This window comes from Tepidimonas aquatica, assembly GCF_007556585.1.
Taxonomy (GTDB): domain Bacteria; phylum Pseudomonadota; class Gammaproteobacteria; order Burkholderiales; family Burkholderiaceae_C; genus Tepidimonas; species Tepidimonas aquatica.
On the sequence record NZ_VJNA01000015.1, the window covers coordinates 1 to 56,873 of the forward strand.

General features: G+C 67.4%; 49 protein-coding genes, 2 tRNA genes and 1 other RNA gene (1 of these 52 running past the window's edge). 18 read left to right on the forward strand and 34 right to left on the reverse strand.

Translation table 11 applies throughout. The features are described 5' to 3' along the window. On the reverse strand, positions 1-202 hold a 202-nt coding region (locus Taqua_RS06965; RefSeq protein ID WP_144325965.1), incomplete at its 3' end, for a transposase. Between the two features lie 108 nt (positions 203-310). On the opposite strand from Taqua_RS06965, the gene Taqua_RS06975 reads away from it, so the two are divergent. After that, entirely contained in the window at positions 311-2,845 is a 2,535-nt protein-coding gene (locus Taqua_RS06975; RefSeq protein WP_221933924.1) for a hypothetical protein, read from the forward strand. A 92-nt stretch (positions 2,846-2,937) separates the two neighbouring features. Here Taqua_RS06975 and Taqua_RS06980 read toward each other — a convergent pair whose 3' ends face one another. From Taqua_RS06980 to Taqua_RS07005, 6 genes are all read right to left on the reverse strand, one after another. Beyond that, complete coding sequence (locus Taqua_RS06980) at positions 2,938-3,348, reverse strand: type II toxin-antitoxin system VapC family toxin (RefSeq protein ID WP_144325967.1); 411 nt, start codon at positions 3,346-3,348, stop codon at positions 2,938-2,940. Further along, on the reverse strand, positions 3,345-3,599 hold the full coding sequence (locus Taqua_RS06985) for a FitA-like ribbon-helix-helix domain-containing protein (protein ID WP_144325968.1): 255 nt from the start codon (positions 3,597-3,599) through the stop codon (positions 3,345-3,347). The genes Taqua_RS06980 and Taqua_RS06985 overlap by 4 nt, the downstream gene beginning before the upstream one ends. A gap of 108 nt (positions 3,600-3,707) precedes the next feature. Continuing rightward, the gene (guaA, locus tag Taqua_RS06990) at positions 3,708-5,324 is read right to left on the reverse strand and encodes a glutamine-hydrolyzing GMP synthase (protein WP_068609583.1); all 1,617 of its coding nucleotides are present in this window, start codon (positions 5,322-5,324) and stop codon (positions 3,708-3,710) included. Between the two features lie 71 nt (positions 5,325-5,395). Then, a complete protein-coding gene (guaB, locus tag Taqua_RS06995; RefSeq protein WP_144325970.1) occupies positions 5,396-6,868 on the reverse strand; it encodes an IMP dehydrogenase in 1,473 nt (490 codons plus the stop codon). Positions 6,869-6,928: 60 nt separating this feature from the next. Beyond that, entirely contained in the window at positions 6,929-7,237 is a 309-nt protein-coding gene (locus Taqua_RS07000; RefSeq protein WP_144325972.1) for an RnfH family protein, read from the reverse strand. A gap of 6 nt (positions 7,238-7,243) precedes the next feature. Continuing rightward, positions 7,244-7,708 carry a type II toxin-antitoxin system RatA family toxin gene (locus Taqua_RS07005; protein WP_144325974.1) on the reverse strand — a complete coding sequence of 155 codons (465 nt, stop codon included), beginning with the start codon at positions 7,706-7,708 and terminating at the stop codon, positions 7,244-7,246. A gap of 32 nt (positions 7,709-7,740) precedes the next feature. Here Taqua_RS07005 and smpB point away from each other — a divergent pair, with 32 nt between their 5' ends. Continuing rightward, positions 7,741-8,220 (forward strand): SsrA-binding protein SmpB, encoded by a 480-nt coding sequence (gene smpB, locus Taqua_RS07010; protein WP_132962614.1) that lies wholly within the window; start codon positions 7,741-7,743, stop codon positions 8,218-8,220. 69 nt (positions 8,221-8,289) lie between these two features. Here the strand turns inward: smpB and Taqua_RS07015 are convergent, their stop codons facing one another. Genes Taqua_RS07015 through rimP form a run of 7 tightly spaced genes read right to left on the reverse strand, consistent with a single transcriptional unit; the run spans position 8,290 to position 17,615 of the window. Further along, complete coding sequence (locus Taqua_RS07015; protein WP_144325976.1) at positions 8,290-9,408, reverse strand: enoyl-CoA hydratase/isomerase family protein; 1,119 nt, start codon at positions 9,406-9,408, stop codon at positions 8,290-8,292. After that, entirely contained in the window at positions 9,405-11,234 is a 1,830-nt protein-coding gene (gene typA, locus Taqua_RS07020; RefSeq protein WP_144325978.1) for a translational GTPase TypA, read from the reverse strand. The genes Taqua_RS07015 and typA overlap by 4 nt, the downstream gene beginning before the upstream one ends. Then, the gene (gene truB / locus Taqua_RS07025; protein WP_144325980.1) at positions 11,231-12,193 is read right to left on the reverse strand and encodes a tRNA pseudouridine(55) synthase TruB; all 963 of its coding nucleotides are present in this window, start codon (positions 12,191-12,193) and stop codon (positions 11,231-11,233) included. The genes typA and truB overlap by 4 nt, the downstream gene beginning before the upstream one ends. Continuing rightward, on the reverse strand, positions 12,190-12,564 hold the full coding sequence (gene rbfA / locus Taqua_RS07030; RefSeq protein WP_144325982.1) for a 30S ribosome-binding factor RbfA: 375 nt from the start codon (positions 12,562-12,564) through the stop codon (positions 12,190-12,192). The genes truB and rbfA overlap by 4 nt, the downstream gene beginning before the upstream one ends. Before the next feature lie 9 nt (positions 12,565-12,573). Continuing rightward, positions 12,574-15,441, reverse strand: a complete 2,868-nt coding sequence (infB, locus tag Taqua_RS07035; protein ID WP_144325984.1) for a translation initiation factor IF-2 — start codon at positions 15,439-15,441, stop codon at positions 12,574-12,576. Between the two features lie 42 nt (positions 15,442-15,483). Next, entirely contained in the window at positions 15,484-16,983 is a 1,500-nt protein-coding gene (nusA, locus tag Taqua_RS07040; protein WP_144325986.1) for a transcription termination factor NusA, read from the reverse strand. Positions 16,984-17,021: 38 nt separating this feature from the next. Then, the gene (gene rimP, locus Taqua_RS07045; RefSeq protein WP_144325988.1) at positions 17,022-17,615 is read right to left on the reverse strand and encodes a ribosome maturation factor RimP; all 594 of its coding nucleotides are present in this window, start codon (positions 17,613-17,615) and stop codon (positions 17,022-17,024) included. A gap of 157 nt (positions 17,616-17,772) precedes the next feature. Here rimP and Taqua_RS07050 point away from each other — a divergent pair, with 157 nt between their 5' ends. The 6 genes from Taqua_RS07050 to Taqua_RS07075 all read left to right on the forward strand — a co-directional run bounded on the left by Taqua_RS07050 (position 17,773) and on the right by Taqua_RS07075 (position 22,710). Further along, positions 17,773-18,474 (forward strand): glutathione S-transferase C-terminal domain-containing protein, encoded by a 702-nt coding sequence (locus Taqua_RS07050; RefSeq protein WP_144325990.1) that lies wholly within the window; start codon positions 17,773-17,775, stop codon positions 18,472-18,474. Positions 18,475-18,524: 50 nt separating this feature from the next. Next, positions 18,525-18,601, forward strand: a tRNA-Pro gene (locus Taqua_RS07055). 14 nt (positions 18,602-18,615) lie between these two features. Further along, positions 18,616-18,692: transfer RNA gene (locus Taqua_RS07060), tRNA-Arg, on the forward strand. A gap of 50 nt (positions 18,693-18,742) precedes the next feature. Further along, entirely contained in the window at positions 18,743-19,564 is an 822-nt protein-coding gene (gene map / locus Taqua_RS07065) for a type I methionyl aminopeptidase (RefSeq protein ID WP_144325992.1), read from the forward strand. A gap of 37 nt (positions 19,565-19,601) precedes the next feature. Next, the gene (locus tag Taqua_RS07070) at positions 19,602-22,271 is read left to right on the forward strand and encodes a [protein-PII] uridylyltransferase (RefSeq protein ID WP_144326076.1); all 2,670 of its coding nucleotides are present in this window, start codon (positions 19,602-19,604) and stop codon (positions 22,269-22,271) included. A 49-nt stretch (positions 22,272-22,320) separates the two neighbouring features. Then, the gene (locus Taqua_RS07075; RefSeq protein ID WP_144325994.1) at positions 22,321-22,710 is read left to right on the forward strand and encodes a hypothetical protein; all 390 of its coding nucleotides are present in this window, start codon (positions 22,321-22,323) and stop codon (positions 22,708-22,710) included. On the opposite strand, the gene ligA is transcribed toward Taqua_RS07075, so the two are convergent. The 5 genes from ligA to dnaX form a co-directional block, all read right to left on the reverse strand. Next, on the reverse strand, positions 22,700-24,826 hold the full coding sequence (gene ligA / locus Taqua_RS07080) for an NAD-dependent DNA ligase LigA (protein ID WP_144325996.1): 2,127 nt from the start codon (positions 24,824-24,826) through the stop codon (positions 22,700-22,702). The two genes, Taqua_RS07075 and ligA, sit on opposite strands and share 11 nt — an antisense overlap. Positions 24,827-24,862: 36 nt before the next feature. Then, positions 24,863-25,837 (reverse strand): substrate-binding domain-containing protein, encoded by a 975-nt coding sequence (locus tag Taqua_RS07085; RefSeq protein WP_144325998.1) that lies wholly within the window; start codon positions 25,835-25,837, stop codon positions 24,863-24,865. A gap of 112 nt (positions 25,838-25,949) precedes the next feature. Further along, entirely contained in the window at positions 25,950-26,549 is a 600-nt protein-coding gene (gene recR, locus Taqua_RS07090) for a recombination mediator RecR (RefSeq protein ID WP_144326000.1), read from the reverse strand. A 12-nt stretch (positions 26,550-26,561) separates the two neighbouring features. Beyond that, a complete protein-coding gene (locus Taqua_RS07095; protein ID WP_144326002.1) occupies positions 26,562-26,894 on the reverse strand; it encodes a YbaB/EbfC family nucleoid-associated protein in 333 nt (110 codons plus the stop codon). Positions 26,895-26,951: 57 nt separating this feature from the next. Beyond that, positions 26,952-28,652: a DNA polymerase III subunit gamma/tau gene (gene dnaX, locus Taqua_RS07100; RefSeq protein WP_144326004.1), complete on the reverse strand. Its 1,701-nt coding sequence runs from the start codon at positions 28,650-28,652 to the stop codon at positions 26,952-26,954. A gap of 71 nt (positions 28,653-28,723) precedes the next feature. Between dnaX and ffs the strand changes: the two genes are divergently transcribed. The 5 genes from ffs to Taqua_RS07125 all read left to right on the forward strand — a co-directional run bounded on the left by ffs (position 28,724) and on the right by Taqua_RS07125 (position 32,873). Next, positions 28,724-28,820: signal recognition particle sRNA small type (ffs, locus tag Taqua_RS07105), an RNA gene on the forward strand. Positions 28,821-28,864: 44 nt separating this feature from the next. Beyond that, positions 28,865-29,197 carry a thioredoxin TrxA gene (trxA, locus tag Taqua_RS07110; protein ID WP_144326006.1) on the forward strand — a complete coding sequence of 111 codons (333 nt, stop codon included), beginning with the start codon at positions 28,865-28,867 and terminating at the stop codon, positions 29,195-29,197. 235 nt (positions 29,198-29,432) lie between these two features. Next, the gene (rho, locus tag Taqua_RS07115; protein ID WP_144326008.1) at positions 29,433-30,698 is read left to right on the forward strand and encodes a transcription termination factor Rho; all 1,266 of its coding nucleotides are present in this window, start codon (positions 29,433-29,435) and stop codon (positions 30,696-30,698) included. A gap of 87 nt (positions 30,699-30,785) precedes the next feature. Continuing rightward, entirely contained in the window at positions 30,786-31,043 is a 258-nt protein-coding gene (locus Taqua_RS07120) for a type B 50S ribosomal protein L31 (protein WP_144326010.1), read from the forward strand. Between the two features lie 117 nt (positions 31,044-31,160). Continuing rightward, positions 31,161-32,873, forward strand: coding sequence for a hypothetical protein (locus Taqua_RS07125; RefSeq protein WP_144326012.1), 1,713 nt, complete (start codon positions 31,161-31,163; stop codon positions 32,871-32,873). Here Taqua_RS07125 and phoR read toward each other — a convergent pair. The 8 genes from phoR to Taqua_RS07165 all read right to left on the reverse strand — a co-directional run bounded on the left by phoR (position 32,834) and on the right by Taqua_RS07165 (position 42,208). Beyond that, positions 32,834-34,216 (reverse strand): phosphate regulon sensor histidine kinase PhoR, encoded by a 1,383-nt coding sequence (gene phoR, locus Taqua_RS07130; RefSeq protein WP_144326014.1) that lies wholly within the window; start codon positions 34,214-34,216, stop codon positions 32,834-32,836. The genes Taqua_RS07125 and phoR overlap by 40 nt on opposite strands. A 45-nt stretch (positions 34,217-34,261) precedes the next feature. After that, positions 34,262-34,963 carry a phosphate regulon transcriptional regulator PhoB gene (gene phoB, locus Taqua_RS07135; RefSeq protein WP_144326016.1) on the reverse strand — a complete coding sequence of 234 codons (702 nt, stop codon included), beginning with the start codon at positions 34,961-34,963 and terminating at the stop codon, positions 34,262-34,264. Further along, positions 34,960-35,658 carry a phosphate signaling complex protein PhoU gene (gene phoU / locus Taqua_RS07140; protein WP_144326018.1) on the reverse strand — a complete coding sequence of 233 codons (699 nt, stop codon included), beginning with the start codon at positions 35,656-35,658 and terminating at the stop codon, positions 34,960-34,962. The genes phoB and phoU overlap by 4 nt, the downstream gene beginning before the upstream one ends. A gap of 28 nt (positions 35,659-35,686) precedes the next feature. Next, entirely contained in the window at positions 35,687-36,517 is an 831-nt protein-coding gene (gene pstB, locus Taqua_RS07145) for a phosphate ABC transporter ATP-binding protein PstB (RefSeq protein WP_144326020.1), read from the reverse strand. A 3-nt stretch (positions 36,518-36,520) separates the two neighbouring features. Next, on the reverse strand, positions 36,521-38,173 hold the full coding sequence (gene pstA / locus Taqua_RS07150) for a phosphate ABC transporter permease PstA (protein ID WP_144326022.1): 1,653 nt from the start codon (positions 38,171-38,173) through the stop codon (positions 36,521-36,523). A gap of 26 nt (positions 38,174-38,199) precedes the next feature. After that, positions 38,200-40,485, reverse strand: coding sequence for an ABC transporter permease subunit (locus Taqua_RS07155; RefSeq protein ID WP_144326024.1), 2,286 nt, complete (start codon positions 40,483-40,485; stop codon positions 38,200-38,202). 90 nt (positions 40,486-40,575) lie between these two features. Then, positions 40,576-41,214: a hypothetical protein gene (locus Taqua_RS07160; RefSeq protein ID WP_144326026.1), complete on the reverse strand. Its 639-nt coding sequence runs from the start codon at positions 41,212-41,214 to the stop codon at positions 40,576-40,578. Positions 41,215-41,227: 13 nt separating this feature from the next. After that, positions 41,228-42,208, reverse strand: coding sequence for a PstS family phosphate ABC transporter substrate-binding protein (locus Taqua_RS07165; protein ID WP_144326028.1), 981 nt, complete (start codon positions 42,206-42,208; stop codon positions 41,228-41,230). A 182-nt stretch (positions 42,209-42,390) separates the two neighbouring features. Here Taqua_RS07165 and Taqua_RS07170 point away from each other — a divergent pair, with 182 nt between their 5' ends. Beyond that, positions 42,391-43,878 (forward strand): Ppx/GppA phosphatase family protein, encoded by a 1,488-nt coding sequence (locus Taqua_RS07170; RefSeq protein WP_144326031.1) that lies wholly within the window; start codon positions 42,391-42,393, stop codon positions 43,876-43,878. A 12-nt stretch (positions 43,879-43,890) separates the two neighbouring features. On the opposite strand, the gene Taqua_RS07175 is transcribed toward Taqua_RS07170, so the two are convergent. From Taqua_RS07175 to Taqua_RS07185, 3 genes are all read right to left on the reverse strand, one after another. Then, positions 43,891-44,367, reverse strand: coding sequence for a SixA phosphatase family protein (locus Taqua_RS07175; RefSeq protein WP_144326033.1), 477 nt, complete (start codon positions 44,365-44,367; stop codon positions 43,891-43,893). A 7-nt stretch (positions 44,368-44,374) separates the two neighbouring features. Then, positions 44,375-46,456, reverse strand: a complete 2,082-nt coding sequence (ppk1, locus tag Taqua_RS07180; protein WP_185969580.1) for a polyphosphate kinase 1 — start codon at positions 46,454-46,456, stop codon at positions 44,375-44,377. A gap of 280 nt (positions 46,457-46,736) precedes the next feature. Further along, the gene (locus tag Taqua_RS07185; RefSeq protein WP_144326077.1) at positions 46,737-47,603 is read right to left on the reverse strand and encodes a GNAT family N-acetyltransferase; all 867 of its coding nucleotides are present in this window, start codon (positions 47,601-47,603) and stop codon (positions 46,737-46,739) included. 247 nt (positions 47,604-47,850) lie between these two features. Between Taqua_RS07185 and Taqua_RS07190 the strand changes: the two genes are divergently transcribed. Together Taqua_RS07190 and Taqua_RS07195 are read left to right on the forward strand one after the other, a co-directional pair. Further along, positions 47,851-48,723 (forward strand): lysophospholipid acyltransferase family protein, encoded by an 873-nt coding sequence (locus tag Taqua_RS07190; protein WP_185969581.1) that lies wholly within the window; start codon positions 47,851-47,853, stop codon positions 48,721-48,723. A 132-nt stretch (positions 48,724-48,855) separates the two neighbouring features. After that, positions 48,856-49,632 carry a gamma-glutamyl-gamma-aminobutyrate hydrolase family protein gene (locus Taqua_RS07195; RefSeq protein ID WP_144326038.1) on the forward strand — a complete coding sequence of 259 codons (777 nt, stop codon included), beginning with the start codon at positions 48,856-48,858 and terminating at the stop codon, positions 49,630-49,632. A 23-nt stretch (positions 49,633-49,655) separates the two neighbouring features. Here Taqua_RS07195 and glmM read toward each other — a convergent pair whose 3' ends face one another. The 4 genes from glmM to Taqua_RS07215 all read right to left on the reverse strand — a co-directional run bounded on the left by glmM (position 49,656) and on the right by Taqua_RS07215 (position 54,701). Then, a complete protein-coding gene (gene glmM, locus Taqua_RS07200; RefSeq protein WP_144326040.1) occupies positions 49,656-50,996 on the reverse strand; it encodes a phosphoglucosamine mutase in 1,341 nt (446 codons plus the stop codon). Continuing rightward, positions 50,993-51,859 (reverse strand): dihydropteroate synthase, encoded by an 867-nt coding sequence (folP, locus tag Taqua_RS07205; RefSeq protein ID WP_144326042.1) that lies wholly within the window; start codon positions 51,857-51,859, stop codon positions 50,993-50,995. The genes glmM and folP overlap by 4 nt, the downstream gene beginning before the upstream one ends. 68 nt (positions 51,860-51,927) lie before the next feature. Continuing rightward, a complete protein-coding gene (ftsH, locus tag Taqua_RS07210; protein WP_144326078.1) occupies positions 51,928-53,817 on the reverse strand; it encodes an ATP-dependent zinc metalloprotease FtsH in 1,890 nt (629 codons plus the stop codon). Positions 53,818-53,987: 170 nt separating this feature from the next. Continuing rightward, the gene (locus Taqua_RS07215) at positions 53,988-54,701 is read right to left on the reverse strand and encodes an RlmE family RNA methyltransferase (RefSeq protein ID WP_144326044.1); all 714 of its coding nucleotides are present in this window, start codon (positions 54,699-54,701) and stop codon (positions 53,988-53,990) included. Between the two features lie 51 nt (positions 54,702-54,752). Between Taqua_RS07215 and Taqua_RS07220 the strand changes: the two genes are divergently transcribed. Further along, entirely contained in the window at positions 54,753-55,232 is a 480-nt protein-coding gene (locus Taqua_RS07220) for a YhbY family RNA-binding protein (RefSeq protein ID WP_144326046.1), read from the forward strand. Positions 55,233-55,280: 48 nt separating this feature from the next. After that, positions 55,281-56,873, forward strand: the 5' portion of a protein-coding gene (locus Taqua_RS07225; RefSeq protein ID WP_144326048.1) for a M3 family metallopeptidase. 471 nt of this gene lie beyond the right edge of the window; only the first 1,593 of its 2,064 coding nucleotides appear in the window; it begins with the start codon at positions 55,281-55,283; its stop codon lies beyond the right edge, outside the window.

Here is a 56,873-nt window from a genome sequence, read left to right on the forward strand (position 1 = left end):
GCTTCTTCAGCCGGGTGTTCTCCGCCTCCAGCTCCTTGAGCCGCTTGGCGTCGGGCACGCTCATGCCGCCGAACTTGCTGCGCCACAGGTAGTACGAGGCTTCGCTGAAGCCGTGCCGGCGGCACAGTTCCTTGACCGGCACGCCGGCCTCGGCCTCACGCAGGAAGCCGATGATCTGCTCTTCGGTAAAACGCTTCTTCACGTCCAATCTCCTTGTCGTTGGGGATTGGACTCCAGATCGCGGCGCTACTCAAAACCGGGGGGACGTCGCTTCAACAAGGACGGACGCGACCTGTTCGCCGGCCGTGCGGTGGAAATCCTGGAGGTCACCAAGCTGAAGGAGGAGATGGGCGAGAAGACGGTGGCGGTGGATGCCTTCGAGGGCAACAACCTTGTCCTCGTCGATGAAGGGCACCGCGGTGCTTCGGCAGGCGGCGAAGGGGCCTGGATGAAGTTCCGCAACGCGCTGTGTGAAAAGGGCTTCTCGTTCGAATATTCCGCCACCTTCGGCCAGGCCGTGGCCGGAAACCGACAGCTGACCGACCTCTACGCGCGCAGCACGCTGTTCGACTATTCGTACCGCTGGTTCTACGGCGACGGTTTCGGCAAGGACTACCACATCCTCAACCTGGAGGACGATCGCAACGAGGAATGGATGAGGACCTACCTCACCGCCTGCCTGCTGTCGTTCTTCCAGCAGCAGCGGCTGTACCGGGAACAGGAAGCGAGCCTGCGCCCGTTCAACATCGAAAAGCCGTTGTGGGTCTTCGTGGGCGGCAGCGTCAATGCCGTGCGCAAGGAGGACAAAAAGGATGTGTCCGACGTCGTGGCCATCCTGAAGTTCCTGGCCACCTACGTGGCGAATCGCAAGGACAGCACCGAGCGCATCCGGCGCGTGCTGAACGAGGGGTTGCTGACGGCCACCGGCAAGAACCTGTTCGCGGGCCGTTTCGCCTACCTGAACACCTGCGGCCTGTCGCCGGAACAGATCTTCGACGAAACACTGGCGACCCTGTTCAACGCTCCCGCAGGCGGCCTGCTGCACGTCGAGAACCTGAAGGGTGCCGCCGGCGAAATCGGCGTGCGCGTGGGCGACAACGCGTTCTTTGGCGTCATCAACGTCGGTGACGACACCAAGCTGGTGAAGCTGTGCGAAGCCAGCGGCTTGCATGTCGCCGAGCGGGAATTCTCCGGCTCGTTGTTCCACGAGCTGGACAAGCCGCACTCCGCCATCAACGTGCTCATTGGTTCGAAGAAGTTCACCGAGGGCTGGAGCAGCTGGCGCGTGAGCACCATGGGGCTGATGAACGTTGGGCGCAGCGAGGGCGCGCAGATCATCCAGCTCTTCGGCCGCGGCGTGCGGTTGAAGGGTTACGGCATGAGCCTCAAGCGCAGCGTGCGTGCAACCCTCCCCGCGGCGCTGAAACGGCCCAGATACATCGACCTGCTCGAAACGCTGCATATCTTCGGCGTCCGTGCCGACTACATGGAACAGTTCCGGAAGTTCCTGGAAGATGAAGGATTACCCGCCAACGAAGAACGCATCGAATTCATCCTGCCGGTCATCCGGAACCTGGGCACGACGCCGCTCAAGACGATCCGTCTCAAGAAAGAGATCAACGGCATCAAGACCGAATTTGGCGACGCCTTCCGCAAGCTGGGGCCGGTTCCGACCCTCCAGCCCCCGCGCCCCGACCTTGAGCCCGCCACGGCCTATCTGCAGAAGAACCAGGTGGTGCTGAACTGGTACCCGAAGATCCAGGCCATGAAGTCCGACGGGGTATCGGGCAGCGACGACGAAGGCGCTCCCAATGAGGCGCACCTGACGAAGCAGCACATCGCCTTCCTGGACCTCGATCAGCTGTACTTCGACCTCGAACGTTTCAAGGCCGAGCGTGGCTGGCACAACCTCAACCTGCCCCGTTCCGGCATCGCTGCTTTGCTGATGGACACCAGCTGGTACCGGCTGCTGATCCCCGCGTCGGAGCTGGCCTTCGACGCGTTCGAAAAGGTGCGCGTATGGCAGGAGATCGCCCAGGCCCTGCTGCGCAAGTACGTGGAGCGCTACTACACCTTCCGCAAGAAAGAGTGGGAACTGCCGCACCTGGAGTACCGTGACCTCACCGACGACGATCCCAACTTCCCATCCATCCTGAGCGAAGATGGCGCCGAATACGGTTACCGGATCCTGATCGAGGAATCGCAGCAGGAAATCGTCGCAAAACTGAAAGAGCTGAAAGAGGCCATCGAGCAAGGGAATCTGAAGGACTGGGAGTTCCGGGGCCTCAAGGCGATCTGGTTCGGGCGACACCTCTACCAGCCGTTGCTGTTCCTGGACGGCAGTGCAGTCGAGATCTCACCCGCCCCGCTCAACAAGGGCGAGCGCCGGTTCATCGAGGACCTGAAGGCGTTCCACGACGCCAACCCCGACTATTTTGCAGAACGGGAGCTCTACCTGCTGCGCAACCTGAGCAAGGGCCGTGGCGTCGGCTTCTTCGAGGCTGGCAACTTCCACCCGGACTTCATCATCTGGCAGCTCGAAGGCAAACGGCAGCGCGTGACCTTTGTCGACCCCAAAGGCATCCGCAACGTCGGCCTCCGAGATCCCAAGATCAGCTTCTACGAAACGGTCAAGGACATCGAGAAACGGCTGGGGCAGCCTGATGTTGTGCTCGAGTCCTTCATCGTCTCGAACACGCCCTCGCATGAAATGAGCAAGCTTTGGGGCATCACCAAAGGCGAAATGCAGAAAAAACACATCCTGTTTCAGGAGGAAGACGGGGAGACGTACATCCGCGCGTTGCTCGAGCCGACCCGAAGCATGGAGGTCTCCGCAAGCTCGTAACTGCATTGCCTGCACTTGGGTCCGCCAAGCCACAGATGGCCACCACCGAGTGCAGGCACGCTCGCACAACGTCGGAGACATGCGGGCCAATGTCAGCTCCACGGATTGATGACCGCCGCCCCCGCCGCCTCGAAGGGCGCGGTATCGCGTGACGCCACGATGAAGCCCCGCGATGCGGCGATGGCGGCGATGTAGCCATCCGGCGTCGGGAAGCCACGCCCCCCATTCCTGGCCGCCACGGCCAGCTCTGCGTAGCAACGTGCTGCCTCCGTGTCGAAGGACAGCACGCGATCCCTGAACAGCTCCAGCAGCGCGTTGAGCGCGCCGTCCAGCTGGTCCCTGCGCCTGCCCCGCGGCAGGGCCTGGATGCCGAACAGCAGCTCGGCCAGCGTGACTGAGGAGATGTAGAGGGTCTCCGCCGCCTGGTCGTTCAGACAGGCCAGAACGGCCGGGTTGGGTTCCGGCTTCATCGCCTCGGACACGTTGGTGTCGAGGACGATCATTCGAACCTAGGCGGCTCGGCGGGCGTCCTGTCACGGACGCTTTCCAGGATGGCGAAGTCTTCGTCCGTGAGGCCACTCTTCCGGCCGATGGCTGCCAGGGCGTCACCCACCAGCACCCGGTTTTCCGGCTTGAACGCCACCGCCAGGATCTCGCGCACCTCGGCCTCGGTGCTGCGGCCATGCTGCTCGGCCTGCGTCCGCAAGGCGCGGTGCACGTCCTCAGGCACGTTGCTGATCGTCGGGATCGCCATGACGCCCCCTCCCCCTCCATAGGGCTGTGGCTCGGGCTTACGTTGCACTCGACAGCGGGTTAAAGTGTGTTCGGCGCCTGACCGTGCCAGCGACAGCCAACTGCGGCCTCACTCCCACTCAATCGTCGCCGGCGGCTTGGAGCTGACGTCGTAGGTGACGCGGTTGATGCCGCGCACCTCGTTGATGATGCGGCTGGAGACGCGCTTGAGCAGGCTGTAGGGCAGCTCGGCCCAGTCGGCGGTCATGAAGTCGCTGGTCTGCACCGCGCGCAGCGCCACCACATAGTCGTAGGTGCGGCCGTCGCCCATCACGCCGACGCTCTTGACCGGCAGGAACACCGCAAACGCCTGGCTGACGAGGTCGTACCAGCTTTTGCCGGAGTTCGGCTCGATGGTCGAGCGCAGCTCCTCGATGAAGATGGCGTCGGCGCGGCGCAGCAGGTCGGCGTATTCCTTTTTGACCTCGCCCAAAATGCGCACACCCAGCCCTGGCCCGGGGAAGGGGTGGCGGTACACCATGTCGTGCGGCAGCCCCAACGCCACGCCCAGCTCGCGCACTTCGTCCTTGAACAGGTCGCGCAGCGGCTCCAGGAGCTTGAGGCCCAACTGCTCGGGCAGGCCACCGACGTTGTGATGGCTTTTGATCGTGACGGCTTTCTTGCTCTTGGCGCCGCCGGACTCGATCACGTCCGGGTAGATGGTGCCCTGCGCCAGCCACTGGATGCCCTTGGAGCCGGGGCGCGCGGCCTTGAGCTTTTCCGCCTCGGCCTTGAAGACATCGACGAACAGCCGCCCGATGATCTTGCGCTTGCGCTCGGGGTCGGTCACGCCAGCCAGCTCGCGCAGGAACAGGTCGCTGGCGTCCACCCGGATCACCCGGGCGTGCAGCTTGCCGGCGAACATGTCCATCACCATGTCGCCTTCGTGCAGGCGCAGCAGGCCATGATCGACGAACACGCAGGTGAGCTGGTCGCCAATCGCCCGGTGGATGAGCGCTGCGGCCACCGAGGAATCGACCCCTCCCGAGAGGCCCAGCAGCACCTCCTCGTCGCCGACCTGGGCGCGGATGGCCGCCACCGCCTCCTCGATGTGGTCGCGCATGATCCAGTCGGGCCTGGCGCCGCAGATCTCCAGCACGAAGCGCTCCAGGATCGCCCGCCCCTGCACGGTGTGCGTCACCTCCGGGTGGAACTGCACGCCGTAGAAGCGCCGCGCCTCGTCGGCCATGCCGGCGATCGGGCAGGAGTCGGTGCTGGCCATCAGCTTGAAGCCGGGCGGCAGCTCCACCACCTTGTCGCCGTGGCTCATCCACACCTTGAGCATCCCATGCCCCTCGGGGGTGTGGAAGTCGGCGATGTCCTTCAGCAGCGCGGTGTGGCCGCGCGCGCGCACCTCGGCGTAGCCGAACTCGCGCACCGGCGAGCCCTCCACGCGCCCGCCGAGCTGCTGCGCCATCGTTTGCATGCCGTAGCAGATGCCCAGCACCGGCACGCCCAGCTCGAACACCGCATCGGGCGCGCGGTCGTCCACCTCGTAGACGCTGGCGTGGCTGCCCGAAAGGATCACGCCCTTGAGCCGCCCGTCGGCGGCGTACTGCCGCACCCACTCGCTGCTGACGTCGCAGGGGTGCACCTCGCAATAGACGTGCGCCTCGCGCACGCGCCGCGCGATCAGCTGCGTGACCTGCGAGCCGAAGTCGAGGATGAGGATCTTGTCGTGGTTCATCGGGTCATATCCGCTGCGGGGCCGACAAAGCGAAGGGCCGCCTCGCTGGCGGCCCTCGGCACGGCGTGGTATCAATCCAGCCGGTAGTTGGGCGCTTCCTTGGTGATTTGCACGTCGTGCACATGGCTTTCGCGGATGCCCGCGGCGGTGATTTGCACGAACGCGGCCTTTTCGTGCAGCTCGGCGATGCTGGCGCAGCCGCAATAACCCAACGCGGCGCGCACGCCACCGGCCATTTGGAAGATGATGGCCACCACCGACCCCTTGTACGGCACGCGGCCCTCGATACCCTCGGGCACCAGCTTGTCGGCGTTGGGGTTGGCGGCCTCGTCGTTTTCCTGAAAGTAACGGTCGGCGCTGCCGGCCTTCATCGCACCGATCGAGCCCATGCCGCGGTAGCTCTTGTAGCTGCGGCCCTGGTACAGGATCACCTCGCCGGGCGCCTCCTCGGTGCCGGCGAACATGCCGCCCATCATCACGCAGTGCGCGCCGGCGGCCAGGGCCTTGGCGATGTCGCCGCTGTAGCGGATGCCGCCGTCGGCGATCAGCGGCACACCCGTCCCCTTGAGCGCCTGCGCCACGTTGTCGATGGCGGTGATCTGCGGCACGCCGACCCCGGCGACGATGCGCGTGGTGCAGATCGAGCCCGGCCCGATGCCGACCTTGACCGCGTCCGCCCCGGCGTCCACCATGGCGCGCGCGGCTTCGCCCGTGGCGATGTTGCCGCCCACCACCTGCACCTGCGGGAAGTTGTGCTTGACCCAGCGCACGCGGTCCAGCACGCCCTTGCTGTGGCCGTGCGCGGTGTCGACGACGATGACGTCCACCCCGGCCTTGACCAGCGCCTCGACGCGCTCGTCGGTGCCGGGGCCGACGCCGACCGCGGCGCCGACGCGCAGGCGGCCGTTGTCGTCGCGCGCGGCGTTGGGGAAGTTGAGCTGCTTGGTGATGTCCTTGACCGTGATGAGGCCCTTGAGCTCGAACGCGTCGTTGACCACCAGCAGCCGCTCGAGTTTGTGTTTGTTCAGCAGCGCCTTGGCGGCCTCGGGGGTGGTGCCTTCGGGCACGGTGACCAGCCGCTCACGCGGCGTCATGATCTCGCGCACCGGCGCGTCCATGCGGGTTTCGAAGCGCAGATCGCGCCCGGTGACGATGCCCACCACCTTGCCCGCTTGCACCACCGGAAAACCGGACACCCCCAGCTCGTCGGACAGCTTGACCACCTGACGCACGGTGGTGTCGGGGCTGATGACGACGGGGTCGCGCAGCACGCCCGACTCGTAGCGCTTGACCTTGGCCACCTGCGCGGCCTGCTCCTGCACCGACAGGTTTTTGTGGATGATGCCGATGCCGCCTTCCTGGGCGATGGCGATGGCCAACCGCGCTTCGGTGACCGTGTCCATCGCCGCCGACACCAGCGGCAGGTTCAGGCGGATGTCGCGGGTGAGCTGCGTGGCCAGCGACGTATCTTTGGGCAGAACTTGCGAGTAGGCGGGAACGAGCAGGACGTCGTCGAACGTCAGGGCTTTTCCGAGCAGGCGCATGGGATTGGCTCCAAAAATGCTATTGTACCGGTGCCCTTGCGCCACCCGCCACGGCCAGGCTCAGGGGCGGCGGCGCGCAAACAGGCCGGGCGCCCGCGCCCCCTGGCGGGCAAAGCGCTCGCGCCGCGCCACCTTGGGATCCACGCGCAGCGGTCGGGTCAGCTCCAGACGGTCGCCGTCGCGCAACGGGGCATCCAGCGCCACGCGGCGCCCCCAGACGCTGGCGGCCAGCCGCTGCTGCGCCAGCGCCTCGGCCACCGGCCAGCCGCTGGCCTGCACCGCCTGCTCCACGGTGGCGTCAGCGGGCAGCGTCAACGTGGCTACGCGCACACGGCGCGGCGCTTCGGCCCAGACGAGCTCCACCTGCATGCCGCCCTACCCCTGCGTGCCGTGCAATTGGTCGGCGCGCTTGACGAAAGCGTCCACCAGCGTGTTGGCGATGCGGTCGAACACCGGCCCCACCAGCGCCGCCAGCACGCTGCTGGAAAAGCCGTACGTGAGCACGAAGTCGATGCGGCACGCTGCCGGCTGGCCGCCAGCCCCGTCACCCAGGGGGGTGAAGGTCCAGTCGCCCTCCAGTTGCGAAAACGGCCCATCGACCAGCGTGAGCCGAATGCGCCGGCCAGGCTCGTGGACGTTGCGGGTGGTGAAGCTCTTGTGCACGCCGCCAAAGGCCATGCCAATCGACGCCACCATGCCCTCCGGGGTGCGCTCGAGGACGCGGCCATATTCACACCACGGCAAAAAAGCCGGGTAGTGCTCCACGTCGCTGACGAGGTCGAACATCTGTTTGGCGCTGTGCCACACCAGCACCGATTTGCGCACGGTCTTGGGTTTCATACAATCGCGAGTCTTGCCCGATTGTAGGCCCCATGAGTGCTCCGAACCGCAAACCTCAGCCCGCGCTGATCGCCGACAACAAAAAGGCCTTCTTCAACTACCACATCGAAGAGCGCTTCGAGGCCGGTGTGGTGCTGCAGGGCTGGGAGGTGAAGGCCATCCGCGAGGGCAAGGTACAGCTCACCGAGGGCTATGTGGTGGTACGCGACGGCGAGCTGTTTTTGATCGGCTGCCTGATCCACCCGCTGCGCAGCACCTCCACCCACATCCGCGCCGACAGCGCACGCACGCGCAAGCTACTGATGCACAAGGATGAAATCCGCCGCCTGATCGGCAAGGTGGAGCAAAAGGGCTACACGCTGGTGCCGCTGAACCTGCACTGGAAAAACGGTCGTGTGAAGTGCGAAATCGCCCTGGCGCGCGGCAAGGCCCAGCACGACAAACGCGACGCCATCAAGGAGCGCGAAGGCAAGCGCGAGGTGGAGCGCGCGCTCAAACAGCGCACGCGCTAAAGCCCTCCGCCCCGGCAGCGCAGGACCACCGCCGCGGCACCGCAGGCGCGGCACGCGGCGGCTTCGGGTTCAGGCCACGTCGCGCAACGGGTGCGCGTAGGCTGGCCAGGGGCTGACGAAAAACGGCTCCACCATCGCCGGCGTCACATCCTCCAGGCGTGCCGGGTTCCAGCGCGGCTGGTGGTCCTTGTCCACCGCCAGCGCCCGAATACCCTCCACCGTCTCGCTTTGCGCGGGGCTGCGGCCCAGGTGGTGCGGGTGGAAGCAGTGGCGCACCAGATCGCGCTCCATGCGCAGCTCGTCGGCCAGCGTCATGCCGCGGGCGCGCCGGATTTGCTGCAACACCACGTGCACCATCAGCGGGCAGCGCTGCCGCAACACGGTCAGCGTGTGCCGGGCGGCGTCGGTGCCAGCGGCCTCAAGCGCCGCCACGATGCCCGCCACGTCCGGCGCCGCGAAGGCCGCCTGCACCTCCGACGCAAGCGGTACAGCGCCGGCGACCGGGGCGGACCGCCAGCCCGCAGCGTCCATCCACGCCACCCACGCGGCGTCGAACGCCGCCGGGCTGTCGGCGTCAAGCTGGGCCAACGCATCCCACGCGCGCGGCAGGTCGGCCGCCGGCGCGGCGCGGTCGGCCAACCCCCACGCCAGCGCGGCGTCCGCGCCAATGACCGCACCCGTCAAGCCCAGGTATTCGCCCACGTGCCCGGGGCAGCGGCTCAGGAAGTAGCCGCCCGCCACGTCGGGAAACAGGCCGATGTTGGTCTCGGGCATGGCCATCTTGGTGCGCTCGGTGACGATGCGCCAGCGCCCGCCCTGGCTGATGCCCATGCCGCCGCCCATCACCACCCCGTCCATGAAGGCGATGTAGGGCTTGGGGTAGGTGTGGATCAGGTGGTTGAGGGCGTACTCCTCGGTGAAAAAATCCTCCAGCCGCGCGTCGCCCGCCAGCGCCGCTTGGTGGAAAAAGCGGATATCGCCCCCGGCGCAGAAAGCGCCAAACGGCCCATCCTTGCCGATACCACGGATGGCCACCGCCACCACGGTCGGATCGTCGCGCCACGCCCGCAGCGCCTGCGTCAGTGCACGCACCATGCCCAGATCCAGCGCGTTGAGCGCCTTGGGGCGGGTGAGCGTGATGCGCCCCACACCGTTGGGCGTGCGCTCGAGATGGACCAATTCGCTCATACGCCCTCCCGGCTGGCGCGCTTGCGCTCGTGTTCTTTGAGCAGCCGCTTGCGCAGACGGATGCTCTTGGGGGTGATTTCGGCCAGTTCGTCGTCGGCGATGAACTCCACCGCGTACTCCAGCGTCAGCTCGATCGGCGGAGTGAGCTTGATCGCCTCGTCCTTGCCGCTGGCGCGAAAGTTGGTCAGTTGCTTGGTGCGCACCGGGTTGACGACGAGATCGTTGTCGCGGCTGTGGATGCCGATGATCATGCCTTCGTACACCGGGTCACCGGGCTTGACGAACATGCGCCCACGGTCGTCCAGCTTGCCCAGCGCATAGGTGACGATCTCGCCGTCGTCCTGGCTGATAAGCACGCCGTTTTTACGCCCGGCGATCTCGCCCTTGTAAGGCTCGTAGCCATCGAAGATGTTGGACATCAGGCCCGTGCCGCGCGTCAGGTTCAAAAACTCCGTCTGGAAGCCGATTAGCCCGCGCGCCGGGATGCGGTACTCCAACCGCACGCGCCCGCGCCCGTCGGGCTCCATGTTGACCAGCTCGCCCTTGCGCTCGCCCAGCGCCTGCATCACGGCGCCTTGGTGCTGCTCCTCCACGTCCACGGTCAGCAGCTCGATGGGCTCGTGGCGCACGCCGTCGATGTCCCGCAACACCACGCGCGGCCGCGACACCGCCAGCTCGTAGCCCTCGCGGCGCATATTTTCCAGCAGGATCGTCAGGTGCAGCTCGCCGCGGCCACTCACCTCGAACACGCCGTCTTCGCTGGTTTCGCGCACACGCAGCGCCACGTTGCTTTGCAGCTCGCGCTGCAGCCGGTCCCAAATCTGCCGGCTGGTGACGAACTTGCCCTCGCGCCCCGCCAGCGGGCTGGTATTGACGCAAAAGTTCATCGTCAAGGTGGGTTCGTCCACCTTGAGCATCGGCAGCGGTCGCGGATCGAGCGGATCGGTGACGGTCACGCCAATGCCGATATCCTCGATGCCGCTGATGAGTACGATGTCGCCCGGCCCGGCGCTGTCGGCCTGCACCCGCTCCAGCCCTTGGAACTTAAGCACCTGGTTGATGCGGCCTTTGCGGCGCGGGCCGTCGGGCCCCTCGCACACCAGCACCTCCATGCCGGGGCGCAGCGTGCCGGCGTTGATGCGGCCCACACCGATGCGCCCCACGTAGCTGGAGTAGTCCAGCGACGATATTTGCAGCTGCAGCGCAGCGTCGGCGTCCCCTTGGTGCACCGGAACGTGCTGCAGAATCGTCTCAAACAGCGGCCCCATGTCGGTGCCCCAGGCTTGGCCGGGCTCGCCTTCGGTCAGCGACGCCCAGCCGTTGAGGCCCGAGGCGTACACCACGGGAAAGTCCAACTGCTCATCGGTGGCCCCGAGCTTGTCGAACAGGTCGAAGGCCGCGTTGATGACATGGTCGGGCCGCGCGCCGGGCTTGTCCACCTTGTTGACGACGACGATGGGCTTCAAGCCCAACGCCAACGCCTTCTTGGTCACGAAGCGCGTCTGCGGCATCGGCCCTTCCTGCGCGTCGATGAGCAGCAGCACGCCGTCCACCATCGACAGCGCCCGCTCGACCTCGCCACCGAAGTCGGCGTGGCCGGGCGTGTCCACGATGTTGATGTGCGTGCCCTTCCAACGGACGGCGCAGTTTTTGGCCAGGATGGTGATGCCGCGCTCGCGCTCCAGGTCGTTGCTGTCCATCACGCGCTCGCCGACCTGCTGGTTGTCGCGGAAGGTGCCGCTTTGGCGCAGCAGTTGGTCCACCAGCGTGGTCTTGCCGTGGTCCACGTGGGCGATGATGGCGATGTTGCGTATCGGTCGTGTCATGATGCGGTCGATTGGGTCAGCCACTGGGCGATCTCGGTGGGCGCCAGCAGCCGGATGGGAATCAGTTCGCCGCCCACGCAGCGCGCAGTGCCCAGCAGCGCGCGCGGGCGCGCACCGAACACGGCCACGTGCGCGGCGTCGGGCCAGCGGCCACGGCGGCGCAACCCGGTAAGGAAGCGGCCCGCTTCGGCCTCGTCCAGCACCACTTCGGGCCAGCCGTGCAGCAACACTTCGGGCGGACGCAACAGCCGCAGCCGCTCGGGCGGCGGCAGCGCTTCGAGCGCTTCGATGGCCACGGCCTGCGCCAACTGCAAAGGCCCCGTGGCCAGGCGTCGCAGCGCCGCCAGGTGCGCGCCACAGCCCAGCGCCTGGCCAATGTCTTCGGCCAGCGTGCGCACGTAGGTGCCTTTGCTGCAACGCACGTGCAGGTGCAGCGCCGTGGGGTCGTCCGGCACCGCCGTGAGCGTCAGCGCGTGGATGGTCACCGCCCGCGGCGCGCGCTCGACCTCCAGGCCCGCGCGCGCGTAGGCGTACAGGGGCTTGCCGTCTTTTTTGAGCGCGCTGTGCAGCGGCGGCACCTGTTCGATCGTGCCTGTGAAGCGCTGCGCGACGACGTGCAGCTGCGCAGGGGTCAGCAGGGCGGGATCGACGGCGGCGGTGGCCACCACCTCCCCTTCGGCGTCGCCGGTGCGGGTGCGCACGCCCAGCCGCAACGTGGCTTCATAGACCTTGTCGGCATCGAGCTGGACTTGCGCGAACTTGGTGGCGGCGCCCAGACACACCGGCAGCAGCCCGCTGGCCAGCGGATCCAACGTGCCGGTGTGGCCGGCTTTTTCGGCCCCCAGCAGCCATTTGACTTTGGACACGGCCGCCTGCGCGGACATGCCCGCGGGCTTGTCCAGCAACAGCACCCCATGCACGGGGCGCCGCGGCACCCGTGCACGGGGCTCGGCGGTCATGCGCCCTCCTCGTCCTTGCCGCGCGAGGCCACGGCCTTGGCGATGAGCGCGTTGAGGTCGGCGGCGCGCTCGATCGAGCGGTCGTAGATGAAGTGCAGCGTGGGCACGGTGTGGATGTGCAAGCGCTTGAGCAGCGCGCTGCGCAAAAAGCCCGCGCCCTGGTTGAGCGCTTCTTCGGTGGCCTGCGGGTCGCCCACCAGCACGCTGAAGTACACCTTGGCGTGCGCGTAGTCGGGCGTGACCTCGACGGCCTGGATGGTGACCATGCCCACGCGCGGGTCCTTGAGTTCGCGCGCGATCAGCTCGCTCAAGTCGCGCTGGATTTGGTCGGCCACCTTGTGGCCGCGGTGCGGTCCCTTGCGGTTGGGCATGGCGACTCCTTACAGCGTGCGCGCCACTTCCTTGATCTCGAAGAACTCCAGCACGTCACCTTCCTTGATGTCGTTGTAGTTCTTGAGCTTGATGCCACACTCGAAGCCCTCTTTGACCTCGCGCACATCGTCCTTGAAGCGCTTGAGCGATTCGAGTTCACCGGTGTAGACGACGACGTTGTCGCGGATGAGGCGGAAGTGCGCGTTGCGCGTGACGTAGCCCTGCGTGACCATGCAGCCCGCCACGGTGCCGATCTTGGACGCCACGAACACCGTGCGCACCTCGGCCATGCCGATGACCTCCTCGCGCTTTTCCGGCGACAGCAGCCCGGCCATGGCGGCCTTGAGGTCGTCCACCGCGTCGTAAATGATGTTGTAGTAGCGGATCTCGACGTCGGCCGACTCCGCGGCCTTGCGCGCGTTGGCGTCGGCGCGCACGTTGAAGCCGATGATGATGGCCTTGGATGCGATGGCCAGGTTGACGTCCGATTCGCTGATGCCACCCACGCCCGCGTAGACGAGCTGCACGCGCACCTCGTCGGTCGAAAGCTTGAGCAGTGCAGCCGACAGCGCTTCTTGCGAGCCTTGCACGTCCGCCTTGATGATGATGGGCAGGGTCTTGACCTCGCCCGCGGTCATCTCGGCAAACATGTTCTCCAGCTTGGCCGCTTGCTGCTTGGCCAGCTTGGTGCTGCGGTACTTGCCGGCGCGGTAGGTGGCGATTTCGCGCGCACGGCGCTCGTCGGCCATCACCATGAACTCGTCGCCGGCCTGTGGCACCTCGGCCAGGCCCTGGATTTCGACCGGAATCGAGGGGCCGGCCTCTTTGACCTGACGGCCGTTTTCGTCCAGCATGGCGCGCACACGGCCGTAGGTCTGTCCGGCCAGCACCACATCGCCCACGCGCAGCGTGCCCGACTGCACCAGCGCCGTGGCCACCGGCCCGCGCCCTTTGTCCAGACGCGCTTCGATCACCAAGCCCTTGGCCTTGGCGTCCACCGGGGCCTTGAGCTCCAGCACCTCAGCCTGCAGCAGCACGTTTTCCAGCAGCTCGTCGATGCCCTGGCCGGTCTTGGACGACACCCCGATGAAGGGCGAGTCGCCGCCGTATTCCTCGGGCACCACCTCCTCGGCCACGAGCTCTTGTTTAACCTTGTCCGGGTTGGCGTCGGGCTTGTCGATCTTGGTCAGCGCCACCACGATGGGCACCCCGGCCGCCTTGGCGTGTTTGATCGCTTCGCGCGTTTGCGGCATTACGCCGTCGTCGGCCGCCACCACCAGGATGACGATGTCGGTGGCCTGCGCCCCGCGCGCCCGCATCGCCGTGAAGGCCTCGTGGCCCGGGGTGTCGAGGAACGTGATGACACCGCGCGGCGTTTCCACGTGGTACGCCCCGATGTGCTGGGTGATACCGCCGGCTTCGCCTGCGGCCACCTTGGAGCGGCGGATGTAGTCCAGCAGCGACGTCTTGCCGTGGTCCACGTGGCCCATGACGGTGACCACCGGCGGACGCGGCTTGGGCTCGCCTTGGTACAGCACCGCCTCTTCTTCGGAAAACGCCTCCGGATCGTCCAGCGTGGCGGCAACCGCCCTGTGGCCCAGTTCTTCCACCACGATCATCGCGGTGTCCTGGTCCAGCGACTGGTTGATGGTGACCATCTGGCCCAACTTCATCAACACCTTGATGACCTCGGAGGCCTTGACCGCCATCTTGTGCGCCAGCTCCGCCACCGTGATGGTCTCGGGCACGTGCACCTCCAGCACGCGCTGCTCGGCACCCGACATCCCAGGCTGGCTGCCGCGGTCGTCGCGGCCGCCCTTGCCAGGCTTGCCTTTGGGGCCGGCGCGCCACGAGCTGCCGCTGCTGCGCGCCGCCACCGCGTCGGCACGGGCCTTGGCGGCGTCTTTCTTTTTGCCGGCCTCGTCCTTCCACGACGACGACAGCGCCTCGGACTTGACTTCTTTTTTGGCCGGCGCCGACGCCGGCGTTGCACCCCGCGCGGGCGTGGAGGCGGGCTTGTGCAGCGTCCCCTTGAGCCCGGCCTTGGCGGCGTCGGCCGCAGGCTTGGGCTCTTCGGGCTTTTTGGCCACCAGCACCTTGCGCGGCTGCGCCAGCATCGCGCGAATCGCCTCGGCTTCGGCCAAGGCTTTGCGGCGGCGCTCCTCCAGCTCGCGGGCGCGCGCTTCTTCGGCTTCGCGCTCGGCCTGCTGACGGCGCTGCTGTTCGGCAGCCGCCTGCTGCGCGGCAGGCGTTGGCGCAGGCTCGGTCGGCGGCTCGGGGTTCGCCGGCTCGCCGCCGGAGGCGGTTGCCGCCGCGGCGGCGCGCGCTGCCGCCGCTTCGCGCTCGGCGCGCGCCCGCGCTTCGGCCTCTCGCGCCAGCCGCGCTTCCTCGGCCGCGCGGGCCTCAGCTTCTTCGCGCTCGCGGCGGCGGCGTGCCAGCTCTTCTTCTTCCTGCCGCAGACGCTCGGCTTGCAGGCGGGCTTCCTCCTCGCGCCGGGCCAACTCGGCGGCGCGCGCGGCCTCTTCGGCCTCGACCGCTTGTTGCGCCGCGGCGTCAGGGGTCGGGCTGGGCTCGTCGTCGCGCTTGATGAAGGTGCGCTTTTTGCGCACCTCCACCTGGATCGTGCGTGCACGCCCCGTGGCGTCGGCTTGTTTGATTTCGGTGGTGGACTTTTTGGTCAGCGTGATCTTGCGTCGTTCCTGGCCGAGCGTGCCGTGCGCCGCTTTCAGGTACGCCAGCAGGCGCAGCTTGTCCACCTCGGTGACGGGGTCGCTACCCGCCTGCTTGTGCACGCCAGCGGCGGCAAACTGCTCCAACAGCAGCGAGACGGGCTTGTTCAGTTCGGCGGCGAATTCGGCGACGGTGTTGCTCGACATAGGATTCCTTTTTTTGAATGTTCGGCTTACAGTCGGCTCCGATCATTCGCGTGCGGCGGCCGCATCGTCGCTGAACCAATGCTGGCGCGCTTTCATGATCAGTGCCGTCGCTTCGTCACGGCTTTGCCCGGTGATCTCCACCAACTCGTCCACCGACAGGTCGGCCAGGTCGTCCAACGTGTGCACGCCGGCTTCGGCCAGTTTGGCAATCAGATCGGTGGTCAAACCTTCGAGGTCACGCAAATCCTGCGACACCTCCTCGACGCTTTCTTCCTTGGCGATTTCCATCGTCAACAGCGCGTCCTTGGCGCGGGCGCGCAGCTCGTTGACGGTATCCTCGTCGAAGGCTTCGATGTCCAGCATTTCCTGCAGCGGCACATAAGCCACCTCCTCCAAGCTGGTGAAGCCCTCTTCGATAAGGATGTCAGCGATCTCCTCGTCTACGTCGAGCTTGCTCATGAACAGCTCGCGCAGCGCCTGGCGCTCCTGCGCCTGCTTGGCCGCCGATTCCTCGGCGGTCATGATGTTGATCTTCCAGCCCGTCAGCTCCGAAGCCAGGCGCACGTTCTGACCGCCGCGGCCAATGGCAATGGCCAGGTTTTCCTCGTCCACCACCACGTCCATCGCGTGGCGCTCCTCGTCCACGACGATCGACTGCACCGCCGCGGGCGCCAGCGCCGCGATGACGAACTGCGCCGGATCTTCACTCCACAGCACGATGTCGACGCGCTCGCCCGACAGCTCGTTGGTGACGGCGTTGACACGCGAGCCACGCACCCCGATGCAGGTGCCGATGGGGTCGATGCGGCGGTCGTGCGACAGCACGGCGATCTTGGCGCGGCTGCCCGGGTCGCGCGCGCAGGCCTTGATTTCCAGCAGCCCCTGCTCGATTTCGGGCACTTCCTGGCGGAACAGCTCGATCATGAAGTCGGGCGAGGCGCGCGACAGCAAAATCGGCGCACCGCGCAGCGTCGGATCCACCTCCACGATCAGCGCCTTGATGCGGTCGCCGGTGCGGAAGTTTTCTTTCGGAATCATCTCGCTGCGCTTGAGACGACCCTCCACACGGCCGCTTTCGGCGATGATGTCGCCTTTGTCCATGCGCTTGACCGTGCCGACAAAAATTTTGTCGCCACGCGACAAAAAGTCGTTGAGCAGCATTTCGCGCTCGGCGTCGCGGATTTTTTGCAGAATGACTTGCTTGGCCGCCTGCGCACCGATGCGCCCAATGGGTACGCTCTCGATGGGTTTTTCGATGTAGTCGCCCACCTGGATGCCGGGGTAGTCGTCTTTGACGTCCGAGTACAGCTCCTCGGCCTCGGGGTTTTGCAGGCCGGCCTCGTCGGGCACCACCTTCCAACGCCGAAACGTCTCGTAAGCGCCGGTGTCGGGATCGATACTGACGCGCACGTCGGCGTCACCGCCCAGCAGCTTTTTGGTGGCCGATGCCAGCGCCGCCTCTACGGCACCCAGCACCACGCGCGGCTCGACGTTCTTTTCGCGCGAGATGGCATCGATCAACATCAACATTTCACGGTTCATGACTGTAGGCCCTTCCAGTTGCCTGCTGGTACTCGTCGTTATTGCTGGGGTTGGGCGCTGCCACGGGTGCGCCGCCCGGAAAAATCCACCACCGGCGCCAGCCGCGCTTCGCGCACCTCGTCCAGCGTGAAGCCCAGCACCTGCACCGTCTCGGCCGCAGGCGGCGCCTTGCGCGCGCCGACCTTGCCGGGGCGCGGCGACTCGGGCGGCAGCAGCTCCAGCTGCCAGGCGCCCGGTGCCTGCCCACGCTGCAGCACGCCACGGAACTTGCGGCGCGCCGGCGCCGCCAGTCCGGCCCCAGCGGATCCAATCGGGGCACGCAGCGTCAGCTCGACCACCTCGCCCACGAAGCGCTCGTAATCCCGCGGCGTGCGCAACGGCCGGTCGATACCGGGCGAGCCCACCTCCAGCCGTCGGTAGTCCACACCTTCCACTTCCAACACGTACTGCAGCTGGCGCGTGACGCGCTCGCAGTCGTCCACGGTGATGAAGCGCGGCTGCGGCTGGTCCGGGTCCCACGGCCAGTCGATCGTCAGGCGCAGCATGCCGCCGGCGGAACGCTCTACGTCCACCAGCTCGTAGCCCATACCGGCCACGGTCTGTGCCACCGTTTGCTGCCATTGATTCGCCATGCGGCCGTCGCTCCTTGCCTGTCGCACATTGCCCATCGATGCGACCAAAAAAAATGGGCCGGTATGCACCCGCCCATTCGGTCGCGACCCTGCTATTCTACCACTGAAGGGCGCCGCGCTGTCCGGCGGCGTGCCCCGCCCACCGAAGGAGCGCAGCATGATCGAGATCTACTCCTGGCCCACCCCCAACGGCCACAAGGTTCACATCGCGCTCGAAGAGTGCGGCTTGCGCTTGGGGCGCGACTGGCGCGTGCACCCCATCGACATCGGCCGGGGAGACCAGTTCAACCCGGAATTCCTGCGCATCAGCCCCAACAACAAAATACCCGCCATCGTCGACCCCCATGGGCCCGACGGCAAACCGATCGCGCTGTTCGAGTCCGGCGCGATTTTGCTGTACCTGGCCAGCAAAACCGGCAAGCTGCTGCCGCGCGGCGAGCGCCAGCGCTGGGAGGTATTGCAGTGGCTGATGTTTCAGATGGGGGGTGTGGGGCCGATGTTGGGGCAGGCGCACCACTTCCGGCTGTACGCACCGCAGAAGATCGACTACGCCATCGAGCGCTACACCAACGAGGCGCGTCGCCTGTACGGCGTCATGGAACGCCGGCTGCAGCGCAGCCCCTGGCTGGGCGGGCGCAGCTACAGCGTGGCCGATGTCGCCACTTTCCCCTGGATACGCCCGTGGCAAAACCAGGGCGTCGAGCTGGACGACTACCCGGCCGTGCGCGCGTGGTTCGAGCGCATCGCCGCGCGCCCCGCCGTACAGCACGCACTGCAGGTGCTGGCCGACGCCCGCAAGCCCCTGGACGACAAGGCCCGGCAAATCCTGTTCGGCGCGCCGCCCAGGCCTTCGGCCTGAGCCGCGCCGCCATGCCACACCGCGGCACCGTTACAATGCAGGCTTGACGTCGGAGCGTAGCGCAGTCTGGTAGCGCATCTGCTTTGGGAGCAGAGGGTCGAAGGTTCGAATCCTTTCGCTCCGACCATCCCAACACCCCTGCCGTCCGTAGCTCAGCTGGATAGAGCAACGGCCTTCTAAGCCGTGGGTCGGGGGTTCGAGCCCCTCCGGACGGGCCAATCCCACCACGGCCGACATCGATGGCGCACGTTTGTTACCATCGCGCCCCATGACTGTGACCATCAAGGATTCCGCCGGCATCGAGGGCATGCGCGTGGCGGGCCGTCTGGCCGCCGAGGTGCTGGACTACCTGACGCCGTTCGTGCGCCCGGGCGTGACCACCAACGAACTCGACCGGCTGGCGCACGACTACATCGTCAACGTGCAGCAGGCCATTCCGGCGCCGCTGAACTACGCCCCCAACGGCTACAACCCCTACCCCAAGAGCATCTGCACGTCGGTCAACCACGTGGTGTGCCACGGCATCCCCAACGACAAACCGCTCAAAAAGGGCGACATCGTCAACATCGACGTCACCGTCATCAAAGACGGCTGGCACGGCGACACCAGCCGCATGTTCTACGTCGGCGAAGTCGCCCCGCATGCACGCCGGTTGTGCGAAATCACCTACCAGGCGATGTGGAAAGGCATCGTGATGGTGCGCCCGGGTGTGCGGCTGGGAGACATCGGCCACGCGATCCAGCGCTTTGCCGAAGCCGCAGGCTACAGCGTGGTGCGGGAGTTTTGCGGCCACGGCATCGGGCGCAAGTTCCACGAAGACCCGCAGGTGCTGCACTACGGCCAGCCGGGCACCGGCATGGAGCTGCGCGCCGGCATGACGTTCACCATCGAGCCGATGATCAACCAGGGGCGGCGCGACATCCGTGAGCTGGGCGACGGCTGGACCATCGTGACGCGTGACCGCATGCTGTCGGCCCAGTGGGAGCACACCGTGCTGTGCACCGACGACGGCTACGAGGTGCTGACGCTGTCAGCGGGCAGTCCGCCGCCGCCGGCGTTTGTGCAGGCCGCGGCCTCGACCGCGCCCTGAAGCCTGGCCGGCACGCCGTTTGCTTGCCGCCGTGGGTATGGCGAACCCACCACCATCCACCCCACAGGATCTGACCGCGCTGCGCGAGCAGCACCGCCAGGCCAAGACGGCGGTCTTGCGCGAGATCGAGGCGCTGGGCGGCCGCGCCTCGGGCATCCGGCCACGGCTGCGGCGTCTGGCCCGTGTCACCGACAGTACGCTGCGCGCGCTGTGGCAGCGGCTGGCGATGCCGCCAAGGCTGGCGTTGCTGGCGGTGGGTGGCTACGGCCGTGGCGAGCTGTTTCCACACTCCGACATCGACCTGCTGGTGTTGTTGCCGGACAACGCCAGCGCCGATGAGCACGCGGCGGTGGAGCGCTTGGTCGGCGCCTGCTGGGACATGGGGCTGGAAATCGGCTCCAGCGCGCGCGCGCAACGACAGTGCCTGGACGAAGCCGCGGCCGACATCACCGTACAGACCGCGCTGCTGGAGGGACGCTGGTTGGCCGGCGCACGCGCGCCGGCGCAAGCGCTGCTGCAAGCCGTGCGCGCCGCCATCGACCCGCTGGCGTTTTGCCGCGCCAAATACTTCGAGATGCAGCAGCGCCACCAGCGCTACGAAAACACCCCCTACGCGCTGGAGCCGAACTGCAAAGAATCGCCCGGCGGTCTGCGCGACCTGCAGGTGATTTTGTGGGTGGCACGGGCGGCGGGCCTGGGCCACACCTGGCAAGCGCTGGCGCGCAGCGGCATGGCCACCCCGCGCGAGGCACGGCAGCTGCGCGCCAACGAGGCGCTGCTGGCGCTGATCCGCGCCCGGCTGCACATCCTGGCCGGTCGGCGCGAGGACCGGCTGGTGTTCGACTTGCAGTCGGCGCTGGCCAGCGCCTTCGGCATCGAGCCCGACCTGCCCCCCGAGCCGGGCCGCGAACACCGTGCCCGGCGCGCGCGCCGCGCCAGCGAGCGCCTGATGCGCCGCTACTACTGGGCCGCCAAGGCGGTCACGCAGCTCAACCAGATTTTGCTGCTCAACATCCGCGAGCGGCTCGAACACAGCAACCGCCACCCCGCACAGTCGCGCCCCATCAACGCGCGCTTTGCCGAGCGCGACGGCATGCTGGACGTCGTGCACGATGACCTGTACTGGCGCGAGCCGCACGCCATTTTGGAAACGTTTTTGCTGTATCAGCAAACACCGGGCATCAAGGGGCTGTCGGCGCGCACGTTGCGCGCGCTGTACAACGCCCGGCCGGTGATGAACGCGGCCTTTCGGCGCGACCCCGTCAACCGGCGAACGTTCATGCAGATCCTGCAGCAGCCGCAGGGCATCACGCATGCGTTTCGGCTGATGAACCAGACCTCGGTGCTGGGGCGCTACCTGTGGCCGTTTCGCAACACGGTCGGCCAAATGCAGCACGACCTGTTCCACGTCTACACGGTGGACCAGCACATCCTGATGGTGCTGCGCAACATGCGGCGCTTTTTCATGCCGGAGCACGCGCACGAGTACCCGTTTTGCTCCCAACTGGCGGCCGGGTGGGACAAGCCTTGGCTGCTGTACCTGGCCGCGCTGTTTCACGACATCGGCAAGGGCCGTGGCGGCGACCACTCGGTGCTGGGCGCACGCGACGTCATGACCTTTGCCCGCCAGCACGGCATGGCGCGCGACGACGCCGAGTTGGTGCGTTTTTTGGTGGCCGAGCACCTGACGATGAGCCACGTGGCGCAACGGCAAGACACCACCGACCCGGACGTCATCCGGGCGTTTGCCGAGCGCGTCGGTGACGAGCGGCGCCTGACGGGGTTGTACCTGTTGACGGTGGCCGACATCCGCGGCACCAGCCCCAAGGTGTGGAACGGTTGGAAAGCCAAGCTGTTGGAGGACCTGTACCGCGCCACGCTGCGCGTGCTGGGCGGCGGTGCGCCCGACCCCCATGCCGAAGTGCAAGCGCGCAAGCGCGACGCGCTGGCACAACTGGCGCTGCACGCCCTGCCCCACCAGGCGCACGCGGCGTTGTGGGCGCGGCTGGATGTGGGTTACTTCATGCGCCACAGCGCCGACGAAGTCGCCTGGCACACCCGCCACCTGTCGCGCGCGCTGGCCCAACACACCGATGCAGCAACCCACCCCACGGTGGTGCGTGCACGCCTGTCCAGTGCCGGCGAAGGGCTGCAGGTGATGGTCTACACCGCCGACCAGCCTGACCTGTTTGCCCGTATCTGCGGCTACTTCGACCGCACTGGGTTTTCGATTTTGGACGCCAAGGTCCACACCACCGCCGACGGCTGCGCGCTGGACACCTTCCAAGTCGCCACCGACACGATGCCACAGCACTACCGCGAGCTGGTCACCTTGGTAGAAAGCGGCTTGCCGCGGGCGCTGCAACCGGATGCGCCGCTGCCGGAGCCCACACGGGCGCGCGCCTCGCGGCGCATGCGCAGCTTTCCGGTGGTGCCACGGGTGACGCTGCAGCCCGACGAGCGCGGCCAGCGCTGGCTGCTGTCGGTGTCGGCGGGTGACCGCAAAGGGCTGCTGTACCGCATCGCGCGCGTGTTCGCGCAGCACCGCGTGCAGCTGCAACTGGCCAAAATCACCACGCTGGGCGAGCGGGTGGAAGACACCTTCGTCATCAGTGGGGTCGCTTTGCACATGGTACGGGAACAAGCCCAGCTCACGCACGATCTGATGCAAGTGCTGGACGACGAGTCGGCCAGCGCGGTAGCATGAAGTCCCGTGGCCGTGGGGCCACCCCAACCCGCGCAGGGGAGTCGACACGATGCACACCACGACCAGCCAACCCGCCCGCGCAGCGGCGGCGCGCACCGCGGTTCGTTGGCACCAACGCCTAGCGGCTTGGTGCGCCGGCGCCAGCGCGCTGCTGGCCGTGCCGTGGGCGAGCGCCGAGGTGCCCGCCATCTTCCGCGACGCCGACCTGGCGCTGGGCGAGCAGCTGATCCGGCAACACCGCTGCGCGCAGTGCCACGCCGACAAGGTGGGCGGCGACGGCAGCGCCATTTACCGCCCACAGGGGCGCATCAACACCGCGGGGCTGTTGCGCGGCATGGTCGAGCAATGCAACAGCGCGCTGAACCTGCAAATGTGGCCCGAGGAAGTGACGGCGGTGGCCGCGGTGCTGAACCGCGACCACTACCGCTTCAAGGACTGACGGCGCTGCCCGCCAGCAGCGCGCGCAGGCCGGCCTCGTCCAACACCGGCACGCCCAGCTCGCGGGCCTTGTCCAGCTTGCTGCCGGCGGCGTCGCCGGCCACCACGTAGTCGGTCTTGCGGCTGACCGAACCCGCCACCTTGCCGCCGGCAGCTTCGATCAGCGCCTTGGCCTCGTCGCGCGTCAGGGTCGGCAGCGTGCCGGTCAGCACCAGCGTCTTGCCTGCCAACGGCTGGGGCACGTCCGCGGCGGCTGCGCCCTGCCCTTCGGGCCAATGCACGCCGCAGGCGCGCAGTTGTTCCACCACCTCGCGGTTGTGCGGCTGGTCAAAAAAGGTACGGATGCTGGCCGCCACCACCGGCCCCACGTCGGGCACCTGCTGCAGTTGCTCGACGCTGGCGTCCATGATGGCATCGAGCCGCCCGAAGTGGCGCGCCAGGTCGCGCGCGGTGCTCTCGCCCACGTGGCGGATGCCCAGCGCAAACAAAAAGCGCGCCAGCGTCGTGGCCTTCGAGCGCTCGATGGCCGCCAGCAGGTTGTTCGCCGACTTGTCGGCCATGCGCGGCAGTTCGGCCAACTGGCGCAGGCCCAGCCGGTACAGGTCCGCCACGGTGCGCACCAGGCCGCCGTCGACCAGCTGGTCCACCAGCTTGTCGCCCAGCCCCTCGATGTCCATCGCGCGCCGTTGGGCAAAGTGCAGGATGGCCTGCTTGCGCTGCGCGGGGCAAAACAGCCCGCCGCTGCAGCGATGGTCGACTTCGCCGGGTTCGCGCACCACGGCGCTGCCGCACACCGGGCAGTGGCTGGGCATGCGAAACGGCTCGCCACGCGGCTCGGGCAGCGGCGGCGCCACCGCCACCACCTCGGGGATCACATCGCCGGCGCGGCGCACGATGACCGTGTCGCCCACACGCACGTCCTTGCGCAACACCTCGTCTTCGTTGTGTAGGGTGGCGTTGGTCACCGTCACGCCGCCCACGAACACGGGCTCCAGCTTGGCCACCGGCGTGAGTTTGCCGGTACGCCCCACCTGCACTTCGATGGCCAGCACACGGGTCAACTGCTCCTGCGCCGGGTACTTGTGCGCCAGCGCCCAGCGTGGTTCGCGCGTCACGAAGCCCAGCTGCTGTTGCCAATCGAGCCGGTCCACCTTGTAGACGACGCCATCGATGTCGAACGGCAGCGTGTCGCGCATCTGCCCGATGCGGCGGTGGTAGTCGGCCAACGCCTGACCTCCGACGCAGCGCTGCGCCAGCGCCGACACCGGAAAACCCCAGGCGCGCAGCGCCTGCAGCACGTGCCAGTGGCGCTCGAACGCCGGGCCTCCTTGCGGCGCGGGGGTGACATCGCCCAGCCCATAGGCAAAAAAACTCAGCGGCCGCGCCGCCGCCACCGCGGGGTCGAGCTGCCGCACCGCCCCCGCGGCCGCGTTGCGTGGGTTGACGAAGGTTTTTTCGCCCTTGTCCCCGGCGGCGATGCGCTGGCGCTGGCGCTCGTTGAGCGCCTCGAAGTCGTCGCGCCGCATGTACACCTCACCGCGCACCTCCAGCCACGGGATGGTGGCGCCGTCGCCCAGCAAGCGCAGCGGCACCTGCGCGATGGTGCGCACGGTGTGCGTGACGTCTTCGCCGGTCACGCCGTCGCCCCGGGTGGCAGCGCACACCAGCACCCCGTGGTCGTAGTGCAGCGCGATGGCCAGGCCGTCGAACTTGGGCTCGGCCACGTAGTCCACCGGCGGGTCGCTGGGCTGCAGCCCCAGCTCCTTGCGGATGCGGGCGTCGAAGGCCAGGGCCGCCTGCGGCGAGGTGTCGGTCTCGGTGCGGATCGACAGCATCGGCACCCGGTGTTCGACCGGCGCAAACGCGGCCGAGGGCTGCGCCCCGACGCGCTGCGTCGGCGAGTCCGGCGTGACCCACTGCGGGTGGCGGGCTTCCAGCGCCTGCAGCTCCTGCATCAGGCGGTCGTACTCGGCATCGGGGATTTCCGGGTTATCCAGCACGTAGTAGCGCCACGCATGGTGGCGCAGCAGTGCGCGCAGCTGCTCGATACGCTGGCGGTCGGCCTGTTCGGCCGTGGCCCAAAGGTCGGATGGCGGGTCGGAGGGGATGTGGCTCATCGGTGCGCGATTATCGCCGCCGGTGGGGATGCGCCGTCAGCCCGCCGCCCCAGGCACGCGCGCCACCAGCCGCGCCACGTCCAACCCTTGGTACCGCACCCCACCGGGCAGCGCCGCCAGCATCCGCAGCGACTGCTGCATCGTGGCCACGTCCAGCGCGCCATCCACGCTGTAGGTACCGCGCAGCCGCTCCATCATTTGCAAAAAGAGGGCGCGCTCGTGGGCCATGCCGGCCACGTCCGCATGGTCCGCCAGGTCGATGGCCGACGCCGTTGACAGCCAGCGCAGCGCGCGCTGCACCGCCCCGGCGACGCGCCCGACCGCGGGGTGTCCGATGTCTTCCATGCTGCAGCACAAGCAGGTGCACACCAGCGGGCCACCCAGCCAGCGCTGGCTTTGCTGCGGGTGGCGCAGGTCCACCTGGACATGCAGGGCGCCGGCCAGCTCGAGCTGGGTCAGCAGCGGCTCGCCCCAGCACAGCGCTTGCACCTGCCCCTCGAGCAACGCCACCTGGGCCTGCGCGGGGCCGCGCAGCACCACCCATTGGCGCGTGCTCGGCAGCACCCCCCAGCGTTGCGCCACCACCTGGGCCGCCAGCGGCGCCGCCAGCTCGGTGCCGGCGGGCACGCCGATGCGGGCGTTCCTCCAGTAGGAAGCATCCACCTGCGCCGACGGGGCCGCGGCGCCCAAGCCCAACTGGGGGGAACGCACCAGCGCCATCCAGGCGCGCAACGGCTGCCCTTGCAGCGCACGCTGGGCCAAGGTTTGCAGCGCCAACACCTGCACCGTCGCACCGGGCGGGTCGAGGTCGTCCAGCTCCACCCCCCAGCGCACGTGCACACCGTGCTGCGTCAGGTAGCCCAAGCGCTGCGCCAGCCACAATGGCAGCGCGCGCAAGCCCAAGCCAGCCTGCACACGCAGCAGCACGGTGTCCTGCGCCGCGTGGCCGTCGACCGCAACGCCCATCCACGCAGCCGCGGCAGCCCAGCGCATCCAGCGCCGTCTGTCCATGGCATCAACCTCCCGTCACCGCCCGCCCGGCGCACGCAAGGCCGTGGGCGATGGCATGCGGCACGGTACACCCACGGGGGAGCGCCGACCATCGGGATTTGTACGATGCGGGTCAACCCGGACGCCGGTCGGCCAGCGCGTGGGCGATGGTGCTGAGGTCGACGAACTCCAGCTCGCTGCCGACCGGCACGCCGCGGGCCAGCCGCGTCACCGTCACCCCCGCGGCGCGCGCCAGTTGGGTGATGACGTGCGCCGTGGCCTCCCCATCGGCGGTGAAGCTGGTGGCCACGATCAGCTCACGCACCGGCGGCTCGGCCTGCAAACGCTGCAGCAACGCCTGCAGGCCGATGGCCTCGGGGCCGATGCCATCCAGCGGGCGCAAGCGCCCCATCAGCACGAAATAACGCCCGCGGTAGGTACCGGTGCGCTCCAGCGCCGCTTGGTCGCCCGGGGTTTCGACGACGCACAGCAGCGCCGGGTCGCGCGTGGGGTCGGCGCAGGTGGCACAGACCTCGTCCTCGCACAGGGTGTGGCACAGCGTGCAATGACGCACGTGGTCGGCCGCCGCCAGCAGGGCCTGGGCCAGCTCTACGGCACCGGCGCGGTCGTGCTGCAGCAGGTGGTAGGCCATGCGCGCCGCCGAACGCGCCCCGACCCCAGGCAGCCGCTGCAGCGCGGCCGTCAGGCGCTCCAGGTGCGGCATCGCGGCCATGGCCGGGGCCGGTCAGAACGGCAGCTTGAGCCCGCCCGGCAAGCCCGGCATGCCCGCCGTGACCTTGGCCATGCGCTCCTGCGTGGCCTCCTCGACCTTGCGCACCGCGGCGTTGAACGCCGCCGCCACCAGGTCTTCCAGCATGTCCTTGTCGTCGGCCAGCAAGCTGGCGTCGATGCTGACACGTTTGACGTCGTGCTTGCCAGTCATCGTCACCTTGACCAGGCCCGCGCCGGCTTCGCCGGTCACCTCCAGCTGGGCGATCTCCTCCTGCGCGCGCTTGAGGTTGTCTTGCATGGCCTGGGCTTGCTTCATCAGCCCTGCGAGTTGTCCTTTGTTGAACATGGTGCCTTCCGTTGGTCAAACCGTCATCGGGGCCCTGCGGGGCCAGCGCCGGCAGGCTCATGCGGCCGCCGCGTCGTCGAGGGGCTCGATGCTACCAGCAACGACAACCGCCCCCCAGTCCCGCTGCAGCGCCTGCACCACGGGGTCGGACTCGATGGCCTGCTGCGCCGCACGCTGCCGAGCCGCCCGCGCGGCCGCGTGGCGCTGCGCCGGGGTGTCGGTGGCCGGCCCCACCTCGACCGTCAACGTCCAGCCCTCGCCCAGCCCCAGCTGCTCGGCCAGCACGCTTTGCAGGCGCTGGCGCGCTCCGTCCTGCGCCAGCGTCGCGCTGGCACAGCGCAGGCGCCAGCCGTGCGCGTCGCGCGCCACCAGGGTGGACTGCAACGCCAGCTCGCGCACCAACGCCTGCAGTCGTCCGGCAGCATCCAGGCGGTCGACCAGTGCAGCCCATTCGTCGGCCAACGCGCCCCCATCGAAGGCTGGCGCCACGCCGGAGTCCGTGGGCGCGGGCTGGGCCGGGGCAGTTGCCGGCACGGGCACGGCCGCCAGCGGCACGTCCGGTACCGCATCCGGCTGTGCCCTCGGCGTCGGCGAGGAGGGGGCGTCGCTGGCCGCGCCGTGCGGTGCCACAGGGGCGGTGTCGCTCGAACCCGCCACGGGCGGCGTGGGGGCAAAGCTCAACGCGCGCAGCAACACCATCGTCAGCGCGGCGTATTCGTCCGGCGCCAACCCCAATTCGGCCCGCCCGTGCAGCGCCAGGCTGTACAACAGCTGCACCTGATCGGGCGCGAGCTGAGCGGCCAAGGCCCGCACGGCGGCGGGCGCTTCGTCGCCGGCCGGGGCTTGGCCGGTCCACTGCAGCACGGCCAGCTGGTGCAACACCGCGGCCATTTCTTCCAGCGTGGCGGCTGCCCCCACGCCCTCGGCCCGCATGGCGTCAACCAACCGCACCACGTCGGCGGCCTGCCCGTCGGCCACCGCCTGCAGCAACGCGGTCACGTGCTCGCGCTGCACCGCACCGAGCATGGCGCGAACCTGTGCCTCGCGTACGGCGCCGCCCCCGTAGGCGATGGCCTGGTCGGCCAGGCTCAGCGCGTCGCGCATCGAGCCGCGCGCGGCCCGCCCCAGCAGCTTCAGCGCCCCCGGCTCCGCCTCGATGCCTTCGGCCGCCAGCACGCGCGCCAGATGGTCGGCCACGGTGTCCGGCGCCATCGGCCGCAGGTTGAACTGCAGGCAGCGGCTCAACACCGTCACCGGCACTTTTTGCGGGTCGGTGGTGGCCAACACGAACTTCAGGTACTCGGGCGGTTCCTCCAGGGTCTTCAACATCGCGTTGAACGCGGTGTTGGTCAGCATGTGCACTTCGTCGATCATGAAGACCTTGAAGCGCCCCTGCACCGGCTTGTACACCGCCTGTTCCAGCAGCGTTTGCACCTCGTCCACGCCACGGTTGGAGGCGGCGTCGAGCTCGGTGTAGTCGACAAAGCGCCCGGCGTCGATGGCGCGGCACGCCTCGCACACGCCGCAGGGCGTGTCGGTGATGCCGCCCTGCCCGTCAGGCCCCGTGCAGTTGAGCGATTTGGCCAGGATGCGCGACACGGTCGTCTTGCCAATGCCGCGCGTGCCGGTGAACAGGTACGCGTGGTGCAGCCGCGCACTGCGCAGCGCGTTGCCCAGCGCCTGCACAACGTGCTCCTGCCCCACCATCTCGGCAAAGGTCTTGGGGCGGTATTTGCGGGCCAGGACGACGTAGGTCATGGCCGCATTGTAGGGGTCACATGCCAACCGCCGTGCTGCAAGGAGCAACGCCGTGACATACAATGCGCCCTGACGGGCCTTCCCGCATGGTGAAGCGGCCAACCGGGTCAGGTGGGGAACCAAGCAGCCCTAACCGTGTAGCCAGTGCCGGGGTCAAGGCTCGTCACCCTCAACGTTCCTACCCCTCTCGTTCAACGTCGAACCTCACCACCATGGCCAGTGACCTCATCCAACACGTGACCGACGCCACCTTCGACCGCGATGTGCTGGGCAGCAGCACGCCGGTGTTGGTGGACTTCTGGGCCGAATGGTGCGGGCCGTGCCGCATGATCGCCCCCATCCTGGACGAGGTCGCGCAGACCTACCAGGGCAAGCTGGTCGTGGCCAAGGTCAACGTGGACGAGAACCGCGAGGTGCCGGCCAAGTTTGGTATTCGCGGCATCCCGACATTGATGCTGTTCAAGGACGGCAAGCTCGCCGCCACCAAAGTGGGCGCGCTGTCCAAGGCGCAGTTGGTCAGCTTCCTCGAACCGTTTGTGGCCTGATGGCCGCGTGGCATGGCGTGTGCCACGCGCGCCGTGCCATAATAGTGCATTGGGACGATGCCACCCGCGCGGGTGAGCATCGGTGACGCGGCCCGGTGCTGAATGGGCCGCCTACGTTGATGAGCCTCCAACGCCGGCCACAACGACCTTCCCCACGCCCCTAGACTACACGGCACAACGCCGGGCACCGCCCGAGCGTGCAACGTCCTTGCACTCCCTTTGCACGGAGTCCCTCATGCACCTCAACGAACTCAAAGCCCTGCACGTTTCCGAACTGCTCAAGATGGCCGAGTCGCTCGAAATCGACAACACCGGCCGCATGCGCAAGCAGGAGCTGATGTTCGCCATCATCAAAAAACGCGCCAAAGCGGGCGAGCAGGTGTTTGCCGATGGGGTGCTGGAAGTGCTGCCCGATGGCTTTGGCTTCCTGCGTGATCCGAGCGCCAGCTACACCGCCAGCACCGACGACATCTACATCTCGCCGAGCCAAATCCGCCGCTTCAACCTGCACACCGGCGACATGGTCGAGGGCGACGTGCGTATCCCCAAGGACGGCGAACGCTACTTCGCGCTGAACAAACTCGACAAGGTCAACGGCCTGCCGCCGGAGCAGAACAAGCACAAGATCATGTTCGAAAACCTCACGCCGCTGTTCCCCAAGGAACAGATGAAGCTGGAGCGTGAGGGCCTCAAGAGCGAGGAAAACATCACCGGCCGCATCATCGACATCATCGCCCCGATCGGCAAGGGACAGCGCGCCCTGATCGTGGCGCCGCCCAAGAGCGGCAAGACGGTCATGATGCAGCACATCGCGCACGCCATCACCACCAACTACCCCGAGGTGACGCTGATGGTGCTGCTGGTGGACGAGCGCCCTGAGGAAGTAACCGAAATGCAGCGCACCGTGCGCGGCGAGGTCATCGCCTCCACCTTCGACGAGCCGGCGGCACGCCACGTGCACGTGGCCGAAATGGTCATCGAGCGCGCCAAGCGGCTGGTCGAACTGAAAAAAGACGTGGTGATCCTGCTTGACTCGATCACCCGGCTGGCGCGGGCCTACAACAACGTGCTGCCCTCCAGCGGCAAGGTGCTCACGGGTGGCGTGGACGCCAACGCGCTGCAGCGACCCAAGCGCTTCTTCGGGGCGGCGCGCAACGTCGAAGAAGGCGGCAGCCTGACCATCATCGCCACCGCGCTGGTGGACACCGGCAGCCGCATGGACGAGGTGATCTTTGAGGAGTTCAAGGGCACCGGCAACTGCGAAATCCACCTCGACCGCCGCCTCTATGAAAAGCGCGTCTTCCCCTCGATCCAGCTCAGCCGCTCCGGCACCCGGCGCGAGGAGCTGCTGCTGCCGCCGGAAGTGCTGCAAAAGACGCGCATCCTGCGCCAGTTCTTCTACAACATGGACGAGATCGAGGCCATGGAAATGGTGCTCAAGAGCATGAAGCAAACCAAGAACAACCAGGAGTTCTTCGAGCTGATGCGCCGGGGTGGCTGAGTCCGTACCGTTTGGCTTATAATGCGAAGCTTTGCAGCAAGTGCGCCGGATGGGCCGGCCGTGGCTGCTGCCAGCAGGAAAGCGATCATGAAAGAAGGCATCCACCCGAACTACCGCGAAGTCTGCTTCGTCGACCTGTCCAACGGTGCGCAGTTCATCATCCGCTCGTGCGCGCCGACCAAGGAAACGATCAAGCTCGACGACGGCCGCGAACTGCCGCTGTTCAAGCTGGAAACCTCCAGCGAATCGCACCCGTTTTACACCGGCACCCAGAAGACGGTGGATACCATGGGTGGCCGTGTGGAAAAATTCCGCAACCGCTACGCCCGCGCCGCAGCCAAATAAGGGGCGCGCCGTGCGGCGCTCGGCCCGCTTCGTGGACAACAGCCCGCTTGCGGGCTGTTTGTTTTTGGGCCGGCTGTGGCGCGCACCCACGCTTGCCCGATGCTGGGAGACACCCGCATGAACCGCCCCACCCCCGCCCTGGTCACGCCGCAAGCCGCGCGGCGCTTGCCGCGCTGGGTGCCGTGGCTGCTGGTGGCGGTGTACGTGTTGCCGGGCTTTTGGGGGCGCGACCCCTGGCGTGGCGCCGACCTGACGTCGCTGGCCGTGATGCTGGACATGCACGGCGGCGGTCCTTGGCTGCTGCCCCAGGTGCTGGGCGAGGCCGTGCTGCCGCTGGCCTGGCTGCCGTATTGGCTGGGCGCGACGGCCATCGAGTGTTTGCCGCTGCCGACGCTGGTGGCGGCGCGCCTGCCGTTCATGGTGGCGCTGGGGCTGACCCTGGCGTGCACCTGGTACGGCACCTACCGCCTGGCACGGCTGCCCACGGCGCAGCCCCTGGCACCCGCGTTGGGCGAAGCGGTGGCGCCAGTGGACTATGCCCGTGCGGTGGCCGATGGCGCGCTGCTGGCGCTGGTGGCCACACTGGGGCTGGCCATGTTGGCGCACGAGACCACGCCGACGGCGCTGCAACTGGCCGGCGTGACGCTGTGGGGGTGGGCCGGCACGCTTGGCTGGGCGCCTGCCGCCGCCCGCGGCGTGGCGTCTGCAAGCTTGCTTGCCATCGGCGCGACGTGGGCCGGCGCGGGCATCCTGTCGCTCAGCGGCGCGCCGTGGCTGGTGCTGCCGCTGGGCTTGGCGCACGCGGTGTGGTGGTGGCGCACCGGTGTGCGGCGCGCCCAGATTGTGCTGGCGCTGGCCGGGGCGGCGGCGGCACTGGCCGCGGCGTGGGCGCTGCTGCCGACGGGCTTGGGGTGGTCGGCGTTTGGTTGGCCAGATGGCTTTGACGTGCTCGATACAGCCGCATGGCGCAGCCTCGGGCGTTTGCTGGCATGGTTTGTCTGGCCCAGTGCGGCGCTGGCGTTGTGGGCGCTGTGGCGCTGGCGCGCGCACCTGCGCTCGCCCCATATCGGTTGGCCGCTGACGCAAACGCTCATCGTGTTGCTGGCCAGCGTGGCCGATGGCGCCAACGACCGCGTGCTGGTGCTGGCGCTGCCCAGCATCGCCACGCTGGCGGCGTGGGCGCTGCCGACCCTGCGCGGCAGCCTCAGCGCCGCGATCGACTGGTTCGCATTGTTGCTTTACAGCGGCGCTGCGGTCATCGTGTGGGTGATCTGGATCGCGATGATGACCGGTGTGCCAGCCAAGCCTGCCGCCAACGTGGCGAGGCTGGTGCCGGGCTTCGAGCCTGCCTTGAACCCACTGCCGCTGGGCGTGGCGCTGGCTGGCACGGCGGCGTGGTTGGCGTTGGTGGCGTGGCGCCTAGGACGGCATGCCCCCGCGCTGTGGAAAGGGCTGGTGCTGTCGGCGGCGGGCTTTACGCTGAACTGGCTGCTGCTGATGACGCTGTGGCTGCCCCTGTTGAACTGGGGTTTGGGCTTGCGCCCCATCAGCGAGCGCATCGCGCGCCTGGTGCCCACGCAGGCGTGCGTGGCCGTCACGGGGCTTAGCCACGGCGACATCGGTGCGCTGCGCTTGCACGGAGGCTTGCACCTGCAACGCCTGGGCAGCCACGAAGCACAGCGCTGCCCACTGCTGGTGGCGGGGCCGCGCACCCGTGGGCTGGATCCGAGCCAATGGAGGCTGCGCGCCGACTTGCCGCGCCTGCGCGAAAACCGCGAGCGTTGGCAAGTTTACGAGCGCGTCGCGCCCGCCGCCGACAGTGCCTCGTGAGGCTTGCCCGCAGGCGCTGAAGTGGACGGCGCCGGCACCAACACCCGCGCCGGCGGCAGCCGCAGCCGGAAGGTCGAACCCCGCCCGACGGTGCTGTCGATCAACAGTTCGCCACCATGGCGCTGCGCCACATGCTTGACGATGGCCAACCCCAAACCCGTGCCGCCGGTGTCGCGCGAACGGCTGCGGTCCACGCGGTAAAACCGCTCGGTCAGGCGTGGCAGGTGTTCCGGCGCGATACCGGGGCCATCGTCGCGCACCCAGATTTCCAAGGCTTCGTCGGGCAGCACCGTCCAGCCCAGTGTGATGTGGCCACCCGCCGGCGTGTACCGCACCGCGTTGCTGGCCAGGTTGCCCAACGCGCTGGCCAGCTCGCTGCCTTGCCCAGCCACCTCTGCGTGCGGGCCGCGCTGCACCTCGATGGTTTGGCGTCCACCGTGCAGCACATCGGCCAGCGCACGCGCATGGGCAGCTGCCTCCTCCACCAGCGCAGACACCTCCAACCATTGGCTGGCGTCCGGCGGGGGGCTACCTTCCAGGCGGGACAGGGTCAGCAAGTCCTCCACCAGCGCCTGCATGCGCTGGGCCTGCTGCGCCATCAGCCCAAGGTACTGCTGGCGCTGCGCGTCGTTCAACGGCAGCGTTTGCAGCGTTTCGATAAACCCTGTGATGACCGTCAGCGGGCTACGGATTTCATGCGAGACATTGGCCACGAAGTCGCGCCGCATGGCCTCGGCCAGCTGCAGCGCCGTGACGTCGCGGGTCAGCAACAGACGTCGGCCCTTGGCATAGGGGAAGATTTGCACGGCAATGCGCTGGGGGTGGCCGGGCCGCGCCTGGCGGCCGTCGATCTCGACCGCTTGCGTGAAGTCACGCTGATTCAGGTACTGAATGAACAGCGGGTCGCGCACCAGGTTGCGGATGCGCTGGCCCAAGTCGCGCTTGGCGTCAAAGCCCAGGTGCTCACCCGCCATCACATTGCACCACTCGATCGTGCCTTCTTTGCTGAGCAGCACGACCCCGTTGGGCGAGGCCTGGATGGCCGACAAAAACTCCTGCAAGCGCGCCTGGGCTTTGCGCGCCTTGCGGTTGGCACCTTTGAGGGCGCGGCGCACCCGCGCCACCAGCTCACCCCAGGCACCGTCCAGCTCGGGGGTGTCACCGGGCTTGGGCTCGCGCAACCATGCCAACACCGCGCGCCAATGGCGGTGGTCCCAGGCTTGCCACGCCACGGCCCCGGCCAGCGCCCCCAGCCACGCCATGCCATGCCCGGGCAGGAACAGCCACACCAGCGCGGCGCCGGCGCTGACGCATGCCACCAAAGCGGTTGTGCGCTGCCACATGCGTGTGGATGATAGCGGCGCCGCTTGAGCGCGGGCTGACTTGCGTCAACCGACCGTGGCGGCCGCCGCGCTGAGGCGGTAACCGGCGCCACGCACCGTCTCGATCATCACGGCCGCCCCGCCCAAACCCTCGCGCAGGCGCTTGATGTGCACATCCACCGTGCGCTCTTCGATGAAGACGTGGTCACCCCAGACGCGGTCCAACAGCGTGGCGCGGCTGTGCACGCGCTCCGGGTGCTTCATCAAGTAGTGCAGCAGCCGGAATTCGGTGGGGCCAAGCCTGAGCTCCTGCCCCTGCCACGTCACGCGGTGCGCGGCCGCATCCAGCACCAGCGCACCGATGTGCACCGTATCCGGCACGTTTTCGGGGGCGCGGCGGCGCAGCACCGCCCGGATGCGCGCGAGCAACTCCTGCGTCGAAAACGGTTTGGTCACGTAGTCATCAGCGCCAGCGTCAAGCCCTTGCACCTTGTCCGACTCTTCGCTGCGCGCGGTCAGCAGGATGATCGGCACCCCCCGCGTGCGCTCGTCAACACGCCACGCGCGCGCCAGCTGCACGCCGCTTTTGCCGGGCAGCATCCAGTCGAGCAGCACCACATCGGGCAACACCGCGTCCACCTCGCGCTGCGCCGCCTCGGCGTCGAACACCACCGTCGGCGCAAACCCGTTGTGGCGCAGGTTGACGGCGATCAACTCCGCGATCGCCGGTTCGTCTTCCACCACCAGCACGCGAGGCAGCTTTTTCATCGCACCACCGTTTCCACTTGCTCCAACGGGGCATGACGCACGTCCTGCCCTTTGACGATGTAGATGATCAACTCGCCGATATTTTTGGCGTGGTCACCGATGCGCTCGATGGCTTTGGCCACAAACAACAGATCCAGGCTCGGCGAAATCGTGCGCGCATCCTCCATCATGAACGTCACCAGCTTGCGCACGAAACCGTTGAACTCCACATCGATGCGGTCGTCGTCGCGCATGATGGCCAAGGCCTCGTCGACATCCAGCCTGGCCAGCGCGTCCAGCGCGCGCCGCAGCATGCCGGAGGCCAAATCCGCCGCCAAACGCAGCTCCGCCACTGGCAGACGGCGTGCGTGGCCGCTTTCCGTGATCGACGCTGCCATGCGCGCGATGCGGGCCGCCTCGTCGCCGGCGCGCTCCAGGTTGCCGACCGTTTTCGAAATACCAATCAAAAAGCGCAAATCCCGCGCGGTGGGCTGCCGCCGAGCGATGGTGGTCGATAGGTCGGCGTCGATGCCCAGCTCGAGTTCGTTGATTTCGCGCTCGACCTGCAGCACCTGCTGGGCGCGCTCGCTGTCCTCGTCGAGCAGCGCTTGCACGGCCCACTGGATCTGTCGCTCCACAAGTCCACCCATTTCCAGCACACGGGTGGAAATGGAATTCAGTTCGGCGTCAAATTGGCTGGAAATATGCTTTTCCATCGCTGGCTCCTGTTGTCCTGACCGCTGTTCAACCAAAGCGGCCGGTGATGTAGTCCTCGGTCTCCTGACGCTTGGGCCGGGTGAAGATATTGTCGGTGGCGTCGTATTCGATCAGGTCGCCCAGGTACATGTAAGCGGTGTAGTCCGACACCCGGGCCGCCTGCTGCATGTTGTGCGTGACGATGACGATGGTGTACTTCTCTTTGAGCTGAATCAGCAGCTCCTCGATCTTGGCCGTCGAAATCGGGTCCAGCGCCGAACACGGTTCGTCCAGCAGCAGCACATCCGGCTCCAGCGCGATGGCTCGCGCGATCACCAGACGCTGCTGCTGCCCACCCGACAGGCTCAGCCCGTTGGCGTCGAGCCGGTCCTTGACATCGTCCCACAGCGCCGCGCCGCGCAAGGATTTTTCCACCACCTCGTCGATATAGGCTTTGTTCTTGACGCCGAGCAGCCGCAAACCGTAGGCGACATTTTCGTAAATCGACTTCGGAAATGGATTGGGCTTTTGAAACACCATCCCGATGCGCCGGCGCAGCTGCGCGACATTCACACTGCGGTCGTAGATGTTGACGCCCTCGTGCATGATTTCGCCTTCGATGCGGCAGTTGTCGACCAGGTCGTTCATGCGGTTGAAGCAGCGCAGCAATGTCGATTTGCCGCAACCACTGGGACCGATGAAGGCCACCACGCGGCCTTTTGGAATGCCCATCGAGATGTTGTGCAGCGCGTGCTTGTCGCCATACCAGAGGTTGAGGTTGCGTACCTCGAGCGCTTTGGGCAGCGACTCCAGCGGCGGCGCCTGGTGAAACACCGCATGGGTGTGAACAAACGTGGTCTTTTCGGTGGTCGTATTCATCGTTCAAACGCCTTCCAATCCCCGGTATTTTTCACGCAAGTGGTTGCGCAGCTTGATCGCCGCCAGGTTCAGCACCATGATCAATATCACCAGCAGCAAGGCGGTGGCATAGACCAGCGGCCGCGCGGCCTCGACGTTGGGGCTTTGGAAGCCAACGTCGTAGATGTGAAAGCCCAGGTGCATGAACTTGCGCTCCAGGTGGACAAACGGTGCGTAGCCGTCGATCGGCAGCGAGGGGGCCAGCTTGACCACGCCGACCAGCATCAACGGGGCAACTTCGCCAGCCGCGCGCGCCACCGCCAGGATCAGGCCGGTCATCATCGCCGGGCTGGCCATCGGCAACACGGTGCGAATCAACGTCTCGGCTTTGGTCGCGCCCAGCGCCAGGCTGCCCTCACGTACCGAGCGCGGCACACGCGCCAACCCCTCTTCGGTAGCCACGATGACCACCGGCAGCGTCAAAATGGCCAGCGTCAACGACGCCCACAGCAGCCCCGGCGTGCCAAAGGTTGGGGCCGGCAACGCTTCGGGGTAAAACAGCCGGTCGATGTTGCCGCCCAGCACGTAAACAAAAAACCCCAGACCGAATACGCCGTAAACGATCGACGGCACGCCGGCCAGGTTGTTGACCGAGATGCGAATGATGCGAATCAACGGCCCTTGTTTGGCGTATTCGCGCATGTAGACGGCGGCCATGATGCCAAATGGCGTCACGATGACCGACATCACCAACACCATCGTCACCGTACCAAAGATGGCGGGGAAGATGCCTCCTTCGGTGTTGGCTTCGCGCGGGTCGTCGGTCAAAAACTCCCAGAATTTGCGCGCGTAGTGCAGCAGCTTGTCCAGCGTGCCCATGGCATTGGGCTGGTAGACATCGGCCACTTTGGCCAGCGATACCTCGACGAGGCTGCCGTCGGCCACTTCGGCCACCAGGGTGTCGCGTGCGATGTCCTGACGCAGCGTTTGCAGGCGCTGCTGCAGCTGGTCGAACTCGGCTTGCAGGGCTTCACGCTGGCGCTGCAACTCGGCGCGCAGCGCGTCGTCGAGTTTGCCTTGCAGCGTGGCCTTGCGCTCGCGCAACCGCAACTGCTCGAGCCGGTAGTTGACATCGCCGATATCGTCCTTTTCAAGGCGGTAAATCTCGCGGAACAGCCGTTGCGCACGCTGTACACGCGCCTGCAGCTCGGGCCATGCTTGTGGCCCTGCGGCCACCACCCGCTCCCCTTCTTTGACCGCCTTGAGGTGGCCGTAAAAATTGCCCCACTCGTGGCGCTCCACCGTCAGAATGTCCACAGGGTACTGCCACGTCCCCAGCAACGGCAGGGGAAACCAGCGGAAATCCTGTCCGGTCAGGTCGCGGTTGCCCAATTTGATCAGCACCCGCTCGACAAATGGGTCATTGGACTCGATGTTGAAACCGGCCTCTTGCAGGCGGCGCAGCGAAACCTCCTCGCGCTCGCGCAGCTCACCGATCACGCGCACGGTCTGCGCGCCGTCGCGAAACGTGGTCTCCAGCACCGCCTTGGGCCAGAAATGCGTCAGCCCCCGTGCCGCGGTCATCCACAGCACAAACACCACTGCCAGCACCGACAACGCCACCGCGCCGGCCGTCATCCAGATCCAGGGCACCCCAGATTTGATCCAGTCTTTCATCACTCAAACGCTCCGTGCACGCGGCGTCAAATGGTTTGGTAGCGCTGGCGCAGGCGCTGGCGCACCAGCTCGGCCAGGGTATTGACGACAAAGGTAAAGCCAAACAGCACCAGTGCCGACAGGAACAGCAGCCGGTAATGCGTTTCCCCCACGCCAGCTTCGGGCATTTCCACCCCGATGTTGGCCGACAGCGTGCGAAAACCGGTGAATATGCTCCAATCCATCACAGCCGTGTTGCCAGTGGCCATCAGCACGATCATCGTTTCGCCCACAGCGCGCCCAAGCCCGATCATGATGGCGGAAAAGATGCCGGGGCTGGCCGTCAGCAACACCACGCGCGTCAGCGTTTGCCACGGCGTCGCGCCCAGCGCCAGCGAGCCGGTGGTGAGGTGCTTCGGCACCGAAAAAATCGCATCTTCGGCAATCGAAAAAATCGTCGGCGTCACGGCAAAGCCCATGGCAATGCCCACCACCAGCGAGTTGCGCTGCTCGAACTTGATGCCCGCCACGTTGCTGAGCCAGTTGGGCATATCGCCGCCGAAGAGCGCTGCCTCGATGGGGTGGCCCAGCGTCAAGCACAGCCACACCTGCAACACGACCACAGGCACCAGCCAAGCCGCCTCCCACCCAGGCGGCACACGCAGGCGGACCGCCTCGGGCAGCAATGCAAACAGCCACGCCGCAGCAAAAAACGTCAGCGGAAAAGTGGCGATCGTCAGCAACACGCCGGCCAGGTTGTTTTCGACAAACGGCGCCAGCCACAAACCCGCCAAAAAGCCCAACACCACGGTGGGCAGCGCCTGCATCACCTCAATGGTGGGTTTGATCGCGCCGCGGATCTTGGGTGACATGAAGTACGCGGTGTAAATCGCCCCCAGCAGCGCCAGCGGCACCGCGACGATCATCGCGTAGAAGGCCGCCTTGAGCGTGCCATAGGTCAATGGCGTCAGGCTGAATTTGGGCTCGAAGTCGGCGTTGGCGGCGGATGACTGCCAGACGTACGCCGGCTCTTCGTAACTTTCGTACCAGACCTTTTGCCAGGTGGCGTAGAACGACACCTCGGGGTAGTCGTTTTCGACGTGGGCCACGTGCAGCCGGCCCACCGCATCCTCGGCCATGTAGGCGTTGCCACGCGGCGGGTAGCCGAGATGGGCGATCGGCTGGTCCGATACCTTGCGCTGAAACAGCAACCGCTTGGAGGTGGCAAAGTAGCTGCCGACGTGGCCTTGTGCATCACCAGCCATAAAACCCTTGCGGTGGTACTCGGGCTCCAGCACCGTCACCGCAGCCGGCATCGGCTTGAAATCGCGAATGTGGGTCAGCTTGAAGCGCGTACCTTCCTCGCGCACCGGGAACCACTGCGCCAGGTTGCCCCGGTCGGTGCCGACGATGATCGAAAAGCCGCCCGACAGCATCGTCAGCGCCGTGACGCGCTCGCCCGGCCCGACCAGCTGCACCTTTTCAAGCAGTTGGGGGGCTGACTTGTCGCTGATGTCGTAGCGCCACAGCTCGCGGTCGCCCGACAGCACAAACATTTCGCGCTGCTTGAACTCGATCAACACCTCCCGCACCGACGGTGGTGCGGGCTGGATTTCAGCGGCGCTGCCTTGAACCGTTTCCTCACCGGTGATGGGGTTGCGTTCCACCGCCAAGCCACTGACCCACAGGCGCGCGTCGTCCGTCAATGCGGCCAGCGTGGTGCCGTCGGGGCTGTGCTGCACCGCCAGCTTCACCAGCGGGCGCTGTTGGGGGTCAATGGCCACCGGCTGCGCACCGGCGGGGTATTCCACCTGCGGCTCGATGACGCGCCGGGCCTCGGCGTCGAAGCTGGTCTTGAACCCCACTTGAGCCACCAGCGCACGGCCGTCGTCGAGCCCCAGCGCCAGCACGCTGGCCGCGCGGTCGGCAGCCGCTGTCGAACGCACGGTGCGGCCCGCCGGCAGCGCCAGGGCCATCTCGGCCTGCGGCCGCCCGCTGGCGAAATCGGCAAACACCACGCGGCCGTCGGCTTGCGCGCGCACCAGGGTTTCGAGCCGCTCGTCCGCCTGCAACAGCACCGCCGGCTGCTGCGCGTTGCCCGGCGCCGGGTACGAGGTCTGCGCATCCACCTTGGGCGGCATGAACAGCGGCACCACCACGCTGGCCAAGTAAAAAAAGATGGCCGTGATGGCCACGATGACGCCCAGGCCACCGGCTGTCATCAGGCCCTTGAACCAGCGGTCTGTCCACAGGCGCCGCCCCATGGCGCGGTCCACGCTTTGGGCCGTCAGGCTGCGGGCCTCGGTGCCGTCGATCGACTGCGTTGAATCCATACGATGTCGGGTTGCGTTGTGCCAACAAAAAGGTGGGCCGCGGCGACCGCCTTGGCCCACGCCGTCGCTCGGACAGGGTTGACCGGGTCCTCAGCCAGCCCCGCGCAAGGCACGGAAGCGCTGCATACGCTGCGTGGGCTCACCCTCGGCGTACGAGCGTTTGTCCATCACCCAGACAATGGTGGCGCCGTTAGGCCCAGCACCGATGTCGGTGAACGAATAGGGAACCTCCCCGTGCGCCGCAAAGTCGAGCAGCTGCTTCAAATCCCCGAACACGTAGTATCGACCACCTTTGAACACCTCGCCGTAAAAATCCGCGGCGGGTGCTAACTGGCCGTCGTACACCCGCTCACCCGTGCTGGGCTGGCCATGTTTGACATCATCTTTGGTGATGCCAAACACCACCGTCTGGCCGCTCGGCCCCGCCCCGATGCGGGTGCGCGTCAGGGCGACCTCGCCGTGGGCCAGGTAATCCTGGTACAGCTTGAAGCTGCCAAACGCGTAGTAGCGGCCGTCTTCGGGCAACACGACATAAAACTCAGCTGCCTGCTGCGTGCTGGCCGCTGCGGGGGCTGGTGCCGACGCAGGCGACACCGCCGCCGAGGCTGTGGCCGGGGCCGGCGCTGGGGTGGAGGCGGCCTTCGCTGCAGGCGACTGCCCACCGGGCGCAGCGCACCCCGCCAGCCCGGCCACCAGCGACACCCCTGCGATCCAAATACGATTCGACATGGGGTGCCTCCGCTTACTTGCTCAGCTCATCGAGGGCTTTTTTGGCCAGGGTGGCCGGCAGCGGCACAAAGCCGTCTTTGACCACGACCATCTGCCCTTGCTGCGACAGCACCATCTTGAAGAACTCGCGCTCCAGCGGCGGCAGCGGCTGGTTGGGCTTTTTGTTGACGTACACGTAGAGGATACGCGCCAGCGGGTAGCTGCCATCCACCGTATGCTTTGGATCGGGCTCGACGAACGGTTGGCCCTTCTTCTTCGACAGCGGCAGTGCACGCACGCCCGAGGTCTTGTAGCCGATGCCCGAGTAACCGATGGCGTTGAGCTGCGTGGCCACCGACTGCACAACCGACGCCGAACCGGGCTGCTCGGCCACGTTGCGCTTGAAGTCACCCTTGCACAGCGCCACCTCCTTGAAGTAGCCGTAGGTGCCCGACACCGAGTTGCGGCTGTAAAGCGCGATGTCGCGGTTGGCCCACTCACCCGTCAGCCCAACCTGGCCCCACTTGGTGATGTCGCTGGCGTAGCCGCACTTGCGCGTGCTGGAAAAGATCGCATCGACCTCTTCGATGCTCAGACCCTTGATCGGGTTGTCTTTGTGCACATAGACCGCCAGCGCGTCGATGGCCACCGGCACCGGGTAAGGTTTGTAGCCGTGTTTTTTCTCGAACGCCTCGACCTCCTTGGCGGTCATCAGGCGGCTCATCGGGCCGAAGTTGGAGGTGCCCTCGGTCAGCGCCGGCGGCGCGGTGGACGAGCCGGCCCCCTGGATCTGGATGTTGACATTGGGGTACAGGCGCTTGAACTCCTCGGCCCACAGCGTCATCAGGTTGTTGAGGGTGTCCGAGCCGATGCTGGTGAAGTTGCCCGACACCCCGGCCGCCTTTTCGTACTTCGGCAGAGCGGGATCGACTTGGGCAGCCTGCGCCATGGCGCTTTGGGCCGTGAAGCCCAACGTGACGATGCCCATCAGGGCCAAAAGTTTGTTCAGCTTCATCCGTGTAACACTCCGATTGCAGGACATGAACCGGCCATCCGTGGGGCGACCGCAGCAGCCATCGTAGGGGCCGTGTGTGACGGTTGTGTGACAGATGACCCCGGCAGCCCTGCACGCGGCGGCGCAGTGCACCCCGGCCCTCTGGTATGCTGCCGCCCTGTCGCCCCACGAGCACTGTGCGCATGCAAGACGGAACCCTGCTGGCCGCGTTGGACCTGGGCTCCAACAGCTTTCGCCTCGAGATCGGCCGCTACGTCGGCGGCCACATTGAGCGCGTCGAATACCTGAAGGAAACGGTTCGCTTGGGCGCGGGCTTGGGCGACGACAAGCTGCTGAGCCCAGCGGCCATGGAACGTGGCTGGGCCTGCTTGGCACGCTTTGCCGAAAAGTTGCGAGGATTTGACAAGCGGCAGGTCCGCGCCGTGGCCACGCAGACGCTGCGCGAAGCGCGCAACCGCGATGTTTTCGTGCAGCGTGCCGAGCACATCCTGGGCTTTCCCATCGACGTCGTGGCGGGCCACGAAGAGGCGCGTCTGATCTACCAGGGTGTGACGCACCTGCTGCCGCAATCGGATGAGCGCCGCCTGGTGGTCGACATCGGCGGGCGCTCGACCGAGGTCATTCTCGGCCACGGCTACCGCCCGCAGCGCATGGAGTCGTACCCGCTGGGCAGTGTGGCGTGGTCGGGGCGCTACTTCGCTGGGGGCGCCGTCAGCGAGCGGGCGTTGCGCCAAGCGGTGGTGGCGGCGCAGGCGGTGTTGGACGAGGCACTGGACCTGTTTGCCCCGGGCAGTTGGGACGCGGTGTACGCGTCCTCCGGCACCGCTGGCGCCCTGGCTGAGATGCTAGCCCATGCGGGTTTTCCGGTTGGGATGATCACGCGCGAGGGCCTGGACTGGATCGCCGACCGCCTGGTGCGCGCCGGGCACGTGGACGCGCTGCGGCTGGAGGGCCTCAAGGATGACCGTCGTCCGGTGCTGACCGGGGGCCTGAGCATCATGCTGGCGTTGTTCGAGCTGTTCGGCTGGCACGAGGTGCACCGCGCCCAGGGCGCGCTGCGCCAGGGAGCGCTGTACGACTTGATCGACCGCGCCCACGACAGCACCGACGTGCGTGAACGCACGGTGCGCTGGCTGGCCCAAAAATTCAACGTCGACGCCGCCCAGGCCGAGCGCGTGCGCGCCGTGGCGGTGCACCTGTTCGAACAGGTGGCCGTGCCCGACCCACGCAACGGGCGCTACTCGCAAAAGCTGGCGTGGGCGGCACGGCTGCACGAAATCGGCGCGCACATTTCGCACACCGACGCGCACAAGCACGGCGCCTACATCCTAGACCATGTGGACGCGCCGGGGTTTTCGCTGCCAGAGTTGCACCGCCTCAGCCTGTTGGTGCTGGGCCAGCGCGGCAAACTGCGCAAAGTCGAAGCGGCGCTGCACGACGAGCTGTTTGCCAAGCAGTTGATGTGCCTGCGCTTGGCGGTGCTGCTGTGCCACGCGCGCAAAGACCCGGCGCTGCACGCGCTGACGCTGCGCTACAGCGCGCGCCAGACCTTCAAACTCAGCGCCGCCCGTGGCTGGGCCCAGCAGTACCCGCAATCGTCCTGGTTGTTGCACGAGGAAGCCGAGGCTTGGGCGCGCACGCCGTGGCGGCTGCAGCTGGCGTTGCTGTAGCCCGCGCGTGCCCTACAGCAGTTCCGGCGTTTGCACGCACAGCACCACGGTCTGGGCTGCGCCGTCGCGCTCGCGATGGCGCAGCCACCACACAGCGCCCTTGCGCACCGAGCATTGGCCGCCGGCCATGCCCAGCAGTTGCGCGATGACCTGCCCCAGCGTCGGCTGGTGCCCAACGACCAGCACCGGCTGGCGCGCCAGCGGCCACTGGGCCACGCGCAGCAGCGCGGCGGCGTCCTCACCCGGGGCCAGGTCGGGGTGGATGCGGTACTTGCGCCCCAGTGGCAGCACCGTTTGCTCGGTGCGCACGGCGGGGCTGCACCAAATGCGCACGTCGTGGGGCAGCTGTCGGTCCAGCCACGCGGCCATGCGCGCGGCCTGTTTTTCGCCGCGCGGCGTCAGGCGGCGCGACAGGTCGTCCCCGCCGCCGTCGTCGGTCTCGTCCAGGTCTTCGGCTTCGGCGTGGCGCCACAGAATCAGGTCGGTCATCGCGGTGTCATCCTTTGGTGCCGTAGCGGTTCATCAGCGTGCCTTGGGCCGACACTAGCCCGGCGCGCGCGCCGCGCGGGGCCCGATCGGCCGCCTTGACGTAGGTGCCATCGGGCTGCAACAACCAGGCATCGCCCTGGTCGCTCAGGTACAGGCGCAGACATTCGTCCATGATGCGCGCGCGCAGCGCCGCGTCCGTCACGGGCCAGGCCAGCTCCACACGACGCAGCATGTTGCGGTTCATCCAGTCGGCACTGGCCAGCCACAGTTCCTCGTGTTCACCCCAGCGGAAGTAAAACACCCGCGAGTGTTCCAGCAACCGCCCCACGACCGAGCGGATCCGCACATGTTCGGTGTAACCAGGCACGCCTGCGGGCAGCACGCAGGCGCCGCGCACGATGGCCTCGATCGCCACCCCAGCTTGCGACGCCTGCACCAGCGCGCGCGCCAGCGGCTCGTCGGTCAGGGCGTTCATCTTCAGCAGGATCTGCGCCGGCTGCCCAGCCTTGGCGGCGGCGGCGCAGGCCTCGATGCGCTCCAGCAGCCCTTTTTGCAGATGGAACGGCGCCATCATCGCTTTACGCAAGCGCGGCAGGCGGTTCTGGCTGGCCAGGTGGTTGAACACGGCATCGACGTCGGCCGTCAGGTCTTCGTCCGCCGTCAGGTACGACAGGTCGGTGTACAGCTTGGCCGTGTCGGGGTTGTAGTTGCCCGTGGACAGGTGGGCGTAGCGTACCAGCCGGCCGTCCTCGCGCCGGGTAATTAGCAGCATTTTGGCGTGCGTCTTGAGGCCGACGATGCCATAGACCACCTGCGCACCGACCGATTCGAGCCGCTCCGCGTGGTCGATGTTGGCTTCCTCGTCAAAGCGGGCCTTGAGCTCGACCACCGCCGTGACCTCTTTGCCACGACGCACGGCTTCGCGCAGCAGCTCCGTCATCGCGCTGCGCTTGCCGGTGCGGTAGATGGTTTGCTTGATGGCCAGCACGTCGGGGTCCTCGACCGCCTCGCGCAAAAAGGCCAGCACGGCGTCGAAGTTCTCGTACGGCTGATGGATCAACACGTCGCCCTGCTTGAGCCGCTCGAAGAACGATTGACCCGGCGTCAGTGCCACCGGCCAGCCAGGGGTATAGCGCTCGAAGCGTAACGCCGGCGCGTCGATCTGGTCCACCAGTTGGTTGAGGCGCACCAGGTTGACCGGCCCCGGCACCCGGTACAGGCTCTCCGGCGGCAGCTCGAATTGCTGCAGCAGGAAGTTGGCCAAAAAATCCGAGCACCCGGCAGACACCTCCAGCCGCAGCGCCTGCCCAAAGTGGCGCTGCTGCAGCCCCAGGCGCAGCGCCGTGCGCAGGTTTTTCACCTCCTCCTCGTCCAGCGCCAGGTCGGAGTGACGCGTGACACGGAACTGGGAGAACTCCACCACCGTGCGGCCCGGGAACAAGTCCGGCAGGTGCGCGCGGATGATGCTGGAAATCGACACAAAGTGCTGCTGCTTGGAGCCTTTGACCGGTGGCATCAGCACGAAGCGCTTGAGCGCGCGCGGGACCTTGACGATGGCGATCTCGTGTTCGCGCCCGAACGCATCGCGCCCACCGAGGCGCACGATAAAGTTGAGCGACTTGTTGGCCACCTGCGGAAACGGGTGCGCTGGGTCAAGCGCTACAGGCAGCAACAAAGGCTGCACCTGATCGACAAAATACTCGCGCACCCAGCGCCGTTGGCGCGGGTTGCGCTCGCCGTGGGCAATGATGCGAATGCCCCGCTTTTCCAGCGCCGGCAGCAGCTCATCGTTGTATATGGCGTACTGCCGCGCCACCAGCGCGTGGATGCGCTCGGTCAGCGCGCGGTAGGTCTCCACGGTGGCCACGCCGCGCTGCTCGTGGGTCAGGCGGGCCATGTGGTGGGGGGCGAAGCGCACCTCGAAAAACTCGTCCAGGTTGGACGACACGATGGCCAGGAAACGCAGCCGCTCCAGCAGCGGCACATCGCGCCGGCAGGCCCAGTCGAGCACGCGCTCGTTGAACGCAAGTATGCTTTGGTCGCGGTCCAAAAACGCGTGGCGCGGGTGGTGGGGTGGCGTTTGGGTCATGGGTTGGGCGGGATCAGCAACGCGTCGGCGCAAGCCCGCTCGAGCGCGGGACGGCGAGAGTGACATTATTCCGCGCCCAGGTGCCGTTCGGATGAAGGATTCGTGACAACCCCACCCTTGCCGGGGCGAGCCTGCACCACGGCGCTCGGGGCTTGCCCCTTGTGCCCCCACAACACCAACTCCAGACGGTCGTTACCATACCAGGTGCAGACGCTCGCTTGGGTGTTCTTTAAGAAACGCCAAAAACGCTTTGGCTCGGCAGGCCGGCCCTCGCGCCGCATCACACCCCCACCAAATGGCGCCGGTAGCGCGCCGGCATATCGGCCAGGCGCATCATCATCGGCAAATCCGCCGTGTTGAAGTCAGGATCCCACGCGGGCGGCCCAAGCACCTTGGCACCCAGGCGCAAATAGCCCTTCAGCAGCGCCGGCGGCTCGACCGGCAGCGTATCGTCCAAGGCATGCAGGGGCAGCGGCACGCGCGGCAACACGTGCCACTCGATCGGCGCCAGGTGGCGCTGGCGCACTTGGCGCCAGATGCTGGCGGCGGCATGCCCCCCAGTGGCCATGCCATGCGGGCCCTCGTACTGCATCGGAATGCTGGCGCAACCGATCATCACGTCCAGACCGTTGCGCACCATAAACTCGGCCAGCGCCTTCCACAGCGCCATGATGACGCCGCCATGACGGTGTTGCGGATGGACGCATGAGCGCCCCAGCTCCACCATCTGATCGCGCAGCGCCCGCAGGCGCGTCAGGTCGAACTCCGTGTCGCTGTAGTAGCACCCGACGCGTTTGGCCTGCGCCGGGGTGAGCACGCGGTACGTGCCTACGACTTCGCCTCGCTGGGACTCACGCACCAGCAGGTGCTCACAGTAGTCGTCAAACAGGTCGCAGTCGTGGCCCGGCAGCGGGGTTTGCAGGCGCGCGCCCATCTCCAGCGCGAACACCTGGTAGCGCAGCCGCTGCGCCGCGCGCACCTCGTCGAGGTGCCGCGCCCACACCACCTGCAACCCCGCTGGGGTCGTGGGCTCGGCGCACGCGGTCCCCGCTGGCCACGCCACGGGGGAGTGGACCACCCCGGCGCTGCTGACCAGGGCGTCTGTCCCCCGATGGGCGTGCAGTTCGGACGTCGGCAAGGGGTTCATCATGGCTGATCTCCGCAAGGATGTGCGGGGCGTCGTCGGCCCGCTGCCGCGGCATTGTTCGCCGCCTGTGTGACATGGCGTTGGCGCTTGCATGTCGATGGCATGACAGCCACCCCGCGGCGTGGCGCCACGCGCGGCGGGGTGGTCCGCTGTCACGGCCTCGTCACACGGCTGCGGCAGCATCGGCGCCACGCCCTGCCCAACCCACGCGAGGTTGGTGCGGGCACCTCACCCATGACCGATGGCGATGACAACGCTGACCCCACCAGCCCCCCACGAACACGACGCCGACGCGGCCCAGCCGCCCGACTGCTCCCGCCGCAGCGCGGCACGTCACCCCTATCCGTTGCGTGCAGGCGCGGCCAGCTGGATGCGCACACTGCGCTTGGGCACCCATGTGCTGCGCGGTGTTGCGTCGACACAGTGGGGGTGGACGCGGCTGCCCGAGCTGCAACGCGACCAGCGCACCCAGGCCTGGGCGCAGCACATGCTGGGCGAGGTGGGGATACAGGTCGAGGTGCGCGGCACGCCGCCGGCCGACGGCACGGGCGCGTGCATCGTGGCCAACCACATCTCGTGGCTGGACATACCGGCTTTGCTGAGCGTGCTGCCCTGCCGCTTCGTGGCCAAAGACGAGGTGGCGCGCTGGCCACTGGTTGGCACGCTGGCCCGGCGTGCGGCCACGCTGTTCGTGCAGCGCGGGCACGCGCTGGCGTTGCGCCAACTGCACACCGCGCTGTGCGACCGCTTGCGTGCTGGCGCACCGGTGGCGATCTTCCCCGAGGGCACCACCACCGATGGCAGCCATGTGCGCCCTTTCTTTGCGGCCCTGCTGCAACCGGCGATCGACACCGCGACCCCCGTGTACCCGGTGGCATTGCGCTACCGCCGCAGCGACGGGCTGCCCAGCCCCAACGCCTGGGCCTACCATGGCGACATGACGCTGTGGCAGTCGATTCGCCGCGTGTGCCGCCAGCCCGCAGGGGTGGTGGAAATGCAGTGGCTGCCACCGATTGAGCCGGCACACGTGTCGCGCCAGGCGCTGGCCCGCCGAGCCCATGCCGCGATCGTCGGGGCGTTGACCCGCGCTCAGGAAGCGCCCGTCCGTTGCACGTATTGAACGACGGGGTTGCAAAGTCGGCCCTCACGCGAGGCCGCCAGCCAGGCGGTGGCCAAGCGATCGATACGCGCCCGGTCCCCACGGGTCGAGCATTTGGACTATGATGGCCAACACACCCTCAATGATCATGCCATGTTCGGTCGCCGACGCCCTGTTCACATCGGACTGTCCGCCCGGATCTTCCACCCTGAGTCCGGCGGCAGTGGCCTGCGCAGCAAAACGCTGCAGGTGTTGGAGCAGTCGGTGGCGCAGTGGGCCGCTTCGCGCGATACGTTGGTGCTGATGATCCCGTCGGTATTGCAAGACGGGGCGCTGCGGCGCAGCAGCATCCGCGTGCGCGACTACGCGCAGTATTTGGACGGCCTTATTTTGCAGGGTGGCGCCGATGTCAGCCCACGCGCTTACGGTGAGGAGCCCCTCAAGCCCGAGTGGGCGGGCGACCCCGTGCGCGACGCCTACGAGCTGGAGCTGGTGCACGAATTTCTGGAGGCAGGCAAACCCATCTTGGGGATTTGCCGCGGCATGCAACTGATCAACGTGGCGTTTGGGGGTAGCCTGTACCAGGATATTCCTACGATGGTGGACGGCGCCATCGAGCATGAAAGCCCTCAGTACGACCGCCACCGGCACGAGGTGGAGCTGGCCGCCGACGGCTGGCTGCAGCGCTGGAATGGAACACTGCCTGGGCGGCAGGTGGCGTCGGTGCACCATCAGGCGGTCAAACGGCTGGGGCGCGATTTGGTGGTCGAAGCCACCGCACCTGACGGGGTTATCGAGGCCATACGGCTGCAGGGCCGCCCGTGGGTGATGGGCGTGCAATGGCACCCCGAGTTTCACCCACTCGACGACCCGACGATGCTGGACCCGACGCCGATGCTGGAGGCGTTTTTGGAAGCCGCACGGCGCTGATCGCGCGGCCCTGCACCCGCACCTCAGGCAGGCACGGCGGTCGCCGCCTGCGCCAATGCATCCGCCCACTGCTGGGCGATCGCAGCGTCACGGGCTTCGACCATCACGCGCAGCACCGGCTCGGTGCCACTGGCGCGGATCAACACCCTGCCCTGCCCCTGCAGCGCCGCTTCGGCTTCGGCTTGGACCTGTGCCAACGTCGGCCACGCACGCCAGTCCCCCCCTTGCTGGATGCGCACGTTGCGCAGCACCTGGGGGTACAGCGTCACTTCGCGCAGCAAGTCTGCCAATGTGCGCTGCCTGCGCACGCACGCCTGCAGCACTTGCAGCGCCGCCACAATGCCATCGCCGGTGGTGTGCTTATCGAGGATGATGAGGTGCCCCGACCCCTCACCGCCCAGGCGCCAGCCGCGCCGGTGCAGCTCTTCCAGCACGTAGCGGTCGCCGACCTTGGCGCGCGCCAGCGCCACGCCGCGCGCAGCCAGCGCCTGCTCCACGGCCATGTTGGTCATCAGTGTGCCAACGACGCCGGCCACCGCCTCGCCGCGCGCCAGCCGGTCGTCGGCCAACAGGTACAACAGCTCATCCCCGTTGAACAGCCGCCCCTGCCCGTCGACCACCTGCAACCGGTCAGCGTCCCCATCCAGCGCCAAGCCGAGGTCGGCGCCGTGCGCGCGCACCGCGTCGACCAGGGTTTGCGGATGCGTGGCCCCGACCCCGTCGTTGATGTTGCGGCCGTTGGGGCTGCAGCCGATCGCCACCACATCTGCCCCCAGTTCGTGGAACACCGCCGGCGCGATGTGGTACGCGGCGCCGTGGGCGGCGTCCACGACGATTTTGAGCCCGCGCAACGACAGCTCCGGGGCAAAGGTGCTTTTGCAAAACTCGATGTAGCGCCCCGCCGCGTCGTCCAGCCGACGCGCGCGGCCCAGCGTGCTTGCATCGGCCCACGCCGGGGGTTGCGCCAGCGCGGCTTCGACCGCCAGCTCCCACTCGTCCGGCAGCTTGGTGCCGTGGGCGCTGAAAAACTTGATGCCGTTGTCTGAGTAGGGGTTGTGGCTGGCGCTGATGACCACGCCCAGCGTCGCGCGCTGGGCGCGCGTCAGGTACGCCACCGCGGGCGTGGGTACCGGCCCCAGCAGCACCACGTCCACCCCGGCCGAGTTGAAGCCTGACTCCAGCGCCGACTCGAGCATGTAGCCCGAAATGCGGGTGTCCTTGCCGATCAGCACGGTCGGGTTTGGTTCGGTGCGTTTGAGCACCTGCCCCACCGCGTGGGCCAGGCGCAGCACAAAATCGGGCGTGATGGGGGGCTGCCCCACCGTGCCACGGATACCGTCGGTGCCAAAGTATTGACGCGTCATGTTTGCTCCCTGTCTTGAAGGGCTTGCCACACCCGCAGCGCCTGCACGGTGGGGGCCACGTCATGCACCCGCACGATGCGCGCCCCGCGCTGCACCGCCAGCAACGCCGCGGCCACGCTGGCGCCCACACGGCGCGCCGCCACGTCCTCGCCCGTGATGCGCCCCAGCGTGGACTTGCGCGACCAGCCCGCCAGCAGCGGGTAGCCCAATGTCAGCAGGGCCTGCTGGCGCGCCAGCAGGCCCAGGTTTTGCTCGACCGTTTTGCCAAAGCCGATACCGTAGTCCAACACGATGCGCTCGCGGGCCACGCCGCGATCCAGCGCCGCTTGGGCGCGCGCGGCCAAGAAGTCGCGCACCTGCGGCACGGCGTCGCCCTGCATCGGCTGCACCTGCATATCCTGCGGCTGGCGGTGCATGTGCATCAGCACCACGCCGCAGCCGGGATGCTGGGCCACCACGTCGAGCGCACCGGTGCGCCCGTCTGCGCCGACGCGCCGCAAGGCCCACACGTCGTTGATGATGTCTGCCCCCAGTTCAAGGCATGCGGCCATGACCTCGGGTTTGTAGGTGTCGACGCTGATCGGCACGCCCCAGCGCACGGCCTCTCGCACCACGGGCACGACGCGCGCCAGTTCCTCGTCCAGCGGCACCGGTGGTGCCCCCGGGCGGGTGGATTCGCCACCGATATCGAGGATGTCGGCCCCTTCGCGCAGCAGGGCCTCGGCGTGCCGCAAACCGCTGGTGGCGTCGGCGTGCGCGCCACCGTCGGAAAACGAGTCGGGCGTGACATTGACGATGCCCATCACCCGCGGACGGGACAGGTCAATGACAAAACGGCTGGTCTGCCAATGCGCGGCGGTCATGGGCGGTATTGTGAAAGAAAAACCGGGCCTTCCGGCCCGGTTGGGTTGGTGGCACACCCTCGGCCACGTCACGCCGCCGTCGGCGCCTGGGGGGTCGGCTCGCCCTTGACCACCGGCGCGGCGCCTCCGCCATCGCCACCGCCGGTGTTGGGGCTGGAGGGCGACACATCCTTCGGCGGCCGGGGCGGGCGCCCGGCCATGATGTCGTCGATTTGGTCGGCGTCGATGGTTTCCCACTCCAGCAGCGCCTTGGCCATGGCGTGCATCTTGTCCTTGTTTTCTTCGATCAGGCGGCGCGCCAGCGCGTACTGCTCGTCGATGATGCGGCGCACCTCGGCGTCGACCTGGCGCATCGTTTCTTCGCTGATGTTGGTGGTTTTGGTGATCGAGCGACCAAGGAACACCTCGCCCTCGTTTTCGGCGTACACCATCGGGCCCAGTTTTTCCGACATGCCGTAGCGCATCACCATGTCGCGGGCGATCTGCGTGGCGCGTTCGAAATCGTTGCTGGCCCCGGTGGTCATCTGGTTCATGAACACCTCTTCGGCGATGCGTCCACCGAACAGCATCGCGATCTGGTTTAGCATGTACTCCTTGTCGTAGGAGTAGCGGTCTTTTTCCGGCAGGCTCATCGTCACGCCCAGCGCGCGGCCACGCGGGATGATCGTGACCTTGTGCACCGGGTCGCACTTGGGCAGCAGCTTGCCGATGAGCGCATGCCCTGCTTCGTGGTAGGCGGTGTTGCGGCGCTCCTCTTCCGGCATGACCATGGACTTGCGCTCGGGGCCCATCAGGATTTTGTCCTTGGCCTTTTCGAAGTCCTGCATTTCCACCACGCGGGCGTTGCGGCGCGCGGCCATCAGCGCGGCTTCGTTGCACAGGTTGGCCAGGTCCGCGCCGCTCATACCCGGCGTGCCACGCGCGATCACCTCGGGGCTGACGTCCGGGCCGATGGGGATCTTGCGCATGTGCACCTTGAGGATCTGCTCGCGACCGCGAATGTCGGGCAGCGTCACGTACACCTGGCGGTCGAAGCGGCCCGGGCGCAGCAGCGCGGCGTCCAGAATGTCCGGCCGGTTGGTGGCGGCGATGACGATGACCCCGAGGTTGGTCTCGAAGCCGTCCATCTCGACCAGCATCTGGTTGAGCGTTTGCTCGCGCTCGTCATTACCACCGCCCAAGCCGGCGCCGCGCTGGCGGCCCACGGCGTCGATTTCGTCGATGAAGATGATGCAGGGGGCGTTTTTCTTGGCCTGCTCGAACATGTCGCGCACACGCGCCGCCCCGACGCCGACGAACATCTCGACAAAATCCGAGCCCGAGATGCTGAAAAACGGCACCTTGGCTTCGCCCGCGATGGCCTTGGCCAGCAAGGTTTTGCCGGTGCCCGGCGGCCCCACCAACAGCAGCCCGCGCGGAATGCGCCCGCCCAGCTTCTGGAACTTTTGCGGGTCTTTGAGGAAGTCGACCAGCTCCTTGACTTCCTCCTTGGCCTCGTCGCAGCCGGCCACGTCGGCGAACGTCACGTTGTTGGCCGATTCATCCAACATGCGCGCCTTGCTCTTGCCAAAGCTGAACGCGCCGCCGCGGCCACCCTGCATCTGGCGCATGAAGTAAATCCACACGCCAATGAGCAGCAGCATCGGCCCCCAACTAACCAGCAGCGTCATCAGCAGCGAGCCCTCCTCGCGCGGGCGCACGTCGAACTTGACGTCGTTGGCCAGCAGGTCGCCGATCAGCCCGCGGTCCAGGTAGGTGGCGTTGGTGCGGATGCGCCGGTCGTCGGTGGTCACCGCGATGATTTCGGTGCCATTGGCGCCCTCCTGGATGGTGGCGCTTTTGATGCGCTGCGCCTTGACTTCGTTGAGGAAGTCGGAGTACGCCATGTAGCCGGCGCCTGCGGTGGCACGGCCATCGAATTGCTTGAAGACCGTGAACAGCACCATGGCGATCACCATCCAGATCGCCACTTTCGAAATCCACTGGTTGTTGTTCAACGAAAACTCCTGCCTACCAACCGTTGACGCGACGCCCGCCACTGCGGGCACCTACCCATGACGGGCCATGTGCGGCCATTGTAGGCCTTATCAAGCCCGCACGGCGACCGTTGGGCGGCCAACCCTGGCTATCACGTGGATAGCGTGCTGGCCACCCCTGGCTCGATCAGACCGCGCGCCACCAAAAAGGTTTCGGCCGATTGCGGCCGCGACGCCTTGGGCTTGTGCGCCTTAACGGTGCGAAAGTGCTGGCGCAGCCGACGCACCGCGCCGTCGTAGGCGCCGCCATGGAACACCTTGACCACCAGCGCGCCCTCGGGCTTGAGGTGCTGCACCGCAAAGTCCACCGCCAGCTCGATCAGGTGCTCGATGTGCGCCGCGTCCACCTCCTCGATGCCGCTGAGGTTGGGCGCCATGTCGGACACCACCAGATCGACCGCGCGTTGCGGGACCTTGCCGCCCAGCGCGTGTTGCAGGGTCGCTTGCAGCGCCTGCAGCGTGGCCTCGTCACGAAAATCGCCCTGCAGGATGTGCACGCCGTCGATCGGCTCCACGGGCAGCAGGTCCACCCCCACCACCACGCCGCGCAGCCGCACGTGGCCCGTGGTGTCGGTGACCGTGCCCAGGCGCCGCCGCAGGTATTGGCACCACGCACCCGGGGCGCACCCCAAGTCCACGATGCACTGCCCGGGGCGCACCAGGTGGTACGTTGCGTCGAGCTCCTGCAATTTGTAGGCGGCGCGGGCGCGGTAGCCGTCTTGCTGCGCACGGCGCACCCAGGGGTCGGTGACGTGCTGGTTGAACCAGGCCTTGTCCACTTTTTTGCTTTGGGTCCGAACTTTCATATGGACCGCACTATAGGCCCGTTGCGCCGTGCATGGGGGATAATCCCGCCCATGCCAGCCTTGCACCTGACCCCCGCCGAACGCGCCCAACACCGGGGCGCGGCCCACCACCTGGAGCCCGTCGTGATGATCGGCACCGGGGGGCTGACCGAGGCCGTCATAGCCGAAGTGGACGCGGCGTTGAACGCCCATGGGCTCATCAAGGTGCGCGTGCTGGAAGGCGAACGCGAGCAGCGCGAAGCCTGGCTGGCCGAGCTGGCCGAACGGCTGAGCGCCGCGCCGGTGCAACACATCGGCAAGCTGTTGGTGCTGTGGCGCCCGCTGCCCGCCAAGGAAAAAGCCCCCGCCGGCGAACGCAAGCCCGGCCCACGCGAGTACAAGGTCGTCAAGCCCGCCAAGCAGCCCGGGCGGCGCCCCGAGATCAAGACCGTGCGTGTGCTGGGCAACCAGCGCCTCACCCCCGGCGGCTTGATCAAAAAAGCCAAAAAACGCCAAAAGAGCGCCAAAAAGGCTGCGGCGGCGGGGCGTTGATCGCGGGGTGGCCAGCAGCGCCGCCGATGTCGTGGCATGCTTGCGGGCATGAACACCCGCATCGACAACACTTTGCTTGACAACCCCCTGCTGGCGCTGGAGCCCCTGCCGCGCTACGACGCGGTTCAACCCGCGCACGTGCAGCCGGCCATCGAGGCCCTGCTGCACGAAGCCGAAGCAGCGCTGCAAGCCGCCACCGCCCCCGAGCACCCGGCCGACTGGCAAGCGCTGGCGCGCACGCTGGACGTCGCCACCGAGCGCCTGGGGCGCGCCTGGGGGGTGGTCAGCCACCTCAACGCCGTGGCCGACACGCCCGAGCTGCGCGCCGCCTACAACGCCCTGCTGCCGCGGGTGACGGAGTTTTGGACCCGTTTGGGCGCCGACGAGGCCTTGTACGCCAAGTACAAGGCCATCGACCCCACGCGGCTGGATGCCGTTCAGCGGCGCGCACGCGAGCTGACGCTGCAGGGCTTCGTGCTGGGCGGAGCCGAGTTGCAAGGCGCGGCCAAAGCGCGTTTCGCCGCCATCCAGGAGCGCCAAGCCGAGTTGGCACAGCGCTTCAGCGAGCATGTGCTCGACGCCACCGACGGCTGGCACTGCGACATCGACCCCGCCCAAGCCGCTGGCCTGCCCGACGACGTGCAAGCCAGCGCCCGTGCGGCCGCCGAGGCCGCGGGTAAGGCCGGGCAACTGCGCTTGAGCCTGAAGCTGCCGGTGTACCTGCCGGTGATGCAGTTCGCGCACGACCGTGAGCTGCGTGCGCGCCTGTACCGCGCCTACGGCACGCGCGCCAGCGACCAGGCCGAGGGCGAGCTGGCCCGGCTGGACAACACCGCCATCATGGCCGAGTTGCTGGCGCTGCGCCACGAAGAGGCGCAGTTGCTTGGGTACCCAAGCTTTGCGCACCTGTCGCTGGTGCCCAAAATGGCGGAATCACCCGAGCAGGTGCTGGCTTTTTTGCGCGACCTGGCGCAACGCGCACGCCCCTGGGCGGAGCGCGACGTGGCCGACATGCGGGCCTTTGCGGCATCGGCGCTGGGGCTGAGCGACCCGCAGCCGTGGGACTGGACCTACATCGCCGAAGCGCTGCGCCAGCAGCGCTACGCCTACAGCGAGCAGGAGATCAAGCCCTACTTTCCGCTGCCACGGGTGCTGCAAGGTCTGTTCGACATCGTGGGCACGCTGTTCGAAGTGCGCTTCGAGCCGATGGAAGCACCGGTGTGGCACCCGTCGGTGCAAGCGTTTGCGCTCCATCGCGACGCCGAGCTGCTGGGGCACTTTTACCTCGACCCGGTGGCGCGCGCGGGCAAGCGCGGCGGCGCTTGGATGGACGACGCCCGCAGCCGCTGGCGCCGGCCCGACGACGGTCGCCTGCAAACCCCGGTGGCCTACCTGGTGTGCAACTTTGGCGAAGGCGCGGGCGGCCGCCCGCCGCTGCTGACGCACGACGACGTCACGACGCTGCTGCACGAGTTCGGGCACGGCTTGCACCACCTGCTGACGCAGGTCGATGAGCACGACGTCGCGGGCATCAGCGGCGTGGAGTGGGACGCGGTGGAGCTGCCGAGCCAGTTTCTGGAAAACTTCGGCTGGGACTGGGAGGCCTTGCAACGCCTCAGCGGCCACGTCGACACGGGCGAA

Bases quoted from the DNA above. Each gene is read 5' to 3' on its own strand.
- Taqua_RS06980 (WP_144325967.1), bottom strand. From the start codon at position 3,348: ATGATCGTCCTCGACACCAACGTGTCCGAGGCGATGAAGCCGGAACCC.
- Taqua_RS06985 (WP_144325968.1), bottom strand. From the start codon at position 3,599: ATGGCGATCCCGACGATCAGCAACGTGCCTGAGGACGTGCACCGCGCC.
- guaA (WP_068609583.1), bottom strand. From the start codon at position 5,324: ATGAACCACGACAAGATCCTCATCCTCGACTTCGGCTCGCAGGTCACG.
- guaB (WP_144325970.1), bottom strand. From the start codon at position 6,868: ATGCGCCTGCTCGGAAAAGCCCTGACGTTCGACGACGTCCTGCTCGTT.
- Taqua_RS07000 (WP_144325972.1), bottom strand. From the start codon at position 7,237: ATGCAGGTGGAGCTCGTCTGGGCCGAAGCGCCGCGCCGTGTGCGCGTA.
- Taqua_RS07005 (WP_144325974.1), bottom strand. From the start codon at position 7,708: ATGAAACCCAAGACCGTGCGCAAATCGGTGCTGGTGTGGCACAGCGCC.
- smpB (WP_132962614.1), top strand. From the start codon at position 7,741: ATGAGTGCTCCGAACCGCAAACCTCAGCCCGCGCTGATCGCCGACAAC.
- Taqua_RS07015 (WP_144325976.1), bottom strand. From the start codon at position 9,408: ATGAGCGAATTGGTCCATCTCGAGCGCACGCCCAACGGTGTGGGGCGC.
- typA (WP_144325978.1), bottom strand. From the start codon at position 11,234: ATGACACGACCGATACGCAACATCGCCATCATCGCCCACGTGGACCAC.
- truB (WP_144325980.1), bottom strand. From the start codon at position 12,193: ATGACCGCCGAGCCCCGTGCACGGGTGCCGCGGCGCCCCGTGCATGGG.
- rbfA (WP_144325982.1), bottom strand. From the start codon at position 12,564: ATGCCCAACCGCAAGGGACCGCACCGCGGCCACAAGGTGGCCGACCAA.
- infB (WP_144325984.1), bottom strand. From the start codon at position 15,441: ATGTCGAGCAACACCGTCGCCGAATTCGCCGCCGAACTGAACAAGCCC.
- nusA (WP_144325986.1), bottom strand. From the start codon at position 16,983: ATGAACCGTGAAATGTTGATGTTGATCGATGCCATCTCGCGCGAAAAG.
- rimP (WP_144325988.1), bottom strand. From the start codon at position 17,615: ATGGCGAATCAATGGCAGCAAACGGTGGCACAGACCGTGGCCGGTATG.
- Taqua_RS07050 (WP_144325990.1), top strand. From the start codon at position 17,773: ATGATCGAGATCTACTCCTGGCCCACCCCCAACGGCCACAAGGTTCAC.
- map (WP_144325992.1), top strand. From the start codon at position 18,743: ATGACTGTGACCATCAAGGATTCCGCCGGCATCGAGGGCATGCGCGTG.
- Taqua_RS07070 (WP_144326076.1), top strand. From the start codon at position 19,602: ATGGCGAACCCACCACCATCCACCCCACAGGATCTGACCGCGCTGCGC.
- Taqua_RS07075 (WP_144325994.1), top strand. From the start codon at position 22,321: ATGCACACCACGACCAGCCAACCCGCCCGCGCAGCGGCGGCGCGCACC.
- ligA (WP_144325996.1), bottom strand. From the start codon at position 24,826: ATGAGCCACATCCCCTCCGACCCGCCATCCGACCTTTGGGCCACGGCC.
- Taqua_RS07085 (WP_144325998.1), bottom strand. From the start codon at position 25,837: ATGGACAGACGGCGCTGGATGCGCTGGGCTGCCGCGGCTGCGTGGATG.
- recR (WP_144326000.1), bottom strand. From the start codon at position 26,549: ATGGCCGCGATGCCGCACCTGGAGCGCCTGACGGCCGCGCTGCAGCGG.
- Taqua_RS07095 (WP_144326002.1), bottom strand. From the start codon at position 26,894: ATGTTCAACAAAGGACAACTCGCAGGGCTGATGAAGCAAGCCCAGGCC.
- dnaX (WP_144326004.1), bottom strand. From the start codon at position 28,652: ATGACCTACGTCGTCCTGGCCCGCAAATACCGCCCCAAGACCTTTGCC.
- trxA (WP_144326006.1), top strand. From the start codon at position 28,865: ATGGCCAGTGACCTCATCCAACACGTGACCGACGCCACCTTCGACCGC.
- rho (WP_144326008.1), top strand. From the start codon at position 29,433: ATGCACCTCAACGAACTCAAAGCCCTGCACGTTTCCGAACTGCTCAAG.
- Taqua_RS07120 (WP_144326010.1), top strand. From the start codon at position 30,786: ATGAAAGAAGGCATCCACCCGAACTACCGCGAAGTCTGCTTCGTCGAC.
- Taqua_RS07125 (WP_144326012.1), top strand. From the start codon at position 31,161: ATGAACCGCCCCACCCCCGCCCTGGTCACGCCGCAAGCCGCGCGGCGC.
- phoR (WP_144326014.1), bottom strand. From the start codon at position 34,216: ATGTGGCAGCGCACAACCGCTTTGGTGGCATGCGTCAGCGCCGGCGCC.
- phoB (WP_144326016.1), bottom strand. From the start codon at position 34,963: ATGAAAAAGCTGCCTCGCGTGCTGGTGGTGGAAGACGAACCGGCGATC.
- phoU (WP_144326018.1), bottom strand. From the start codon at position 35,658: ATGGAAAAGCATATTTCCAGCCAATTTGACGCCGAACTGAATTCCATT.
- pstB (WP_144326020.1), bottom strand. From the start codon at position 36,517: ATGAATACGACCACCGAAAAGACCACGTTTGTTCACACCCATGCGGTG.
- pstA (WP_144326022.1), bottom strand. From the start codon at position 38,173: ATGAAAGACTGGATCAAATCTGGGGTGCCCTGGATCTGGATGACGGCC.
- Taqua_RS07155 (WP_144326024.1), bottom strand. From the start codon at position 40,485: ATGGATTCAACGCAGTCGATCGACGGCACCGAGGCCCGCAGCCTGACG.
- Taqua_RS07160 (WP_144326026.1), bottom strand. From the start codon at position 41,214: ATGTCGAATCGTATTTGGATCGCAGGGGTGTCGCTGGTGGCCGGGCTG.
- Taqua_RS07165 (WP_144326028.1), bottom strand. From the start codon at position 42,208: ATGAAGCTGAACAAACTTTTGGCCCTGATGGGCATCGTCACGTTGGGC.
- Taqua_RS07170 (WP_144326031.1), top strand. From the start codon at position 42,391: ATGCAAGACGGAACCCTGCTGGCCGCGTTGGACCTGGGCTCCAACAGC.
- Taqua_RS07175 (WP_144326033.1), bottom strand. From the start codon at position 44,367: ATGACCGACCTGATTCTGTGGCGCCACGCCGAAGCCGAAGACCTGGAC.
- ppk1 (WP_185969580.1), bottom strand. From the start codon at position 46,456: ATGACCCAAACGCCACCCCACCACCCGCGCCACGCGTTTTTGGACCGC.
- Taqua_RS07185 (WP_144326077.1), bottom strand. From the start codon at position 47,603: ATGAACCCCTTGCCGACGTCCGAACTGCACGCCCATCGGGGGACAGAC.
- Taqua_RS07190 (WP_185969581.1), top strand. From the start codon at position 47,851: ATGACAACGCTGACCCCACCAGCCCCCCACGAACACGACGCCGACGCG.
- Taqua_RS07195 (WP_144326038.1), top strand. From the start codon at position 48,856: ATGTTCGGTCGCCGACGCCCTGTTCACATCGGACTGTCCGCCCGGATC.
- glmM (WP_144326040.1), bottom strand. From the start codon at position 50,996: ATGACGCGTCAATACTTTGGCACCGACGGTATCCGTGGCACGGTGGGG.
- folP (WP_144326042.1), bottom strand. From the start codon at position 51,859: ATGACCGCCGCGCATTGGCAGACCAGCCGTTTTGTCATTGACCTGTCC.
- ftsH (WP_144326078.1), bottom strand. From the start codon at position 53,817: ATGGTGATCGCCATGGTGCTGTTCACGGTCTTCAAGCAATTCGATGGC.
- Taqua_RS07215 (WP_144326044.1), bottom strand. From the start codon at position 54,701: ATGAAAGTTCGGACCCAAAGCAAAAAAGTGGACAAGGCCTGGTTCAAC.
- Taqua_RS07220 (WP_144326046.1), top strand. From the start codon at position 54,753: ATGCCAGCCTTGCACCTGACCCCCGCCGAACGCGCCCAACACCGGGGC.